Here is a 56,199-nt window from a genome sequence, read left to right as displayed (position 1 = left end):
ATCCATAATCGGAGTGTCGATTTACGCAATTATAGTACTACTTAACGGATTCAAATTGGATTTCGGTTTGTTGAAAACAATCGAATCAGTATTTCCAGTGCAAATCAAAAGCTTTATTTGGATAATCCCAGCAGTCATTGGAGGATTAATAGGAAAAATCAAAAAATAAATTGTAACTATTATGTAATACGATATATTGTGCAATGTATGGTATAATATATTTGAGGTGAGTTAATGATTAAAAAATTATTAGGATTGAAGAACGAAATACCAACATTGTGGTATGCATTTTTTAATAAACAAATACCATTATTGTCGAAAATAGTATTGGCATTGTCTGTGCTTTATGTAGTAAGCCCTGTGGATTTCGTGCCGGATTTCGTCGCTGGATTGGGAATCTTGGATGATTTAATCCTCGCTCCATCATTAATGATGGTCGCAAAGAAGTTCATTCCCGAAGACATCATCGACACCAGTGAACAAAAAGCAGAGCAACTAAACTCCAAACTAAAAGTAGTTGGAATTGTCGCAGGAGTAGGGATACTACTATTGATAAGCTTTTTGATTTACAAAAATGTGGTGAAATAGTTATTGAAATTTTAAATAAATAAAGCATAATTTGAAACAAAAATAGATTCTTAAGTTATTTTAAGCTGCAGATATTCATTATCTGTGGCTTTTTTTCATGTGTATAAGCAAGAAAAATGATAAATTTATGTAAAAATTTAAGGAATATTTATTGTAATTTTAAATAAATGGTGAAAAATACATTGGACAATCCAAGAAAAATCGTAACATGATTTATAAATATAAGTAAAATTCTGAATTTATTGGCAATAAGTTCAATTTTAGGTATTTTAATAAAATAAAAATAATAAATAATTTATAGGCTAGATTTATAAATGATTTTATGAAAAGATGACAAATCATCGAAACGTGATAGACTAGATAAGTAAATTTATGAGATAGAAAAATATTTATCAAGCAGGTGCTAAATGAGTTATATTACTGTAGAAAATTTGGGATTTTCTTACGAGAATAATTCTAGGAAGATTTTGGAAGGATTAAATTTAGAGGTTGATTCTGGAGAATTTGTGTGCATTTTGGGGAAATCAGGATGTGGCAAGAGTACTCTTCTTAGGCTTTTATCTGGTTTGGAGATGCCTACATATGGATCTATAAAATTAAATGACACAGAAATCAAAGAGGCAGGACTTGATAGGGCTGTAGTATTTCAAGATTATGGATTATTTCCATGGTTTAGTGCTGGCGATAATATCTCGTTGGCATTGAAACAAAAATATCCAGACAAATCAAAGTCTGAAATCAAAAATATGGCAATGGAAGCTTTGAAAAGTGTTGGCTTGGAAGAAGATATTTACTACAAACTTCCTAAGGAGCTTTCAGGTGGTATGCAACAAAGGTGTGCGATTGCACAAGCTTTTTCACTGGATTCTCCAGTGCTTTTGATGGATGAACCATTTGGAGCTATTGATGCTGTTACTAGGGCGAATCTTCAGGATTTAATTATTAATCTATATAATAATGAGGATCAGAAGAAAACTGTGTTTTTTGTAACACATGATGTTGACGAGGCTATTTTGTTGGCAAACAGAATTGTCGTTTTGGGACAATCTCCCAGCAAGATTATTTTTGATTTGAAGTTGGATAAGTCTACTGTTATGACTAGGGAAAATCAATTCAACGATAAGAAAACTATTGAGCTTAGGAATCTTTTGATTAAAAAGATTAATGAGGATATTTCAAATAAATTATAGTAGACTATTGATTTAGTTTATTTAAATAAAATTTTATGGGGGTACTTATGAAAAAGAAATTATTGATTGTAATGAGTCTTATTTGTTGCTTAGTATTTGCTTCATGTTCTAATAACAACGATAAAAAAGACAATGAAACACAAAATAAGACAGAAGAAAAGAAGGAAGAAACTTCAAAGGATTCTTCTTCTAATGATAAGAAGGAAGAAACTGTAGTTAAATGGAATTACGGAACAAGTGGTAATGTATTGGTAACTATTGCTGAACAAAAAGGTTTCTTCAAAGACGAAGGAATCAAAATTGAACCTGTATTTGCTACAGAAAATGCCGATGCGTTATCTCTTTTAGCATCAGACAAGGTTGATGTTGTATCAAACGCCGGTACTTCAAATCCACTTCAACAAATTTCAGCTGGTGTAGATTTGACAATTTTTGGTGGTCATATGTTAAATGGTGCAATGCCTGTTATCGCTAAAAAAGGAACTAAATGGAATGGAATTACTGATTTAGTTGGTAAGAAAGCAGCAATCAATCCACAATACTATGCATTTACTGGAGCATTGATGGATGCAGGTGTTAAAGATCCATTGAAGGAAGTTGATTGGGTACAAATCACAAAATACAACGATGCAATGGCAGCTGTTGTTAGAGGAGATGTTGATTACGCACTTTTAGGAACTCAACAAAACCAAGCAGTTAAAAACATGAAAGACATTGAAGTGGTTACTTACCAAAGTGATGTAATGCCTAACTATTCTTGTTGTAGATTGGTAGCCAAGACAAAATACATCAACGAAAATCCAGACACTGTTAAGGCTATTTTGAGAGCTTTAATCAGAGCACAACAATATTATGAAAGCAACAAACAAGAAGCTGTTCACATGTTAGCAAAACAAATTAAAGCTGACGATGCATTTGTAGCAGCTTACATGCTTGACGAACACTACGATGTTCACATTGACCCATTGAAAAAAGGTGTTATTAGAGCTTGGGATATTTTGGACAAGACTAATTTCTTAGATGCAAAAGCAAAATCAATTAACATTGAAGACAAAATCAATACTGATTTGTACAAACAAGCCTTAGAAGAAACTAAAGAAAAATACGGAAAAGAAGATCCTAAATTCTACGAAAGCTTAGAAAAATTCTTTGAAGAAAACGACAAATAGAGGTTTGTTTTGGATAAGGTAAAGGAGTTTATTCGAAAATATTGGATTACTGTGTTGATTTTCGTGTCATTAATAGTTGTGTATATATTTTTGACAGATAATCACATGGTCAATCCATACCTTTTTCCGAGTAAAGAATCGATAGCTCAAGCATTTCACGAAGACAAATCAGTTTTGTTGATTAATATGTTTTCATCATTCGGATTAATGATTCCGTCCATCGTTTTATCGTTGATAATTGCGATAGGTTTGGGAACATTATTGGGAATGAGCGAAAGATTAAGAGAAATTTTACATCCCGTAATTTATGCTTTTAGTGTTATTCCATCGATTTTGCTGTCACCATTTGTGTTGATGTTAGCTCCAAATTTGTGGTCTGCTTCATTGTTTTTGATAATTTATGGAACTGTGTGGACTACGATTTTTGCGACAATCACAGGAATAATGACAATTGACAAAAGATATTTGGACAAGGCGAAGACATTAGAAATCAAAGGATTTGATAAACTTGTAAAAGTTATTCTTCCAGCAGCAAGTCCTTCAATATTAGCAGGGTTTGTAAGTTCGTTGAGAAGTACATTTGTAATGTTGGTTTACGCAGAAATGTATGGCTCAAAATACGGAATGGGATTTTTCGTAAAAAAATACACCGATTTTGGATTGTTTAATCATGCTTGGGTAGGATTTATATTTTTGGTTATAGTTTTAGTTGTGGTAATGCAAATATTTGAACTAATCAAAAAAAGAATTCTAAGCTGGACAATTTAAATCTAAGCGCGCTGTGTGGCGTGCTTTTTTTATGGTATGATAGTTTTGAGGTGAGATATGGAAAAGTTTAATGTGAACAAAGACGATATGATAATTTTGTTGATTGATTTGCAAGAAAAATTGGTGCCTGTTCTTCACGACATTGAATACGTGCTTAATCACACGAAGGCTGTGTTGGAGATGGCAAGAATTTACGACATTCCTGTGATTACAACACGTCAATATCCGAAAGGACTTGGAGATACTGTAGAATGTTTGAAGGAATACGAAACGAAGGTGTTCGACAAGGTAGATTTTACTGCAAAGCTTGATGATGTTATGAAAGCTATCGAAAAAACTGGAAGGAAACAAATCGTAGTTGTCGGAGCTGAAACTCACATTTGTGTATACCAAACGATACGTGATTTGATTGACGAATATAAAATGATTGTGCTTGAAGATTGCGTTACAAGCAGACGTGTTGAAAATAAAATGAATGCTATCAAAAATTTTAGGGAGATGGACTGTTTGGTAATCAATTCTGAAACGTTGATTTTCGATATTTTGAAAAGGGCGGGAAGTCCTGAATTTAAAACTTTGTCGAAACTAATCAAATAAAAAATAAATCCAACTTTACTTACTGAAAAGCAAAGTTGGATTTTTTTATCCTAACAATAAATACAAGAAATGTGCGCTGATTCCAGCTGCTATTCCTCCGATTGTGTGAGATAGAATTGCTTTTGGTGCGAGTTTTCTGGCGTCTAATGTGTCCATCATTCCAACATGTGTGGACAAATATCCTGACCAACACATTCCAAGGGCTGTGAAAACAGCGATATCATTTCCAGTGATTAAATTTTTCTCCAATAATTTTGGAACGAGTCCAAGCGCTGCTCCGACACTTCCCAAAGCTGTAAGTGGAAATGCAATGCATTCTGATGAGGTGAACCCAAACAATGGTTTCAAAATGGGATTTAGCAATGCTCCAAGTTTTGGAATCAAACCGACTCCTTCATAAGCAGCACCAGTATAGACTACGGTTCCGTTTTCAACAGTTCCAGTTGATGTGAGAATCATAACCAACGTACAAATAACAACAACTCCAGGAATAATGTCCATCCCAGCTTGTACACCAGATTTTCCACCCTCAAGCATTGAATTCAAAATTCTTTCCATCAAAGTCAAATCTTCTTTTTTATCTAAGATTTGTTCTTCTTCAAATTCCACTTGCTCATCTGTATCGGCGTAGAATTTTTTCGTGAAATGCATCATAATTCTAACGGATACCACAGAGCCCACGACTGCTCCCAAAACTCCAAGGGATGCCGCCTTGAAAAATTCCGTACCATTTCCAAGTGAAGACATAAAAGTCCACACGATAAATCCCATCCCGAACGATGTTCCCAAATTGCACAACGTAGGAAGCTGATAATTCTTGAAATATTTGGCAAATCCTTTGTCCTTTGCAAGTCCAATGATTGCCGGATTATCCGACAAGAACGTCGTCAATATTCCAAGCGCCGCAGCCCCAGGCAAATTGTAAAGTGGTTTCATTATAGGGCTGATGATTTTGTTGATTAGTGCAATAACTCCAAATTCGCTTAAAAGCTTGGACAACGCACCTGTTAAAACTGCGATTGCCATTATGAAAAACACAGTGTTAAGCAGCAAATCGTGCGCTGTTTTCATCAAAGTATTGAACATATTGCCAAGACCCATAACTTTTGCAATGTAGCCGAAAAGTCCGAAAACGACAGCGATTGTCACAAAAGATTCCAGCGAAAATTCACTTTGTTTTTTAGTTTTCTCCATAAAATTCTCCATTAAAAAGTATAATATATAATTCTAATGTATTTCAGCTTAAAATTCAAACTACAACACGACATCTCTAATAAAACTAATCAGCAATAAATGCGTTGGATAGAAAATGTAGAATGCCCATTTGTTGATGTTGCCTTTTTTGCCGTTGTAAAAGTGAATGATAGGAATCGACAGATACACGAACAAATACATATACGCTTCGAAAAAATACCCGAACAATATCGCTATGTAAGTGTTCCTTCTGGAAGACGAGCCCAAATACAACAAAAATACCGCTAAAATTCCAAGCATAGAATAGTCTGTGTGGTAGTAATTGGCGATTACACAGAATATGGCTATGGAAATTAGCTTGAAAATCGTCTTTATTAAATTTGATTGGTCGAATTTATCGATTTTTTCTACGACAAATATAAGACATGCAGAAAGTGCCAACGTGAAGAACACATTTTGGTGATAAAAATCAAACATTTCACCACTAATCGCCAAATCAAACGGAATTTCCGAAATAATCGCAAAGGAAAACAACCTTACGATGTATTTCTCCACGCTTCTGGTTAGAAACATTCCATTTACGATTAAAAATGCGAAAATCGGAAACGCAATTCTTCCGATAAAAAGCATTAATGCTCCAACAGTGACTCTCCAGTCAGATGATGTGAGTGTCATCGTAGGATAAATGTTGAATTTTTGAAGCATATTGCATTGCACAATGTGACTGATAAGCATGGATATACAGGCGATTACTTTAAGTCCAGAACTTGATATTCCATTGTCTCTGTGCCAAATATCCAAATAATGTTGCCTTTGGGTTTCAGTTAAAAGTTGCATGATAATCTCCTTGAATTTGTTACAACTATTTTATCACAAATAAAGCACATTATTATCTGATATAATTATAATAGGTGATAGTATGAAAATGATGATTTTTGAGAACAAAGTAGACGAGAATAATTTGTTCGAAAATGAAATGGATAATAGAAATTCTGCGATGTTGTCATTTTTCTTGGAAAAATTGAAGATGAAGAAGGTAGTTGTCGACAGGTTCAAATTAAACAAGAATCCCGAAATATTCGAACAACAGGGGATTGCACAGAAAATTGATGACGGAATGAAACTTCCAATCACAGTTGTAGATGGAAAAGTTGTGCTTTCGGGAAGATATCCAAAAAGTTACGAAATATTGGATTTCCTTCACATCGACAGAAATATTTTCAATCAAGCTTATGTCAACGATAAGCGTAAATTCTGATAAGATTTGTTCCTAAGTTTTAGGAAAACAAAAAACCTGTGACAATCACAGGTTTACATATTATTGTATTGAATTTAAAAACATTTTGACAATTTCGTGGCCTTGTTTCAAAGTATCCAACGCCATTTCGGGATGGTATTGCACTCCCAAGAAAAATTTCTTGTCCTTAGCATACGCTGCCTCAACAATTCCGTCCTTTGATTTTTGTAACACTTTAAGATTTTCTGCCACATCTTTGATTGCTTGATGATGAAGGCTATTCACATAAAATCTGTCGCCAAATTTTTCTTTGAACATTCCATAATTTGTAACCTCGTGAACCAAATCATTGTATGGTTTGTCTTGAGAGTGAATGATGGAGATGTCCTTTTGTTTTTTCAAATCCTGATACAAAGTTCCGCCCAAATACACATTCATTATTTGTAGTCCACGACAAATTCCCAATGTTGGAATGTCCTTTTTGTAGCAAATATCCATCAGATTAAATTCCAATTCATCGCGTACATTTGATGAAATTCCACATTCCAAAATCTTGTCTTCGTTGTAATATGACGGAGCGACATCAAGTCCACCTGTGAACACGATTCCGTCCAATCTGTCCACGATTTCTTCTAGGAATTTCCTATCGGAATTGAAAGGAAGAATCACTGCGTAAGCTCCGTTTCTTTCGATAAGTTCAATGTATTTTCTAAGCATAAAAAGTCTGTTTTCTGCCACATCATAAAGTGGTGTAAGTCCTATTATTTTCATATTTCCTCCAATTATATTTCAATATTATTATATCAAAGATAAAACAAAAACACATTTTTTGATTAAATCAACAAAAGTGCTATAATATTATTATATTTGGAGAAATATCGAAGTGGTCATAACGGGGCGCACTCGAAATGCGTTTGGGATTATTTCCCACGTGGGTTCGAATCCCACTTTCTCCGCCAAAACAAAGACAGATAGCTGCAATTAGCTATCTGTTTTTTAATTGGCACTTAAAAAGTACTATTTATTGTGCTGTTATTTCTTTTTTCTTCAAGAACGAAAGTTTTGTCTCGCTGACAAGAATTGCTGCGAATATGAATACAAATCCGATTACTGAGAAAACTGTCAATGATTCGATTCCGATAAGTACAGGAATTAAAATTCCAAATATTGACTCGAATCCCAAAATAATTGCAGCAGTGGATGGGTTTGTGTATTTTTGTCCGATGTTTTGAAGTAATAGTGCAACGGCAGTACACATTACAGCTAAGTACAATAATTCCATCACAGATCTTGAAGTTACGACAAGATTTGAATTGTCTTCTACTACAATTGTAGTTATCCAAGACAACACAGCAGCCATTATAAATTGCAATATCGTCATGACGATAGGGTCACGATCTTTTGCAAGGGCGCTTACTGCGATGATGTGCGATGCGAACAATAATCCGCTAAGTAAAGCCAGTAAATCTCCAAGCCATGCCAATGGATTATCCACATGAGAACTTGATCCTGAAAGCGATATGAAAAATATTCCAGTTATACACAAAGCTGCCGCCGACAAATTATATCGGTCTGGTCTTTGCTTGAATACAATCCAACCCAAAAACGGTACGATTACGCAATAAGATGCAGACAAGAATCCGCTTCTACCAGGATCTGCGAATTTTACCCCCAAAGTTTGTGATGAATACGCCATGAACAAAAATATTCCTATCAAAAGTCCGTTTTTTATGTCGTCATATTTTGCTTGGCGAAGTCTCTTCCAGAAAATGATTGATAATAAAATAGCTGCCAACGTAAATCTTATCGCCAAAATAAAGTTGGGATTGAATGTTTTGGAAGATTGCTTAACCACAGTCAAAGAACTTCCCCAAAGGATAGCTACTATTAATAACGCTAATTTAGCAAGTAAATTTGCTTTCTTTTTATCCATTTTTTCCTCCTCTTATTTAATTTCAGATATATTATCCCAGTTTTCTGATGATTTGTAAACACCTAAAATAACGCAAAAAAAAAGGAGGATTGCTCCTCCTAGTAATTTCAAAAAATTATACGAATGGAATATACTTAGCGTATCCTTCTTCTTCCATCTTTTCTAATGGGACAAATCTCAAACTTGCGCCATTAATACAATATCTAAGACCGCCCTTTTCGCTAGGACCATCATCGAACACATGACCCAAATGGCTGTCAGCCTGCTTACTTCTAACCTCAGTTCGAACTCTGGATAATTTGTGATCATCAGAATAATTTACAGAACTTGATGTAATAGTTTTAGTAAATGATGGCCAACCGCAGCCAGCATCGTATTTGTCCTTTGAAGAAAACAAAGGCTCACCACTTACGATGTCGACGTAGATTCCTCTTTCATCAAAATCATTAAAGCTAGATGTGTGAGGGCGTTCAGTAGCCTCATTTTGAGTTACCCTGTAACTTACATCGGACAATTTTTCCTTCATTTCTTCATCACTCATCTTCTTGTATTCAGTCGTATCCAAACTTTCATCAAAAGCATTCAAATTAACGTGACAATATCCGCCGGGATTTTTGTCCAAATAATCTTGGTGATAATCTTCTGCCAACACGAAGTTTTGTAATTTTTCGACCAAAACAGTTAGCTTTTCATCGTATTTTGTTTGAATGTAATTCATAACAGAATTGATTATTTCCAAATCTTTTTCATCTTCGTAGAAAATTCCAGTTCGATATTGTTCACCAACATCATTTCCTTGCTTATTCACAGAAATAGGATTAATAATTCTGAAATAATGAAGTAAAATTTCAGCCAAATCCAACCTGTTTTTATCATAGACAATTCTCACTGTCTCTGCGTGATGAGTTTGTTTTACTCTTCTATAATCAGTGTCTGTTCCATCGCCATTTGCATAGCCAGTGTCAGTGTCTATTACACCGTTTAATTTTTTGAAATAAGCTTCCACTCCCCAAAAACATCCACCAGCCAAATAAATCGTACTTTTTTCAATAAATCTCATATTACACCTCTTACAAAATTATACCCAGTTAAATATTTTTTATTCAACAGAAAATTTTGCGCATACAAAAAGCAGCTTATTAAAAGCTGCTCATTGAAATTATTTTGATTTCATTGTTTCTTGGCGATTCATTGTGTGATATGAACCTTTAAATCTTTCCTTCTTAGGACTTTTGTCCCAGATTTCTTCTGCTTCAACTTCCCAGTTTTTCGCATATTCATCGCAGTTACCACAAAGTGAATCTACAGTTTGCTTAGATTCCAAATCAGTAGATTTTGCATCAGTGCTATGAACCATTTCTCTAAGTTCGTTTGGATTTTCAAGCATTGGGCAAGGCATCAACATATTATCGTTGAATGGTTGACCGTCGTGATATTTTGTAAATAGGGGAGCTCTCAAACAATCCAACAAAGATTTTTCTCTGATATTAGAATCGCTGTAGTGAATGAAAACGCAAGGTTCCACATCGCCGGATGCATTAATGTGAAGATATCTTCTTCCACCTGCAATACAACCTCCAACATATTCAGCATCGTTTTGGAAATCCAATGCGAATAATGGTTTTTCTGCTCTATATTTTCTTAGCCTTTCGATAGTTTGTTTTCTTTGTTCAGGAGTAGGTAGTAAATCAGTTACAGCAGCATTTCCAACTGGCATGTAGTGGAAGTACCACACGAAATATGCACCTAACTCTATTAGGTAATCGTAGTATTCTTCGCTTGTAATTGAATCAAAGTTTTGTGAAGTATAGCAGCAAGAAATACCGTAAATCAAATGACGTTCTTGTAGCATCTTCATTGCTTTGATTACTTTTTTATAAACACCCTCTCCACGTCTACCGTCAGTTGCTTCTTCAAAACCTTCAAGTGAAATCGCAGGAATGAAATTACCAACTCTTTGCATTTCGTCTACGAAATCTTCGTCAATTAAAGTTGCATTAGTAAATGATAAGAATACACAGTCGTTGTGTTTTTCACACAATTTGATCAAATCATCTTTACGCACAAGAGGTTCACCGCCTGTGTATATGTACATATAAGTTCCCAATTCTTTTCCTTGAGTGATGATAGAATCAATCTCATCATAGCTTAGGTTTTGTTTGTAGCCGTATTCAGCAGCCCAACATCCAGTACATTTTAAGTTACATGCAGATGTAGGATCCAACAAAATTGCCCAAGGGATATTACAATTGTATTCTTCTCTGTATTTTTGTTGAGTTTGCCATCCCAAAACAGACGCATTCATAAAAAAGTTATACGCTACTTTTTTCATTTGTTTTTTGTCAACTTCTTGGAAAATTTTCATCACAAAACTATGGTAAGGGTGATTTTCGTCTTCAAAAACTTCCCTTATAATTTTAATTTGAGGCGCGAAATCTCCGTGTGAAAGGTTTTCTGCCCATTCGACTAATTGTACCCCTCGTTTTTGAGGATCTTTCGCAACGTAATCGAATACCTTATCAAATCCATATCTTTTTCCAGCTTCTATAATTTTCATATAACCACCTTTTCATATATTAAAATTTTTAGAACTATCCTGTTAGATATATCTCTTAACTTCATTGTATCTCAAACGTTAATCAAAGTCTTTGGACAAAATAGTGTATTTGCCTAAAATTCTAACAAAAATAAAAAAAAATCTAAAAAATTAATTCATTTTACTCCTAGTTAATGAAGATTTAACAGTATCTTTTAATAAAAATCCTATCCTTTTTATTTTTTTCTCGATATCCTCATCCATTCCTGAAGTTAGCCATCTGATAACCAAATCCGTAATTGCACTTTGGAAGAATTTAATAATAATCTCCTTGTCATCCTTCTTTGCATGAATCTCCTTGTCCACATTTTCTATGTAGTTTCTCATAATTTGTCCCGATTTATTGTACAAATAATCAGACAGTGTTTTTCTAGAAATAGAATTGTAAATGTGATAAATCGCGGTTTTGTTATCAATAGCAAACTGCATTTCTTCGATAAAATTATCCTCCCACGACATATCCTCTGACTCATCCAATACCTTCTGTAATCTGATCTCAAAAATCGTGTCTATGATTTGATTCAAATCTTTGAAATGATAATAAATAGTGTTTCTGTTGATTCCACATTCTTCAGCTAGTTTTCCCACCGTAATTTTATTCAGAGGTATTCTGTTGAGAAGATTAATTAAATTTTCCATTATCATTTTCTTCGTGTAATCCGCGTTCATAAACTCCCCCTTTTAACATAATCATATTCCAAATCCAGAAAAATTTCCACCAAAAAAACTAGCTACTAAAACAAATTAGTAGCTAGCTTTGCACACTTATTTTAATAATTCTTCAGCAATTCTCAAAGATTTTCCAGCGTAAACTGTAGCAGGGCCACCACCCATAGCAACACAAACTTCCATCATTTCTGATATTTCTTCGATTGTACAACCTGCATCAATACATCCTTTAGTGTGATGAACAATACATCCGTCGCATTTTACAGTAATTCCGATTGCAAGAGCTATCAATTCTTTTTCCTTCAAAGATAATTTTCCGTCTTTAAAAATTTCTCCACACATACCAGAGAAATTCTTAGCTACATCTGGTAAATGTTCTCCAAATAATTTTGAGTTTTCAGCCAATACTTCTTTACTATCCATAAATTACCTCCTATTTTTTAGACAATTTGCATTGCCTTAATAATATCATCTTATCAAATACAACGAGTAAAATGTTAATTATAGGATATTTCAATAAATGAGGGTGGATTTATAGGTGTTTCATATAAATGTATTTTCAATTATGAACTCACTATCTTCTCTTCTTATATAACACAATTCCAGCTGCAATTAAAATAACGGAAGCGACTATAACTGCGATTGTGATGCGTTTTTGCTTTGCTTTTTGTTGTTCTTGTTGAAGTTTTTGTTGGGCTAGTTTTTCTTCGTATTTTCTTTGTTTTTCTTCGTTTTCTTTTTTCAATTGTTCTTCTTTTTGACGTTTTTCTTCGGCTTTCTTTTTTTCTTCTTCAGCTTTTTTCTTTTCTTCTTCTTTTTTGCGTTTTTCTTCTTCTTGTTTTCTTTTTTGTTCTTCTTTGTATTCTGTGTTTTCGGCTACTGTTAGGTAGATGTCGTTGTCATAATGAGTACGTGTTTGTTCGTTTAATGTAATTTCTGATCTATCAGGTGTTATTTTAAATTCTTTGTTATCTACACCTTCTTGGTACATTTTTTCGATTGTGTAATGTCCATAATCCAGTGGTCTTTCTTTCTTTTTGCCGTAAGGTACGACTGTTTTACGTATTTCACCAGTGTTTGTGTTTTTCATTATAACAATAACGTCTTTTTTATTGGCGGGATTTTTCTTAATTATGAATCTCATAATATCATAAGCACGTCTGTTATTAACATCATCATACTTTTTTGATTTATCGATTTTTCCGTTGGCGTTAACCCAATTTATATAAAACTTTGCTTCAATTTCATAATAGTCTTTTAGTTCTTGATTATTAGCGATATCTTCGTATTTTAATTTACCATCGCCAAATTTAACCCATGTATTTCTCTCTTTAAATGGTTTACCATCGTAAGTTACAACTAGAATACCATCTTTGTTGTAAATAACAGATTCCATACCATCAAAAGCAGCTTCATATTGTATCCAGTCATACTCATACTCTCCATCCATAGCATAACTACTACTTTGAACACTTATGCAAATTAATAATGCAAGTACTATCATTTTAAACAAATTTTTTAGTTTCATTTTTAGCTCCTAATTTATGTAGTGAAGATTCGTTTTATTCCAATTTAATTATACCCATTATTTAATGGATGTTTCAATGTTTTGTAAATTTTTTATAAAATAAAAATGGTTATTGATTAAAGATAAATGTATTTGCAAAACACTTATAATAGTAGTGTGGGTATTTTTTTGATTTCAAACGTTAAGAAATTCTAAAGATTACAGAAAAGATGAGCAAATTTAGTGAAGTTGTGATATAATTTTAACTGTTAAATATATTAATAGGATGATGAAAAATGGAAAAATCAAATCAAAAAAAATACACTTTTTTGATTAATACGACGCCTCCTCCTAGGCTGATCAAAAGAATGGATCTTGTGAAAGACAAGTTCGATTTGTATGCAATTTGCTGGGATAAGGGTGGCGATGAAAAATATGATTTCAAGCGTGATTTTTGCAAGAAGGAGATAATCAACATAGATGCTGATAACAGCAATCCTATGAAAAGACTTATTCCAACTTACAAGTTTTCACAAAAAGCTTACAAAATATTGGATAGAATTAAACCGGATTTAATTCACGTTCAAAGTTATGATATGCTAGAGATAGCTACTAAATACAAGAAAAATAGCGATAAGGCTGTTAAGATTATATACGAAGTACCAGATATTCACAGATATTTGACTGATGATAAGAAGAGTTTCCCGATGAATGTTGTATCTTCTGTTTTGAAAAAAAGAGAGAACAATATGCTTGGATTTGTCGATTTGATGATTGTGACAAGTATGAAATTCTGGGAACATTTTGAAGGAAAATACAGCAAGGATAATTTGGTGTTCATGCCGAACATTCCTAATTTGGAATTATTCAAGGATTATGATAAGTTAAGAGTGAAAAACCAACACGATACTTTTACTGTCGGCTACATCGGTGGTCTTAGATATTTGAACGAATTGAAAAAACTTACTAAGGCTATGGATGGTTTGGGTATGAATCTTATGATGGCAGGTTTCGAAAGTGGTACGTATTTCAAAGAGCTTGCTCAAACGAAAGATTTCATAGAATATCGCGGCAAATTTTATTATGACGATGAGATTGCAGAGCTTTATTCAAAATGCGACTGCATATTCTCAGTGTACGATGCGTCGATGAAGAATGTTAGGATTGCACTTCCGAACAAATTATACGAATCTATTCATGCAGAGCTTCCTATAATTGTCGCAAGGGATACTTATTTGTCAGAAGTTGTGAATGAGTGGAATGTGGGTGTTAGTGTTGATCACGAATCTGACGAGGAAATGAGAAATGTTTTATTAAAACTTAGAGACGACAAAACATTCTACCACACTCTTCAAGAAAACTGCAGAAATATGCAATCAGAATTAAATCCACAAAAAAACAACGAACGATTATTAAATAGAATAGAAAATTTATTTTAAAGGAGAGAATATTATGATTAATGTAATTGGTTTAGGTTACATAGGTCTACCTACAGCTTTGATGCTAGCAACATCAGGCAACAAGGTGGTTGGAACAGATATTAAAGAAGAAGTAATTGATAAATTAAAACATAAAGAATTGACTTTTGAAGAAAAAGGAATGGATGAGCTTTTCGAAAAGGCTTTGAGTTCTGATATTACTTTTTCATTAAAACCAGTTTCAACTAATTTCTACATTATTACAGCACCAACTCCTTACGATCCTGTATCTAAGAAATTGGATTGTTCCTATGTAGTGAAAGCTGTAGAATCAGTGTTGGAACCTGCAGAAGAAGATGCGATTATAGTTGTTGAATCAACAGTTTCACCGGGAGCTATCGACACTTACGTAAGACCTGTTGTAGAAGAATACATGGAAAAATCAGGCAAGAAATTAAACTTGGTTCACGCTCCAGAAAGAATTATCCCAGGTAACATGGTTTACGAATTGGAACACAACGCTAGAACAATCGGTGCTGACGATCCAAAATACGGCGAAAAAGTTAAACAAGTTTACTCAACTTTCTGCAAAGGTGAAATCAATCTAACTAATATAAAAACAGCTGAAATGACAAAGGTTGTTGAAAATACATTTAGAGATATCAACATTGCATTCGCAAACGAATTGGCTAAGATTTGCCGTCAAGGTGGATTAGATGTCAACGAAGTTATCAGAATTTCCAACAAACACCCAAGAGTTAACATTCTTTCACCAGGACCTGGTGTAGGCGGACACTGTATTTCTGTCGACCCATGGTTTTTAGTTGGAGATTATCCACTTCTTACTGAAATAATCTACAAAGCTCGTCAAATCAACGATTCAATGCCAGAATATGTTCTTAAAAGAGCTTACAATATCATGAAAGAAAACAACTTAAAAGATTTTTCAAGAGTTGGTATTTACGGATTGACTTACAAAGAAAACGTAGACGATGTCAGAGAATCTCCAACACTTCAATTGTTACAACATCAAAAAGAACATTTGGGAGATGGACTAAAAGTTTATGATCCAATGGTAAAAAGAGAAGTTGTGGAAAATCAATACCACGATTTGAACAAATTCTTAGACGATGTTGATTTTGTAATCGTGATGATTGGTCACGACGAAATCAGAGAAAACATGGATGTGTTAAAAGACAAAGTTGTACTTGATACAAGAAACATCGATGTTGATAACAAATACAATTTCTACAAATTATAAAACAAATCAAAGGGCGCTAAATTTGCAGCGCCTTTTTTTAAAAAGAGGTAAAAAATGAAAAAAGTAATGGTGGTTTTTGGGACAAGACCAGAAGCGATTAAAATGTGTCCACTTGTAAAAGAACTCAAAAAAAGAGACGAATTCGAAGTTTGTGTGCTTGTAACTGGACAACACAAAGAAATGCTACGTCAAGTATTGGACGTTTTTGAAATCAAAGAAGACTACAACTTGGCTATCATGAAAAAAGGACAAAGCTTGTTCGATGTTACCACAACTATTTTGGACAAAATAAAATCTATATTAGAAGAAGAAAAACCAGACATTGTTTTGGTTCATGGAGATACTTCGACAAGTTTTGTTGCAGGACTTGCTGCATTCTATTTGAGAATACCTGTAGGTCATGTGGAAGCTGGACTGAGAACATACAACAAATACTCTCCATATCCAGAAGAATTCAACAGACAAGCAATAGGATCGTTGGCAGATTTCCACTTCGCGCCGACTACAACTGCAAGGGATAACTTGCTACGAGAAAACAAAGACGAATCCAAAGTTTTCGTAACGGGAAATACAGTAATAGACGCACTTCAAACAACAGTCCGCGACAATTATTCTAACGAAAATTTGATTGAAGACAAAAAAATGATTCTTCTAACAATGCACAGAAGGGAAAACTTGGGAGAATCCATGAAGAATTCCTTCAGAGCAATCAAAAGAGTTGTCAACGAAAACGAAGATATATATGTGATTTATCCGATACATTTGAATCCAAAAGTACGAGAAATCGCAAACGAAGTATTTGACAATCACCCTAGAATAAAACTCATCGAACCATTGAACGTAGTTGATTTTCACAACTTCATGAAACAATCATTCTTCGTAATGACAGATTCAGGAGGAATTCAAGAAGAAGCCCCAGCACTTGGAAAGCCAGTCTTGGTAATGAGAGACACAACAGAAAGACCAGAAGGGGTAGAGGCAGGAACACTAAAATTAACCGGACTTTGCGAAGAAGACATTTACAACGAAATGACAAAGCTTCTTTTCGACAAAAATGAATACGACAAAATGAGTGAAGCCACAAACCCTTACGGAGATGGCCACGCATCAGAAAGAATCTGCGATATTTTATCAAAAAATCTATAAATCAAAAAAATCCAACTTCATGTAGAAGTTGGATTTTAAATTTAAACGTCAAATAAATTTGATACGTTAACAGATTGGATTTTCTCAATATCTTAATCTGGAATTGAATTATTTAACTAAGCTTGTTTTCTGCTCTTTCTTGATTTTCTTTCAGAATTGAAAAGAGGATTAACTCTTTCGTAGAAGTCATTCATTTGTGCAAAATTCATACTTGCCATGTTTGAGCTTAAGCTTACTGTACAGTTTTTACCGAAATTTCTGATTTGTTTTTGTGTTGTTTTTGTGAACATATTATTTTCCCCCTTATTAATTGTTTATTACTCGTTTAAGATGTTATTATTTGTTTAATTTGTTTAGTTATTACGCTTGTTTTTTGTTCTTCTTTAATTTTCTTGAACCAAATAATGGTGTCATTCTTTCGTATAAATTATCCGCTTGAGCAAAATTCATGCTCGCCATGCTTGTGTTAAAACTAATTTGTGAACTTTTTCTAATAATATTTTTTCTCATAAATTTTACCCCCTATGCGTTTTTTCTGTTTTTGAAGATTCTTCTTGATCCAAACAATGGAGAGAATCTTTCGTTAAAATGATCGACACTTGCGAATGTCATTGAAGACATATTTGTGTTCAAACCAAGAGATGTTTTCTTTGCAAAATCTAAATATTTTCTGTTATTCTTAATCATTTTAGTTCCCCCTCATTTAATATTTATATGTTATTTTCCATTCGATAATAAATGAATATTCACCGAACAGAAATTATCGAGTTTAATATTCATAGGATATCCAAATGATAATTCATTTCATATCCCTCATTGCATTAAGTATTATATAACCATAAAACAGCTGTGTCAAGCACTTTTTCAAAGTTTTTTGAAAAATTTTTGTAAAGAAAAATTAGGAAAACGAATGATTTTTGTGAGTACCGTTTTCACAGGAGGCTTATTTTTATTCGATAAATATTTTTTTAGGAAAACAAATGTTGATATGTTCAAGTTTTCTAAGAAAAATAAAAATTTCCCAGTTACTCAATGTTTTCCTGCGATTTTCCCGAAAGAAAACAGAAAGCATTTTAAATTTTTGGGAAAATTTTTGAAAAAATTGATAATGCATATTGATGATTACAAAGAAATTTAGTACAATAAAGCTAATTACACAAAAAAATTAGCCGAATTATTCGGCTAATTAAGTTCAATTTATTTCTTATCTTCGATGTATTTAATACACAAATCGATAGATGCTTGTAATCCTTCTTGGTGAGTTCTTTCCATTGCGTGTGATGCATCAACTCCAGGGCCAATCAAAGCTACTCTCAAATTATATCCTGCTTCTAATGCTGCTGATCCGTCTGAACTGTAGAATGGATAGATGTCAACTGCGTGAGGAATATTATTTTCTTCACAAATTCTAACTAATCTTTCTTTTAATTCCAAATCGTAAGGGCCTGAAGAATCTGCTGCACAGATAGTTGTTTTAAATTCAGAAGATGTTTGTCCGTCTCCAGGAGCGGCCATGTCAACAACGATGAATTCGTCAGTTTCTTCTGGGATTCCATAACATGCACCGTGGCCAACTTCTTCGTAGTTTGAGATGAAGAAGTTAAGTGTGTGTTTTGGAGTGATGTTGTTTTCTACAAAATATCTTACTGTTTCATATAATACGTATACGCAAGCTTTGTCGTCTAAGTGTCTTGATTTTACAAATCCACTTTCTGTTAATTGTGTTCTTGAATCTAAATATATAAAATCACCGACGTTAATTCCAAGTTTTTTTACATCTTCAGCTGATTCTATCTTTTCGTCGATTCTGATTTCCATTGTCTTGGCGTTTCTTTCGTTGCTTTTAGTTTCTGGGCCGTAAACGTGAACTGATTGTTTGTCGTTTAAGCATGTTCCAGTGTATTTTTTGCCAGACATTGTAGAGATAGTTACGTATTCATTTTCAACAGAGTTGTATGCGTATCCACCTACTAAGAATGTTTTTAATCTTCCGTTAGGTTTGATTTCTTTAACCATTAATCCCAATGTATCCACGTGAGCTGCAAATGTAGATTGTTTTTCGTCAGTTTCGCCACGAAGAGTAACAACCATTGCACCTTTGTTAGTGAAGTTGATTTCAACTTTTCCTAATTCTTCGAATTTTTTTCTAACTTTTTCCATAACGACTTTAGTGTCGCCAGATGGAGAAGAAGTCATTAAAATTTCTTGTAAAAAATCTAAATTTTCCATATTGAGAACCTCCTAAAATATATTTTTATGATACCACATATAAACACATTGTTTCAATTATTTGAGCTCATAGTTAATATTTTCGTTAATGATTACGAGATTAATTGGTTTTTAAAATTTTCACAGTGAATGTTTCGTTTGAATACACTATTTTAATTTTATAATTCATATCTTCAAGTAAGTTTTCGACGATATACATTCCAATTCCTTTAGATTTATTTTTTGTGGATGATACGAAAGGGTGTGTGATTTTATTTAAAAGATTTTTATCTACAGTTGTAGGATTGTTTGAAATCTCAATAACATCATTAAAATCGCATATTATGTTTCCTCCGGAATCTGTGTACTCTATTGCGTTTTTTAGTAAGTTATCAAAAATTATTCTGAAATGGTCATAATCTACTATGTCGGATTTTTCTCCTTTAATCGTTAATTTCAAATTTTTCTCAGCTATTAAATCATGATGATTTTTAACGGATTCTTTCATTATCTCTGATAATTTCAAATTTTCCATTATCGGATTTTCATCAATTTTATTCATGAATAATAAATCATCTATTAGAATTTGAATTTGGTATAATTTTTTCCTAAGTTCTGGCAAGTACTTGTCGGTATCTTCGTATTTTCCTATTTTTTCAATCATACTATCATTCAATAAAATAGCAGTTTGAAGAGGTGTCTTCAATTCGTGAGATGTAGATTTGATGAAGATTTCTTTTTTCTTCGTGTTTTTTTCTAATATTTTATAATTCTCAGTTAGTGTTTCGTACAGTAATTTCAAGTTATTAGAAAGTTCTTCGATCTCATCGTTAGTATGAATTTCCAAATCATATTTGGCGTTTTTTTGGTTTTTGGATACTTTAGTGAAATTATTCATCTTTAGAATTGGTTGTGTTATTGATTTTGAGTAGATTTTATTTAGTAAGAACACTATCATTACTATAAGCAAGAAAATCACAGGAAATGCAGAAATCACAGTAGATTTTATATCGGAAATGCTGTTAAATATATAAGGATATATAGAAACATAAGTTCCTTCAGAATGTTTTGATATTAAAATAAGATTAGTGGCGATAGAATCTTTTGTTTTGGACTCTGCTTTAATTAGTATTGAATTATTCTTTCTTTTAATACTAAAAGTGTCTTTTGATACATTACTGATATTACTGTAACTATCAATTATAACGTATTTTTCTAGTTCTTTTTTTGCTTCTTTTATTAAAGGGTTTATTAATCTTTCAGAATTTTTAGAATTTATCTCTTTGAACTCATCGGTTTCAAGAGAGCGTAAAAGTTTTTTTATATTTTCATTTTTAATTGTCATACTTAAATTAAATCGCAGACCTGAAAACACAACTTTATCTTTTCCTTTAGGAATAAAATATGAATACATACCCTCTTTTGCGATTTCATTTAGATTATTGTAATTTTTGTTTTTTATAAATGAATCATGAACTGATGATGCAATATTCTCTGCTGATTCTATTTTTTTTTCTAAGTATACATTGGGCATATAAAAAGCCATATAGGAAAATATAATAGTACATATCAAGAGAGTGAGGATGATATTATAGAGAAAATTTTTTGATGAAATATTTAATTTAGGCTTCTTCATTTAACTTATACCCCGCTCCTATAACTGTTTTAATAAAGTCTTTGGGTAGTTTTTTCCTCAAATTTTTTATGTGGGAATCTATAGTTCTACTGCTTCCATAAAAATCTGTGTTGTAGAGAGAATTAATGAGATTTTCTCTTGAAAATACTTTTGTTGGATTGTTTAGAAACAACGACATAATTTGAAACTCTGTCACTGTTAATTTCAAATCCATTCCATTGTATAATACGCGAAAACCTTCTTCATCTAACGATAATCCCACCTGTGAAGTGTTTTGTGAAAAACTTCTTCTTTTCATTATCATTTCTAGTTTTTTAATCAATAGTATTGGCTGAACTGGCTTGACAATATAATCGTCACAATACAGATCAAAAGCACTAATTTGAGTATTTAAATCGTCAAGAGCAGTCAGCATCAATACGTTTGAGTTTGATATAGACGGAGTATTTCGTATAAACCTTAATACATCTATTCCGCTGTTTTCTCCTTCGACCATAATATCTAGGATGATAGCATCAAAACTATTATTACTCAAAATTTTAATCGCTTCATCGCCATTTGAACTTTGACACACATCAAATCCAGCTATTTTCATGTATTCGGTTAAAATCTCTCTTATTTGCAATTCGTCTTCTAAAAAGAATATTTTTTTCATACCATCACATCCTACAATAATTATATAATAAGTTGATAAAAAATGTAGTTGTTAGTTCGATTTGCGTTTGTTTTTGTAAATAGATATAGTAAATAATACTAATGATAATAAGACTAATACGATTAAAGATTGAAAGAATGAATAGTTTAATTTTGCTCCTTTTGCTACTTCATTCACATATTCTATAGAAGAAAAGTGACTAATTGGAATTAATTGTGCAATCTTCTTGATTCCTTTTGGCATATCCTCTACTTGAATCCCCATCATTCCTCCAAGTATCATACTCAAAAAGTATATTCCCATTGAAAGGGAAAAAGAAATAGAGAATTTTTTAAAGAATATGCAAATAGAATATCCGATAAAAAAAGAAGCAACAGCAATCAAAGTTACAAATCCTGTGTGTTTTATTATTGATATTAAAGGAATATTAACACCTAAAGCGTATTTCATAACCCCAAAATAAAAAATATTACAAACAGTCCAGAATAAATAATAGACTATAAATTTGTATTTTGCCATTGATAAATGATTAATTGAAAACAAGTCTAGCCTATCATATACACCTTCTTCCAAATCTTTAGCAAATAATGCTGATAATCCAACTAAGAATATAGAAAGTGGGCTTATAATACTAATAGTTAAAACTATGCTTCTTTTTACCTCATCAATGAGAGATGCAGGAATATCTTTGAGTCCCGATATTATTAGAAACGACATCAATATTGGAAATACCATTCCGAAAAATAAACCTGCAAAGTTTTGTAAAAGTAACTTTGTCTCAAATTTAAAAATGTATTTGTTCATTATTTTGCTCCTTCCTTCTTCAATGCATTAAGAACTGTAAGTTCAATAGAATCATTCAAACGTTCGAATTGTTGATTATTATCCACAAGAGTGGATATCAATTTTTTCTCTGTATTTATATCATTAAATCCTGCAGCTATTTTGTTTTCCATTGCTTCTAATCTTATATCTTTTGGTATAAGTGATTCTGTTATGTTGTTTTTTTCGGTTAGAATAACTGAACTTGTACAGTACTTTAAGAACATCTCTCTTTTTTTTCCATAGAAAAGAACTTTTCCTTCATGTAAATACAACAACTTGTCACAAATATCCTCTAATTCTTGATAATAATGACTAACCATGAGAATTGTTGTTGACTTGTCTTTGTAGTATTCTACTATTTTTTCCATTAATGATTGTCGACTCACAAAATCTAGCCCTGTTGTTACCTCATCAAATATAGTGACTGGAGAATTTTGCCACATAACCAAAATCAAAGTGAGTTTTTGTTTTTCTCCACCAGATAATTTTTTAAATGATTTGTGAAGCAATTTTTCGAAATCGAAATACTTTATTAAATCCATCAAATTTTCATCTGATTCTATTTTTTTATTAGTAATCATTTGAATAATATCTTTTGTTTTTACCGTTTCTGAATAATTGTTAAACTGCATGTGAACTGCAATTTTTTCTTTGGGTATATCACTTGAAATGCTTCCACTATAATTAACTAATCCCAAAATTGCCTTAATTAACGTGGATTTTCCGGCACCATTTGATCCAATAATTCCTATTTTATGAGCATCTTCTAGGACGATTTCATCTTTAATATCAACAGCAATATTGTCTTTGTATTGAACTTTAACGTTATTTAATTTAATCATAAGCTCCTCCTTGTTATCTATATAATAAAATGCTGGTGTGGATTTAAAGTGCATTTGGTATATAATTTAGGTAAATTATTATGATAAAATTAATTGAGGTGAAAAATGAAAGGATATTTTGCATCGCATTTCTTCAACGACGCTATGTTTCGTTGGACTGAAGATTTGGCGAGATTTATAGAAAAAGAAGTGGACATTGATTTGTATGTGCCACAACGAAATGATTCGATAAACAACAAAAAAGATAATGATGCTACAATTACAGACATCGACATCGCAAGAAATGACATGGCGAAGTTAAAAGAAGCAGACGTTCTAATAGCGTGTCTTGATGGATTGTCGATTGACGATGGTGTTGCAGGAGAAATCATGGCTTTTTCTGTGATGAAAGATTACGAAGAAGAATACAAATTAACTGACAAGAAAAGAATTATCATCGGATTTGTCACAGATATGAGGTATTTGGGAACTGGAGAGAACAAATTGTACAGAAACCAAATGATAGTCGGCCAAGTTAAAGACAAGGGATATTTCATCGTTGGATATCCAAACACAGACGATTACAAGAAAGAAATCGTGAATATTATTAAAAGAGAGTATTAGAAAAATCTAGCTAGAAATAGCTAGTTTTTTTATTGACAATTCTGGATAGAAAATATAAAATAAAACTGATAAGAATATTCACTATCAAGAAGGAGAAGAATGAAAAGCAAGTACTTATCTACAATAAGCAAATTAGTTTATTTGATAACATTAATTTTAATGTTTATAGTTAACAAGAAAAATATTGAAATATCAAAAATCACATTGATTCTTTTAGTGGGAATTAATATTTTTAGTTTAGCCGCAGATACATTTTTGTCGGAAACATCAAAAAAGTTAAAAATTGGATCAATTTCCGTGCTGGTAATTTTTTACGTAATTTTCGTAATTTTAATATGATTTAATAGCAAATTGAAATATTCTTATCAGTGACTTTTCAGAAGTTCTCATTAGATTTTGGTAGAGATTTGGTGAGGACTTTTTTGTTGGTATCAGAATTAGATATAACTTGGTGTATAATATAAATGAAAGAATAATTCAAAATAACAAATCAGTCAAATTACCTGTTTTACACTATTTTTAAATGTGGGAATATGGTATAATTAGTAGTTGTGATTTGTAGTTAACTTAACAGTTAAATGAATCTAATAATTTGAAAGGAAGTTGTTATGAATAAATTAGCGATAATTGGTGCACAATGGGGAGACGAAGGTAAGGGAAAGGTTGTAAATTACTTTTCCAAATTTAATGATATTATTGTAAGATCTTCTGGTGGTGCCAACGCAGGACATACTATTTATTTTAAAGACAAAAAGTACGTACATCATTTACTACCATCAATAACTTTTGACACAGATTCTAAGGGATTCTTGGCAAAAGGAATGGTAATCGAATTAGAACAAATGATTGAAGAGTTGAAAGTTTTGGAAGCTGATTTCCCAGGAATTTCCAAGAGATTCATGGTCGATGTAGAAACATTTATCGTTCTACCTTACCACAAAGAAGAAGATGGATTGTTGGAATCTATGAGAAAAAATCCTATCGGAACTACAAAAAGAGGTATCGGACCTGCTTATCAAGACAAAGCTGCTAGACAAAACGTTAGAATTATTGATTTGTTTGACGATGAATTGTTAAGAGAACGCGTTGAAGAAATAGTTTATTTGAAAAACAACATCTACGAAGGCAAAATGCACATCGATGTCGACGAAACAGTAAATTATTTGCTTGACAAATTCGACCAATTATTAAAATTGGGCGTTACATTCACATCAGCATCTGAAATCGAAGATGAAATCAAAAACAAAAAAGTTCTTTTCGAAGGTGCACAAGGAATCATGCTTGACTTAGACTCAGGAACATACCCATACGTTACATCAAGCACAACAACTGCTTACAGCGCATCAGCAGCAGATGTTACATTGACTGATGATGACACAATCATGGGAGTTGTAAAAGCATACACATCCAGAGTTGGAGAAGGAGAATTCCCAACAGAATTGTTCGATGAAGAAGCTGACAAGCTTAGAAAATTAGGCAATGAATTCGGAGCTACAACTGGAAGAAATAGACGTGTAGGTTGGATTGACCTTGCACAACTTCGTTATGCAATCAAAAAGAGCAAAATCAACTCAATTGTCATGACAAAAGCAGACGTATTAAACGGATACGACAAAGTAAAAGTATGCGTTGGATATGAAATAGATGGAATTGAACAAAAAATGCCATTCATTTCAAATGATTTCAAAAAAGCAAAACCAATCTACAAAGAATTTGACGGTTGGAACGATGTGTTTGAAGTAAACTTCTTGAAATACATGACATTTATCGAAAAAGAATTAGACACAGAAATCTCTTACGTTTCTTATGGACCAAAAACAGAAGAAATTATGGAAAAAAGAGATTTCATTATGAATATAAAATAGAATTTAAATAAATTATTCCGTGAGATTATTTTCACGGAATTTTTTTGCCCAATTTTGCAATTAACACACGATAAAAAATGAAAAAATTTTTCGAAAAAAATGTTAAAATTTTTCAAAAAAATCATTTTTGTGAAACTGAAAACCATCGAACAAAAACAAAATTCACAAAACAAATGTTGAATTATCAATGTTTAAAAGTAAAAAAATAAAAATAAAAAAATTTAAGAAAAATGTTGAACATGGTTCAAAAAAGTGGTACAATATAAAACGTCGAAAGAAATGAACGATGTTCAATGAAGGAAAGGAGGTTAATTGTGTCTTATTTGGATGAAAAGAAAAAGGATACTAAATTAAAAATATCCCAATCTGCGATTAAAATGTTTGAAAAAAAAGGAGTCGACAAGACGACTATCAGAGATATTATGAGTAACACTGATTTGGGTTTGGGAACTTTTTATTCGTATTTTAAGGATAAGGATGATTTGAAGGAACAAATAGTCCTGTCAAAGGTTACGGATTTGGTTGTAGAGACTGAGAAAAAGTGCGACCAAGAGGATCACGTTGAAAGATTTATTAGTTTTTTGAATTATATTATTGATTATTACATTGCGAATCCTTTTGAGTTTGAACTTGTTGCGAGCAATCTGAACTGGGCATTGTATGCCAGGGTCGAAAATGACAAGAGGTTTGCTGAAACAGACACTACACTGAAATACATTTTAAACAAGTATTCACAGTTGTTTTCTAAGGAATATTCCGATTCACAAAAACTGTATATTCTGTCTTTGACTATCGAAACTGTGATTTCGACTTGTAAGCTTGCAATCAGAAATGATTCTATTTTATCGATTGATGAAATGAAGTCTGTTTTGGTTGAGGTGATTAAACAAATTTTAAATAGATAAGGGTGATTTTACATGAAGAAATTTTCAGAATTTATAGCTAATCATCCTAAGTTAGTGCTTTTGGTTATGACTTTGTTGTTGATTCCATCAATAATTGGTTATAAGGCGACTACTATCAACTACGATATTTTGTCTTATTTGCCAAGTGATTTGAAATCAACTCAAGGCCAAACAATTTTGGACAAAGATTTCAAAAATGCAGCTACTGGGATGTTAATTTTAAAAGGCACAGACAACGATGCCGAGAAATTAAGAGAAGAAGTGCAAAAAATCGACGGGGTTGAGGATGTTATCTCCAAGACTTCGATTATTGGGCCGACTGTTCCCAACGAATTTTTGCCAGACGATATTAGAGATGTGTTCTACGCAAAAGATAGTACGTTGATGATGGTTAAATTTAGCGAATCCTCATCTTCAATCAGAACTATGAAGGCTATAGAACAAATCAAAAAAATCGAATCGAAACAAAAATATTTGAGCGGTATTAGTGCTCTTGTAAAAGATACGAAGGATTTGATTGACAAGGAAACGCCAATTTATGTAATGCTTGCTGTGGCACTTGGACTTGTGGTGTTGAGTTTGACTAATGAGTCTACTGTTATTCCATTCGTGTTCATGTTGAATATAGGATATGCTGTTATTTATAATTTTGGGACTAATATATTCTTAGGACAAATATCTTATATTACCAAGGCGATAGCGGCTGTGTTGCAACTTGCTGTTACGATGGATTATTCGATTTTCTTGTATCACAGGTATGCAGCTGAAAAGAAGAAGAGAGATTCACATGCTATAGCAATGGCAAAAGCTATTGAGGCGACATTCTCATCGTTATTCTCATCTTCACTTACGACATTTGCAGGGTTCTTGGTTTTAGTATTGATGAGATTGTCTTTGGGCAAAGACATTGGACTTGTAATGAGTAAAGGTGTCTTCATCGGACTTTTATCTACTTTGATAGTTCTTCCACCAATGTTACTTCTTACAGAAAAAGCTGTGGACAAGTACAATCACAAGGTATTACTTCCAGAATTCAATAAATTACCAAATTTTGTTGTCGACAAAAGAAAAGTGTTGGCAATTGTGTTTGTGGTTTTATTCATTCCAGCAATTTACGGTTCAGTTAACACAAAATTGTATTACAACTTGGATAGATCATTGCCACAAGATTTGGATTCAATAGTATCACTTAATAAAATGAAAAAAGACTATAACATGGCAAGTACACACTTCATCGTTGTAAAGGACGATTTATCTAATACTGCTATGAGTTCTATGATAGATGAATTGAAAAAAATTGACGGTATTAATTCAGTTGTTGGAACGAATTCCATCACAGGGGTTACAATTCCTGCTACATTCTTACCGGACAAACTAAGAGATAACTTCGTAAAAGATGGCTACGAAATGCTTATGGTTAATTCAAAATACCAAACAGCATCTGAGGAGGTTAACAAACAAATCGAACAAATGCGTGATGTAATTGCAAAACACGACAAGGACGGATATTTGACAGGTGAAGCAGTTCTAACAGACGATTTGACAGATATTTCTGACCAAGACTTCAAGATGGTTAACATAGCATCATTGATTGCGGTATTTTTAATCATTGCGATATCATTCAAATCATTTGGAATTCCAGTTGTTTTGATAGCTGCAATAGAACTTGCAATTCAAATCAACATGGCAATCCCATTCTACTTCAATCAAACAATTCCGTTTATCACATCGATAGTAATCGGAGTAATCCAATTGGGATCTACGATAGATTATTCTATATTGATGACAGACCGATTCCTATACGAATACAGTAAGCGCAAGAATGTAAACGAGGCTTTAAAAGTTTCAGTAAAAGAAACATCCAAATCAATTGTTACAAGTGCCTTATCATTCATGGCAGCAACAGTTGGTGTAGGAATTTATTCAAAAATGGAAATAGTATCCACAATTTGTACTTTATTGGCTAGAGGAGCGATAATCAGCATGCTTGTAATCATCATTTTATTACCAGCATTGTTGAGTATTACATTCCCATTTATCAAGAAAACAACTAAGAACTTAGCGTAAAGGAGAATAAATAATGAAAAAAAATATCGAAAAAGTGTTAGCATTAACTTTGATATCTTCAATTACATTTGCTAATCTTTCATTTGCAGAACAACAAGATTTAATCAAAAAATCAGAAACAGTTTATGTAACAGTAGAAGGTAACGAAATCAAAGACAAATCAGTTTCTGTGTGGTTAAATTCAGATAAAAATATAAAAGCAAACGACAAATCTAATTTGACAAATGTAAAAGATTTAAAAACAGACAAAGAACTAAAATCTGAAAACGGATATTTGAAATTAGATGAAAACAAAAAAGACATCTACTACAAAGGTGACACTGACAAAAAACTTCCAGTGGATGTATCTGTAAAATACTTCTTAGATGGAAAAGAAATGAAAGCTTCTGAATTAGAAGGGAAATCTGGTCATTTGAAGATTGTAATTACTTCTAAAAATAACAGATACGAAGCCAAAACAATTGACGGACAATCAAGAAATGTATATTCACCATATGTCGTTGTAGCAGCGATGACATTTGATGATGAAAAAGTAAACAACGTATCATCAGATGATATCAAAGTTGTAAAAGACGGCAAGAACGAAATAGTAACTACAGTTATGACACCAGGTATGAAACAAAACTTGAGAGGGATTGTAGAAGACAAAAATTTGGACAAATTCAAGGACGAAGTTTCAGTTGAAATGGACATCAAGGATTACAAACCAGTAGAAATCTATTCTGTAATCACTAACGAATTTTTCCAAGAAAAGAAAAACATCGACTCATTGGATAAACTTCAAAACGGTGTTAAAGAATTACAAGATAATTCACAAAAACTTGTAGATGCATCAGTTAAATTATCTGAAGGACAAGACAAACTAAACTCAGGAATTTCACAAATGCAAACAGGAGTTACAAAACTTCACTCAGGTTCACAAAAACTTGCATCATCTACACAACAAATGCAAGGCAAATTCTCAGGAATACAATCAAAAGTAGGTCCTATCCAAGGATATGTAGCTCAAATGAATGACGGTAGCTTGAAATTGTACAACGGAATTTCTGACTACACAGCTGCAGTTGGAAAAATCAAAGAAAACACAGCTAAAATCAAAGCAGGATCCGAAAAATTAGCCAAAGGTGCGACTGATTTGGACAATGGAGTTGGCAAATTAAAAGATGCGACTTCACAATTAAGAGCTGGAACTGAAAATATGAAAGAAATGACTGCACAAAAAGACCAACTACTTGAAAAATCATCACAATTATCAAACGGATTGAATGGCTTGGCAGGAAGTTATGGTCAATTAGCAGATACAGTTGAACAAATTTCTGGAAAATCACAACAATTAAAAGATTCAAGCGCACAATTCAACGAAAAATTACAACAAGTTGCACAACTTGCAGGTGGTGCTGATGGTAGTGCAAGTGCAGAAAAAATCGCACGTGGACTTGAAAGCTCAGCAGAAGGATTGAACAATGCAATCCAACAATTACAAGCAAAAAATGAAGAAGGACAACTTAACGACACAATTGCATATCTTCAAGCACAAAAAAATGTAATGTACGTTCAAGCAGAATCCATTAGAAATGCTGGTTCACAAAATGCTGGGCAACAAAAACTACAAGCAGCATTGGCACAACTAGCACAAAGTTCAAGTGCATTATCACAAGGAAACGCTGATTTATCCAATGCACTTATGAGAACATCAGCTGCTATGAATCAATCAAAAGCAAAACTTGTAGATTCTTCCAACCAATTATCTCAAGGATTAGGACAAATGGGTGGCGCATTGAATGGCGCAGACGGATTATCAACATTGAAAGATTCCATCGACAAACTTGACGATGCAACAGGTCAAATCAAAGGTGGATCACAAACATTAAAAGAAGGAACATTGCAAAACGAAAAAGCAATGGCAATGCTTTTGAATGGAATAAAAGAATTGGATAAGAATTCAAGTGCGTTAGTTGAAGGCTCATCAAAATTATCTGGTGGATTACAAGAATTCAACAAACAATCAGCTCTTTTATCTTCATTGTCACAAATCAATGAAAAAGCCATCATTCCAATGAGCAATGCAATCAATATGTTAAATGATGGACTTGGAAAATTAGATTCATCAACTGGACAATTAAAATCAGGTAGCGACAAGCTTGCTTCTGGACAAAAAGAATTCAGCTCCAAACTAAAAGAATACAAAGAAAAAGGAATTGATGAATTATCCAACAAGACAAAAGATTTGAACAAATTCAAAGATATTATTGACGCTATGAGTGATTTGGCAGTTAAAGATTCTTCATTCACAGGAACAGATAGTAACTTTGAAACAAAATCAAGAATTGTCGAAAAAATAAAATAGTAATCTTTACAAAAACACTCTATTCTGATACAATCTAATGTATCGATGAAGAGAATACTAGTTCTATACGATTTTTCAGAGAGAAAGTGTAAGGTGGAAACTTTCATTTACGATAGAATGAACCTAACTCGGAGATTATGTCAAAATCATAGGGTTGTCACCTTATAACTAACAAACTAGAAGTGGTATAGCGATCCTTCGTCTTCGTGACGGGGGATCTTTTTTTAGATACATATTAAATACACCAAAGAAAGGAACATGTAAATTATGAGAATGAATAAATTTTATATGCCAACTTTAAGAGAGGATCCACAAGATGCAGAAATAGCAAGCCACAAGCTTCTATTAAGAGCTGGCATGATTAGAAAAACAGCAGCAGGATTGTACAGTTATTTGCCATTGGGATATCGAATTGTAAGAAAGGTAGAAAACATCGTTCGTGAAGAAATGGACAACTACGGTTCACAAGAAATCCACATGCCTATAACTCAACCTCGTGAAATCTGGGAAGAATCTGGAAGATGGAAGACATTTGGACCGGAAATGTTCAAGCTACAAGACAGAAATAATCGTGAATTCTGCCTTGGACCAACAGCCGAAGAATATTTTACAGATTTAGTAAAAGGTGAAATCAAAAGCTACAAGCAACTTCCACTTAATATTTATCAAATCCAAACAAAATACCGTGATGAAAAAAGACCAAGATTTGGAATCAACCGTTCCAGAGAATTTTTGATGGAAGACTCTTACACATTTGATGTAGATGAAGAAGCGATGCGTGAAGCTTACATGAATATGTGGAGAGCGTATGAAGTTGTATTCAATAGACTTGGTTTGGAATACAAAATCGTAGCAGGAGACAGCGGTGCCATGGGTGGTAACAGTTCACATGAATTTATCGCCCTTAGTGATGTAGGTGAAGGTGTGATTTGCTACAGCGATGACAGTGATTTCGCAGCGACTGACGAAAAAGCTTATGTATATTACAAAGTTGAAGATGAAAATGTAGAAAAACTTCCATCAGAAAAAGTCCTCACACCAAACTGCAAAACAATTGAAGAAGTAAGTGATTTCTTAAAAGTCGACCCTGCACATTGTTTGAAAGCAGTCGATTTAATGGTTGAAGGGAAACCTGTAATTGTATTTATTCCAGGAGATCGTGAACTTAACATGTCCAAACTTGTAAGTTATTTGAAATGTCCAGAACACGAAATAGAAATGATGGAAGAAAAAGACATCCTGGCTTTGAACAGCTCACCAGGATTTACCGGACCAATCGGACTAGATTCAAGAATCATCATTGACTCAAGAGTTACACAAATGAAAAACTTCGTCGTTGGAGCGAATGAAGAAAACTACCACATCAAAAATGTAAACTATGGAGATGATTTCGAAGGAGAAATCGTAGAAGATTTATTGATGGTAGAAGAAGGGGATATCGATCCTGAAACAAAATCTCCATTGAAATTCAAAAGAGGAATCGAAGTTGGAAATATCTTCCAATTGGGACAAAAATATTCCAAGAGCATGAATGCTACATTCCTTGATGAAAATGGAAAAGAACAATTCTTCTGGATGGGATCATACGGAATTGGTGTTACAAGAAGTGTCAGCGCAATTGTAGAACAAAACCACGACGACAAGGGAATGATTTGGCCATTAGTTGTAGCTCCATATCATGTGATCATCACAATTGTTAACACAAAAGATGAAGAACAAAACACTCTTGCAGAAAAACTTTACGAAAAATTACTTCTTCAAGGGGTAGAAGTTCTACTTGATGACAGAAAAGAAAGAGTAGGAGTAAAATTCAACGACCGTGACCTAATAGGAATTCCGCTAAGAATAACTGTAGGAAAGAAAGCATCTGAGGACATAGTAGAATTTTCTGAAAGAAAAACGCTTGAAAATGTAGAAATGTCATCAACAGAAGCTTACGAAAAAGTAATGGAAATCATCAATGCTAACTTAAAATCAGTTGGTGGATTGTACAGATAATTTATAATGAGAACTACGGGCGATAAGGCTCGTAGTTTTTATCTCGCCACCTTCAATTTATCTACGCCCAATTTACGAAAATGGCGAGATTAATCTCGCCAATATTGATTTATCTACGCCATTTATGGTATAATGGCGAGAAAGATGGTGAGAATGTATGAGAGAATTTGATTATTCAAAATTATTAAATCTGAATATTCCTGCAAATATATACGATTTGATATCAAAAATTTACGAATATAAAGGCAAACAGGAACTTTATGTGGCAAATTTTTCTGATGTACTTGAAAAGATGGTGGAGGTTGCGAAGATTCAGTCAACAAAATCTTCTAATGCAATCGAAGGAATTTCTACAAATGATAGTAGATTAGAAGAGTTAATGAAGAAAAAAAGTGAACCTAGAAATAGAAATGAAGAAGAAATATATGGATATAGGGAAGTGTTGGATATTATCCACGAAAATTATTCAAATATTGACTTTACGAAAAATAATATCTTGACTCTTCATAGTAGGTTGTATTATTACTCTTCTGAAAGTCATAAAGGGAAATTCAAAACTATCGATAATAGCATTGTGGAAACAAATGCATTTGGAGAGAAAAAGATAAGGTTTCAGCCAGTGTCTGCATTTGAAACGGAAAATTATATCGATAAAATGATAAGTGCTTATGATGAAGCCGTAAAATTAAAAGTACCACCATTGTTATTAATTTCATCTGTGGTGCATGATTTTTTGTGTATTCATCCCTTTTATGACGGAAATGGTAGAATGTCAAGGCTACTGACGCTTTTACTTTTATACAAAAATGGTTTCTTTGTAGGAAAATATATTTCCTTGGAAATGATAATTGAAGATACTAAGGATATGTACTATGAACAATTACAAGCATCAAGCAAGAATTGGCATTCTGGAGATAATGACGAGTTGCCATTTGTAAAATATATGTTATCGGTTATTTACAAGGCATATGTTGAATGTGATGAAAGATTCAGACTTATCGGAGAAAAATCCTTGACATCTGCTGAGAGAATTATGAAGATTTTCGAAAAAACTCTGAAACCATTGTCAAAGTCTGATATTGTTATGCTTTGTCCAGATATTTCTCGAAGAACGATTGAAAGAGCCTTGAAAGAATTAAAAGACACACAATTAATTAAACAAATAGGTAGTGGAAGAGCAACTAAATATATTAAAGAGTGATACTAGCGAAAAATAAAAAAAGCTGTGAGACTATCTCACAGCTTATATTTTTATAATTAGCAGCAACAAGAACCGCTGTTTCCATCGCAATCACATTCATTTCCTGGACCGTCACAGCCATCGAATAAACCGAAGTGATTTGTTCTATCTCCAACGACATCGAAGTATTTTTTAAATCTAGTTTCTTCGATCATTGCGCAGCTATTTCCACACACTGCCATTGGCAAATCTTTATAGAATCTGTGGTGGTCATCTAGGTCGAAGTAGTGTTCACTACCTAAAATACCTCCACGATAAGTTATGAATTGTCCGTATTGTTCGCATCTATCTTCGATAATTCCTGGTAATTTCACTGCTCTTACAGTTCTTGATGTGAAGTTCACATTGCCAACTAATTCTTCGATTTTTCTGTTTTCGATTGGTGCCTTAGTGATTTTAGTATATCTGAAATCTTCCCAGCCGATTTTGTGCAACAATCTTCTGAAATCTTCCACATACATTGCTCCTGCTAAGCATTCTCCACGCAATACAGGGTTTTGGTAGATTTCATCTGAAACTCTTCTGTCTGCAAAAATATCTGAGAAGTACAATTCTCCACCTTTTTTCAAAACTCTCCACACTTCTTTGAACACTTCTTCTTTGAATGGAGAAAGGTTGATAACGCAGTTACTGATGACAACATCTACCGATTCATCTTCAATACCCAATGATTTCAAATCTTCGATGTAGCCTTTTTTTAACTCTACGTTTGATTTCTTGTAGCCAAATTTTTCAGCCATTTGGTCTTGATATTTTCTGGCAAAATCCAATTGATCATCTGTCATGTCGACGCCGATTACTTTTCCGTTTTCACCGACTAATTTAGAAGCGACATACACATCGACCCCTGTTCCACATCCCAAATCCAGCACAGTACATCCTTCAAGTGCTGATGGAATTGGAGAGCCACAACCGTAAAATCTCTTCAAAAGTTCAGGATTAACCATTCCTCTTATTTTTTTGATATGAAGTGGCATACTATCCGAACAACTACAGATTTGAGTTTGCATTTTGCCTTCTTTTTCTGTAGTAATATTGCTGTAATATTCTGAAACTTGTTTTCTAATATCTTCCATAAATACCTCCAATTGTTATTCCAATATTATTATAACATTAACAAAGATTATTTCTAGAGTTTGCATTGGTTCAATTACCCTTGTAAATAAAATAATATGATATTATATAAAAAAGGAGGTGCAATATGACACAAACTGACAAAATAATTTTAAGAAAATTCAGAATTAATGATGCGGATAAAATGTTTGAAAATTGGGCAAGCGACAGCAAAGTTACGAAGTTTCTGTCGTGGAATCCACACACATCAGCAAAAGAATCAGAAAAAATTATACAACAATGGATAAATGACGATAAGAATGTTTACTTTGCGATTTGCAACGCAAATGATGAAAACATAGGTAGAATATCGGCAACTTTAAAAAAAGGAAAACCGAAAACATACTCCATTGGATACTGCCTGTCACATGATTATTGGTCACGTGGAATAATGACAGAATCTTTGAAAATTATGCTAAAATATTTGTTTGAAGAAAAAACGGCCGTTAGAGTAGAAGCGAGACACGATGTAAGAAACTTAGCAAGTGGCAAAGTGATGAAGAAAGCCAACATGAAATACGAAGGTATTCTTCGAAAATATGAAATCAACAATCAAGGAGTGGAAGATTCTTGCATGTATTCCATGATTGATGATGAGTATGAATGCGATTTTATGATTCCAGAATTTGAAGAATTGGATTTCAGAAAAGAATTATTAGCGGATGAAAAGACGATGAGTTTCAATGAAAAATACGGCGGAGCTATTGATTTCTCAGAAAACAAATGGCAAATCTGGTATGACAAATGGATAAACTCTGACGACAGATTCTACTATTACATTATGGGTCATAACAAGCCTGTCGGAGAATGTTGTATATATAAGGAAGATGATAGGTGGATTTGCAGTCTAATTGTAAAAGATGAATACAGAAACAATGGCTACGGGAAAAAAGCGTTGATGTTTTTGATTGATTTGGCAAAAAAATTAGACATAGATGAACTATACGATAATATTGGTATCAGCAATCATTCATTAAATTTGTTTTTGAAATGTGGATTTGAAATCGTGGACACTAATGAAGAGCATTCAACTGTGAGATTTAAAATACGTTAACTTGTATTAATTTTTTGCTAGTAGTATGATGTAATATATATTTTTATTTTTAGATATTTGAATTAGATTGAATTTTAGAATGGATGATTAGATGAAGAATAAGAAATTTTACAGAAGAGCGATAGAGGTCGCATGGCCGTCGGTGTTGGAGAGTTTTTTCATAGCACTTGCGGGAATTATCGACACTTATATGGTATCTTCGATTGGAAGTTCTGCTGTTGCAGCGGTAGGTCTTACAACACAACCCAAATTCATAGCATTGGCGATATTTTTCTCCATAAACATCGCTACGTCGGCTTTAGTTGCCAGACGTCTTGGAGAAGAGGACAAAGAAGGAGCGAACAGGATACTTGTCACAGCGATTATCATGGGACTTGTGCTAACGGTTGTTATAAGCACTGTGATGGTGTATTTTTCGGATAGCATTCTGAGACTTGCAGGAAGTAACTCAGACACGCATACTGATGCGCTGAATTATTTCAGAATAATCATGGGAGGAATGATTTTCTCCGTGGTGAGTATGACGATAAATGCAGCACAAAGAGGATCGGGCAACACTAGAATTGCATTTACAACTAACTTGGTGTCAAGTATTGTCAATATATTTTTCAATTACTGCTTGATAGGTGGTAATTTTGGTTTTCCAAAAATGGAAGTTTCTGGAGCGGCTCTTGCGACAGTACTTGGAACAGTCGTAAGTAGCATTATGTGCATCAGATCGCTTTACAGAAAAGATGGTTTCGTACAAATCAAATACATTTTCAAAAAGAAAATCAAGCCAACAGTTGAAGTATTCACAAGTATCGTAAAACTTGGAACCAATTTGTTCGTAGAAAATATAGCCATGAGAATAGGGTTCTTGACAACAGCGTTGATGGCAGCAGGACTTGGAACAGACACATTTGCAGCACACAACGTAGGAATGAATCTTCTAAGTATTTGTTTTTCGTTCGCAGATGGGATGCAAGTTGCAGCAGTCGTTCTAACAGGATCAAGCCTTGGCGCTGGCAAGAAAGAAAACGCCAAGATTTACGGCAAAGTCTGCCAACGAATAGGACTTATGATATCTCTTGTACTATCTTTGATATTGTTGTTATTTGGAAAAGGAATATTCCATTTGTTCTTCGACAAACTCTCCATCATAGAAACAGGAGAAATCATCGCAAGATTCATCACAGTAATAGTCCTTCTACAAATCTCACAAATCATCTACGGAGGATGTTTGAGATCAGCAGGTGATGTAAAATACACATTAATCTCTTCAATCATAAGTGTAACAATCATAAGGACAGTAGTAACATACATCCTTGTATCTGTGTTTGAAATGGGAATCGTGGGAATATGGCTAGGAATCTTCTCCGACCAATTCTCTAGATACATGTTCAATTCAATCAGATTTAGACAAGGTAAATGGGTTAACATTAAAATATAAAAAATCGTCTCGTTTTGATATGTACCATCCTTACTGGATGACCCGGTAAAGATGGCACACATCATTTTGAGACGATTTTTTTAATACTCATGTTTGAAAGCATATGCAATATATTTAACGCCAGATATTGTCAAATACATTCCAATTAAAAATACAACCGTAAAAGATGCTCTTAAAGGATTGTACAACATCATAATTCCAAGAATTAAAGTAATAATATTAATTATGATATTAAGATGGTAAAGTCCACCTGGAACAAACCTTAGATATCTTCCGAAACTAATATCGTTGATTGAATCGATAATAAACCAAATCGAGAACACATACGGAATGATCAATACAGCAGATTCGACATTAAAAACAAGAATGAGGCCAAGTATTATATCTATTATGCTTATCCAAAAGAATAATTTTATGTTCAGTCTTGTAAAATCTTTTATCTGTTTATAAATTAAAACTCCGCCTACGCCTTTAACAATTGCAATTATTCCAAAATAAATCACCAGACTCGCTAAGCTGGCATATGGATTTTTAAAAGCTATGAATGAAACTATAATAAAACAAATACCTGTAATAAGAGACATCCAATCAACTGATTTCTTTTCTTCTACCATACTAACACCTCCTTAAATTGTTGATATACTTTATATACCCAGATTTAAAGAATATTATTCACTAAATATTAAGAAAATTATTAACAACACTTTGTTGAAAGTTAAAACGAAAATTGTTGGATGAAAATTTGTCGCAAGTTAAAACGAAAAATGTTACCGAAAATTACTGACGCCACTACTTAGCAATAAAAACAAAAATAATTTTAGCTAATAATATCATTCGTAAAAAATAGGCACAAATTCTATCGAAGTGAACCGTTAAGAAATCTCACTCGTGCCAGAGCGAAGCTCGCACTTGAGATTTTAGGTTCACAAGCTTTGAATTTGTCTATTTTTGGAGACAGATATTCGTGCTAAATTATTTTTGTTTTTGAGATACGCTTAGCAAGCGAAAATCTATAAAAAAATCTCCCGAAACTCATTTTATTTCACAGCCATTTATTATATAATAAGGAAGGAAACAAATTTTTCGTAAAAATGTTGAAATTTTACAAAAAAACTTCAAAAAAGTGTTGACATTGTAGTATAGACAATGTATAATACCAGTTGTGCCTAAAGTTAGTAAGCGTAGAAGTGGAAGGTTGCTCGGGAAACGTGATTAATCTTCCGAGGTAATTTTCACCGAGAAGTCCTACAAGATTAGGGCGATGGGTTAAACTTTTTAAAAAAGTTTTTTAAATTTTAGGTCACTGTACACCCGGGAGGGTGTATGAACATAACCCAGCAAGACGCTTCTTCAAAAATTTAGAGGAGGTGCCTAAATGGCAAATCAAAAAATCAGAATCAGACTAAGAGCTTATGATCACGAATTAATCGATCAATCAGCTCAAAAAATCGTTGAGGCAGCTAAGAGAACTGACGTTAAAGTTTCAGGTCCTATTCCGTTGCCAACAGAAAAAGAAGTTATTACAATCTTAAGAGCTGTTCACAAGTACAAAGACTCAAGAGAACAATTCGAACAAAGAACACATAAGAGATTAATCGATATCATTAATCCTAACGCAAAGACATTGGAAGCGCTTAAAAAACTTAACCTTCCTGCCGGCGTAGATATCGAAATTAAACTTTAATCTTAGTATGATTGTAAAGCAATCCGCTGTAAGTAAATTTTAATGTGGATATCACACTATAGGAGGTGTACTCAATGAAGAGTATTTTAGGTAAAAAAATCGGAATGACTCAAATCTTCGACGAAGATGGTACTGTTGTTCCAGTAACTGTCATTGAAGCGGGTCCAATGGTTGTTACACAAATCAAAACTAAAGAAAAAGAAGGATATAACGCAATTCAAGTTGGTTACATTGAAAAGAAAGAAAAACATGTAAACCAACCAATGAGAGGTCATTTTGGCAAAGCAGGCGTTTCATTCAAGAAACACTTACAAGAATTCAAAATTAATGATGACGAACAATTCAACCTTGGCGATGAAATCAAATTAGATATTTTCAAAGACGGAGACGTTGTGGATGTTATCGGTATTTCAAAAGGTAAGGGAACTCAAGGTGCAATAGTTAGACACAACTATTCAAGAGGACCTATGGGACACGGTTCTAAATCACACAGAGTTGCAGGTGCAAGAAGTGCCGGATCTTATCCAGCAAGAGTTTTCAAAGGACGTAAAGGTTCTGGAAAGATGGGTCACGACCGTGTAACTGTTCAAAACTTGAAAATTGTTAAAGTTGACAATGAAAGAAACTTACTTCTTATTAAGGGAGCTGTTCCAGGAAACAAAGGTGGAGTAGTTACTGTTAGAGAAGCTATTAAGTCAAAATAGGAAGGAGGATGAAACATGCCTAAAGTTCAAATTTTAAACCAACAAGGAGAAAATGTTGGAGAATTAGAATTAAATGAAGCCATTTTCGGCGTTGATGTTAATGAGCACGTTGTTTACGAAGTAGTTAAAAACCAACTTGCTAATAAAAGACAAGGCACACAATCTGCTAAAACTCGTAGTGAGGTAAGAGGTGGAGGAAAGAAGCCTTGGAGACAAAAAGGTACAGGTAGAGCAAGACAAGGATCTATCAGATCTCCACAATGGAGAGGTGGTGGGGTAGTATTCGCTCCAAAACCTAGAGATTACAGCTACGCTGTTCCTAAGAAAGTTAGAAGACTTGCAATCAAATCAGTATTAACTGACAAAGTTAATGACAATGAAATGATCGTTTTAGATAAATTAAGCTTAGATGCTATTAGCACTAAAAAAGCTGTTGAAGTATTAAAGAATATTAAAGCAGACAAGAAAGCTTTAGTAGTTGTTGATAAAAATGATGATACACTTTACAGATCATTTAGAAACATTGAAAATGTAGCTATTTGTGAAGCTAGATTAATCAATGTATATGATTGTTTGAAATACAACTCATTAGTTATTACAACTGATGCTGTTAAAATTCTTGAGGAGGTGTTTCAATAATGAAATCACCATATGATATTATTTTGAAACCAATTATTTCTGAAGATTCTATGGAAAAAATGGAAGACAAGAAATATGTATTCAAAGTAGATAAAAATGCGAATAAAATAGAAGTCAGAAACGCTATCGAAAAGATTTTTGATGTTAAAGTAAAATCTGTTAACACTATGAACGTTAAAGGAAAAGTTAAAAGAATGGGCGCTCACAGTGGTAAGAGATCTGATTGGAAGAAAGCTATAGTTGCATTAACAGAAGATTCAAAAGAAATTGAATTTTTCGAAGGAATGTAATTAAGGGGGTAAAAACATGGCAATAAAAAAATATAAACCGACTTCTGCCGGTGTACGTGGTATGAGTGTTTTATCATTTGATGAAATCACAAAAACTACTCCTGAAAAATCATTAACTGTTAGCTTAAACAAATCTGGCGGAAGAAACTCTTATGGTAGAGTAACTACTCGTCACAGAGGCGGCGGAGCTAAGAGAAAATATAGAATTATAGATTTTAAAAGAAACAAAGATGGTATTAAAGCTGTTGTTAAATCAATCGAATACGATCCAAACAGAACAGCAAACATCGCTTTGTTACAATACGAAGATGGTGAAAAGAGATACATCATCCAACCACAAGGACTAAAAGTTGGAGATGTAGTTGAAAGTGGTGCTGATGTAGATATCGTACCTGGTAATGCTCTTCCATTGAGAAACATTCCAGTAGGTACTACAGTTCACAACATCGAAATGAAAGTTGGCAAAGGAGCTCAATTAGTTAGAACAGCTGGTGCTGAAGCACAACTTATGGCTAAAGAAGGTAAATTTGCTCAATTAAGATTACCATCAGGAGAATTTAGATTAATTCACCTTGACTGTAAAGCTACTGTAGGTCAAGTTGGAAATATCTCTCACGAATTGGTTACAATTGGTAAGGCTGGACGTAACAGACACTTAGGTAAGAGACCTTACGTAAGAGGTTCAGCAATGAACCCAGTAGATCACCCTCACGGTGGTGGTGAAGGTAGAGCACCAATCGGTAGACCAGCTCCTTCAACTCCATGGGGTAAACCAGCACTTGGACTTAAGACTCGTAAGAAAAACAAAAAGTCTAATAAGTACATTGTAAGAAGAAGAAAGAAATAACGGAGGGATAGAATGAGTAGATCACTTAAAAAAGGACCTTTCTGCGATGAACACTTAATGAAGAAAGTGGAAGAACTTAACAAAAACGATGAAAAGAAGATTATTAAAACTTGGTCTCGTCGTTCTACAATATTCCCTAACTTCGTAGGTCACACAATTGCAGTTCACGATGGAAGAAAGCATGTACCTGTTTATATTACTGACGATATGGTTGGTCATAAATTAGGAGAATTTGTTCCTACAAGAACATACAAAGGTCACATTAAAAACGAAAAAACGAGTAAGGTTCGTAATTAATATAAGGAGGTATGACAATGCAAGCTAAAGCTATAGCGAAATATGTACGTATTTCTCCTCTAAAAGTTAACTTTATATGCAAAGAAATTAGAGGTAAACAAGTTGATGAAGCCCTTGCTATATTGAAATTCACTCCTAAAAAAGGTGCTAGAATTTTAGAAAAAGTGCTAAATTCAGCAATTGCAAACGCAGAACACAATTTTGGATTAAACAGAGAAGATCTTTTTGTATCACAAGCATACGCTAATAATGCTCCAGTAATGAAAAGATGGAGACCAAAAGCTAAAGGAATGGCTTATCCAATCCTTAAAAGATCAAGTCATGTTGGCGTAGTTGTAGAAGAAAGAGAATTATAAGGAGGAGTCTGATGGGTCAAAAAGTTAATCCTAAAGGATTAAGAGTTGGTGTTATCAAAGACTGGGATTCAAGATGGTTTGCAGACAAAAAAGATTTTGGTGATTATTTAGTAGAAGATCACAAAATTCGTGAACTAATCAAAAAAGAATCTTTCAGCGCTGGTATTAGCAGTATAGCCATCGAAAGAGCATCAAACAAAATTAAAGTAACTATCAACACAGCTAAACCTGGTATGGTAATTGGCCGTCAAGGTGCTGGGGTTGAAGAATTAAAGAATAAATTAGAAAAATTAACAGGTAAAAATTTAATCATAAATGTAGAAGAAATTAAGTTCCAAGACTTAGATGCACAATTAGTTGCAGAAAACATTGCATCACAATTAGAAAGACGTATTTCTTTCAGACGTGCAATGAAACAAACAATGCAAAGAAGCATGAGAGCAGGAGCTTTGGGTATTAAGACTATGGTTTCTGGTAGACTTGGTGGAGCTGATATGGCAAGAAGCGAAGGATACAGCGAAGGAACTATTCCTCTTCAAACTCTAAGAGCTGCAATCGACTATGGATTTGCAGAAGCAGACACAACTTATGGTAAGCTTGGTGTTAAAGTTTGGTTATACAAAGGTGAAATGTTACCTGGTATGACAGAAGAAGATTTACCTGTTTACAAAAACAAAAAGAATGACAAAAACAGAAAAAGAAGAAACAATAACAGAAAAGGTAAATCCCAAGCAGCTAAAAACTAATTCGAGAGGAGGAAATATTCTATGTTAATGCCTAAAAGAGTAAAATACCGTAGAGTTCACAGAGGCAGAATGAAAGGTAAAGCATTAAAAGGCAATACTTTAACTTACGGTGATTATGGTATACAAGCGTTAGGTTCTTGTTGGTTAACAGCTAATCAAATAGAAGCAGCACGTCGTGCAATGACAAGATATATAAAAAGAGGCGGTAACATCTGGATCAAAGTTTTCCCAGATAAGCCAGTGTCAAAGAAGCCTATCGGTATTCGTATGGGTTCAGGTAAAGGAGCTCCAGAATATTGGGTAGCAGTAATTAAACCAGGTAGAGTATTGTTTGAAATGGCAGGTGTTCCTGAAGATGTAGCACGTGAAGCTATGAGACTTGCACAACACAAACTACCTATCAAAACTAAATTTATAGCTCGTGAAGAGTTCGGAGAAAAGGACGGTGAAGCTGATGAAAACTAAAGAAATTCGTAATCTATCAGATCAAGATTTACAAAAACAATTAGAACAATCTAAAAGTGAATTGTTTAATCTACGTTTTCAATTAGCTACTGGGCAATTAGAAAACCCTATGATGATAGGACTTGTAAAAAAAGATATAGCTCGTATTAAAACTATTATTAGAGAACGTGAGCTAAACATTGGTAAGGAGGCTTAACAATTATGGAAAGAAATATGAGAAAAACCATAGTTGGTATAGTTGTTTCAGATAAGATGGATAAGTCAATTGTTGTAGAAGTTAAGACACTTGTCAAAGATCCTAAATACGGTAAACAATTAAGAAAAACAACTAAGTTTAAAGCACACGATGAAGAAAATATCGCTGGTATTGGCGATAAAGTTAAGATAATGGAAACAAGACCTCTTTCTAAGACAAAGAACTGGAGACTTGTAGAAATTATAGAAAAAGCTAAGTAATTCTTATTACGAAAGGAGAATTTTATGATTCAACAAGAAAGTCGTTTGAGAGTTGCAGATAACTCTGGTGCAAAAGAACTACTAGTAATAAGAGTTTTAGGTGGTACTAAAAGAAAGTACGCAGCTATCGGAGACATCGTAGTTTGCTCAGTTAAATCTGCACAACCGGGCGGTATGGTTAAAAAAGGTGATGTAGTAAAAGCTGTTATCGTAAGAACAACTAAACCATTGGGAAGAGCTGATGGAAGTTACATCAGATTTGACGATAACGCAGCTGTAATTATAAAAGATGATAAAAATCCAGTGGGAACAAGAATTTTTGGTTCAGTAACTCGTGAATTAAGAGCCAATAACTTCATGAAAATCATCTCATTGGCACCTGAAGTATTATAATTGGAGGTGTAAAGAGATATGAAGATTAAAAAAGGAGATACTGTAATAGTAATTTCTGGTAAAGACAAAGGTAAGACTGGAAATGTTATTGAAGTATTAGCCAAAGACAATAAAGTGATAGTAGAAGGAGTTAATATAGTTACTAAACACCAAAAAGCTAACGGACGTGGTGCTGAAAGTGGTCTTATTAAAAAAGAAGCTGCTATCGATGTTTCAAACGTAATGTATTATGATGCTAAAAACAAGAAAGGCACAAGATTAGGTTATAAGTTTGAAGACGGTAAGAAAGTTAGATTTATGAAATCTAACAACGAAACTATTAAGTAACATAAGGAGGGTATAAACTTGACTTCCAGATTAAAAGAAAAATATACAAATGAAGTTGTTCCTTTCTTGGTTGAACGTTTCAAATATGAAAACATCATGCAAGTTCCAAGATTGGAAAAAATCGTGCTTAACATGGGTTTAGGTTCTTCAAAAGAAAATCCTAAGGCTATCGAAAGTGCTGTCAAAGAATTAGAAACAATTACAGGACAACACCCAATTGTAACAAAAGCTAGAAAATCTATCGCTAACTTCAAACTAAGAGAAGGTATGAATGTTGGTGTTAAAGTTACATTACGTGGTGAAAAAATGTATGATTTCTTAGATAAATTTATGAACATTTCTCTTCCACGTGTAAGAGACTTTAGAGGTATCTCTTCTAAATCATTCGATGGTAGAGGAAACTATGCTGTAGGTATCAAAGAACAATTAATCTTCCCTGAAATTGAATACGATATGGTAGATCAAATTAGAGGTATGGATATTGTGGTCGTTACTACTGCAAACACTGACGAAGAAGCTAAGGAATTATTAGACAAAATGGGAATGCCATTTAAGAAATAAGGAGGAGTTTTAGTGGCTAAAAAATCAATGATCGCAAAACAAAAAAGACCTGCAAAGTTTAGCACAAGAGAATATAACAGATGCAAAATTTGTGGTAGACCTCACGGATATTTAAAGAAATATGGCATCTGCCGTATATGCTTTAGAGAATTGGCTTATAAAGGCGAAATCCCTGGCGTAAGAAAAGCAAGCTGGTAAGAAAGGAAGGAGGAAGCTTTTATGATGACTGATCCTATAGCAGATATGCTAACAAGAATAAGAAACGCAGTTAATGCGAAACATAAAGTTGTTGAAGTTCCTGCATCTAATATCAAAAAATCAATAGCTCAAATTTTATTAGATGAAGGATTTATCGATGGTTTCAATGTTACTGATGATGGTAAACAAGGAATCATTACAATAGATTTAAAATATGGTCCTAACGAAGAAAAAGTAATTTCAGGTATCAAGAGAATATCTAAACCTGGACTTCGTGTCTATGCCAGAGCAAATGAAGTTCCTAAGGTTTTAGGCGGACTTGGTATTGCTATTGTCTCTACATCAAAAGGCCTTGTAACTGATAAAGTTGCTAGAAAAGAAGGTATTGGTGGAGAAGTAATTTGTTACGTATGGTAACACAAACATTATAAGGAGGTTTGACCATGTCAAGAATTGGATTAAAACCAATTGAAATTCCTAATGGCGTTGAAGTAAAAATAACTGAAGACAATTTGTGTACTGTAAAAGGACCAAAAGGTGAATTAGTTGAACAAATGCCAAAGGAAATGATTATCAAAGTAGAAGATAATACAATCACAGTTTCAAGACCTTCAGACATTAAAAAACACAAATCACTTCATGGTTTAACAAGAACTCTTGTTTTCAACATGATTGAAGGTGTTACTGAAGGATATAAGAAAACTTTAATTATAGAAGGTACTGGTTACAGAGCAGCTAAACAAGGTAAGAAATTAGTGTTAAACTTGGGATATTCTCACACAATTGAAAAAGAAGATCCAGAAGGAATCTCAGTAGAAGTTCCAGAACAACACACATTAATTATCAGTGGTATCAACAAACAACAAGTTGGTAACTACGCTGCAAAAATCAGAGACTTAAGAGGACCTGAACCATACAAGGGTAAAGGTATCAGATATGAAGATGAACATATTAGACGTAAAGTCGGTAAAACAGGTAAGTAAGAAAGGAGTAAGGTATGTTTAAGAAAATTGATAAAAATGCAAATAGAGTTAAAAGACATCTACGTATTCGTAAGAACCTTACAGGAACTTCTGAAAAACCAAGATTATGCGTATTCAAGTCTAATACTAACATCTATGCACAATTAATCGATGATGTTAACCACAACACATTAGTAGCTGCATCAACATTAGATAAAGATTACAAAGGTGAATCAAAATCTAACATGGAAGCTGCAAAACTTGTTGGTGAATTAATCGGTAAGAAAGCTATCGACAAAGGCATTGAACAATGCGTATTTGACAGATCTGGATATTTATATCACGGAAAAGTTAAAGAATTAGCTGAAGGTGCTAGAAGCGCCGGACTTAAATTTTAGTGCAAGGGAGGTATTTAGTATTGGAACTTTTAAATAAAGAAGTAGAAGGTTTAGAATTAGAAGAAAGAGTTGTAAATATTAACCGTGTAGCTAAGGTTGTTAAGGGTGGTAGAAACTTTAGATTCGCAGCCCTTGTAGTAGTTGGAGATAAAAACGGACACGTTGGTGTTGGTATTGGTAAAGCACAAGAAGTACCAGAAGCTATTAGAAAAGCTAGCCAAGATGCTAAAAAACACATCTTCACAGTTCCTATCGTAAACACAACTATTCCTCACCAAGTAACAGGAATATTCGGTGCTGGTAGAGTATTATTAAAACCAGCTGGAGAAGGTACTGGAGTTATCGCCGGAGGACCTGTTCGTGCGGTATGTGAATTAGCAGGTATCAAAGACGTTCGTTCTAAATCATTGGGAACATCAAACCCTCAAAACATTGTTAATGCAACTGTAGAAGGACTTAAATCACTTAAGACAGCTGAACAAGTAGCTAAATTAAGAGGAAAGTCTGTAGAAGAAATTTTAAAATAAGGAGGGCTTTTAAGTGAGTAAATTAAAGATCACTCTTAAAAAGAGCAAAATCGGTAGAATTGAAAAACACATTAGAACTTGTGAAGCCCTTGGACTTCATAAAATCGGACAATCAGTAATCAAAGAAGACAATGATGCAGTACGTGGAATGATTAGACACATTGCATTCATGGTTGACGTAGAAGAAGTTAAGTAGGAGGTGTTATAGTGAAATTACACAACTTAAGACCTGCTAAAGGTGGAGAAGTAAAAGCAAGAAAAAGAGTTGGTAGAGGTTACGGTTCAGGATTAGGACACAATGCTGGACGTGGTAGAGACGGACAAAACTCAAGATCAGGCGGAGGCGTAAGACCAGGATTTGAAGGGGGTCAAATGCCTTTATTCAGAAGACTTCCTAAGAGAGGCTTCAAAAACCACTTCGCAAAACAATACGCTGAAATCAACATCAGAGACTTAAATTGTTTTGAAGATGGAGACGAAATAACACCAGAAATCCTAGCAAACGCAGGATTCTTTAAGCCAGTTAAGGCAAAAGACGGCGTTAAGATTTTAGGTGACGGAGAATTAACTAAGAAATTAACTATAAAAGCTAATAAATTTACTAAATCAGCTGAAGAAAAAATTACAAAAGCCGGAGGAAAGGTAGAGGTGATTTAAGATGCTTAAAACCTTAAAAGACGCATGGAAGGTTTTAGACATTCGTAAAAGAATCGGCTTTACTCTACTAATGGTTGTAGTTTTTAGATTAGGTAATGCAATACCGGTTCCTTTTATGGATAAGGCCATCATTAAACAAATAATGAGCGGTCAAGAAGGCGGAATAGTTTCTTTATTGAACCTATTAAGTGGGGGATCATTGAGACAAATGAGCATATTTGCTCTTTCGATATACCCTTACATTACCGCTTCAATCATTCTTCAACTTTTAACAGTAGCATTTCCTAAATTAGGAGAACTTACACGTGAAGGTGAAGAAGGAAAGAAGAGAATGGGTAAATACACTAAGATCTGTAGTATAATTTTGGCATTCATTCAAGGATATGCTACAGTTAATGGTTTATTTAACAGAGCAATCGTAGACAAAAGCTTCTTAACAGGTTTTGTTATATTAATAAGCTTGGTAGCAGGATCAATGTTTCTAGTATGGCTAGGAGAAATGATTACTGAAAGAGGTATCGGTAACGGAATTTCAATCTTGATTTTCTTAGGTATCATTTCAAATATGCCAAGACAAATCGGTACAATGATTTATCAATCTAGACAAGGAATGTTATCTTGGTGGAAAATATTACTTTTCGTACTAATAGCGATTATAATATTAGTAGTAGTGGTATTAATAAACCAAGGTGAAAGAAGAATTCCTGTACAATACGCAAAAAGAGTAGTTGGAAGAAAAATGTATGGTGGTCAATCAACTCATATTCCAATCAAAGTTAATATGGGTGGTGTAATGCCAGTAATCTTTGCATCAGCAATATTACAATTACCACAAACAATAGCATTATTATTCGGCAAAGACATGCCAGGATGGTTAGCCCACATATTCACAGTACAAACAACATCAGGGTTAGTAATCTTCTCAATAGTAAACATGCTATTGATTATAATATTCGCATTCTTCTACTCAGCAATTCAATTCAACACAGTTGAATACGCTAAAAACTTGCAACAATACGGTGGATTCATCATGGGAATTAGACCTGGTAAACCAACAGGCATGTATCTAAAGAAAATTTCTGATAGAGTAACATTTATAGGCGCAATCATATTAGCGATAGTTGCATCAGCACCAATGATAATATCAAAAGCTATAGGAATACAAATCCTATTCGGTGGTACATCAATCATCATCGTAGTAGGTGTAGTATTAGATACTGTAAAACAAATGGAAAGTATGCTAACTATGAAACACTATAAAGGATTTTTGAAATAAGGAGTTTATAATGAGATTAATATTATTAGGACCTCCGGGAGCAGGTAAAGGAACTCAAGCTAAAAGAGTTATCGAAGAATTTGATATTCCTCACATTTCAACAGGAGATATTTTCAGAAAAAATATCAAAGAAAAGACAGAACTAGGTCAAAAAGTTGAAGGATTACTTGCAGAAGGAAAACTTGTACCTGATGAATTAACAATAGAAATAGTTTGGGATAGATTAGATCAAGAAGATTGCAAAAATGGATTCTTACTTGACGGATTCCCAAGAACAATCCCTCAAGCCGAAGCTCTTGATGAAGGACTAGCTAAAAGAGGATTGAAACTAGATCGTGTATTGAACATTGACGTTGACAAAGATTCTCTTGTAAAAAGATTATCTGGAAGACGTGTATGTCCTAACTGTGGTGCAAGCTATCACATTGACAACAACCCTCCAAAAGTTGAAGGAATTTGTGATGTATGTCAAACTCCAATTATCCAAAGAGAAGACGACAAAGAACAAACTGTACTAGACAGAATCAAAGTATATGATTCTCAAACTAAACCTTTAGTAGACTTCTACAACAAACAAGATTTAGTATTCACAGTTGACGGAACTCTTCCAATAGATGAAATCACTAATAAGTTAGTAACAGAATTAAAAAAAGGTTAGAATTAATGAGCCAATACAACAAACTTGAAACAGGACAAGTTGTTTTAAGTACTTGTGGTCGTGATATGGGCAAACTACAAATGGTTTTGGAAATTCTTGACGATTCTTATGTATTGGTAGTAGATGGAAAACAACGTAAAATCGAAAAACCAAAGAAAAAGAAGATTAAACATCTTCAAAAATACAACAAAAAGTTGCAATTAGAGAATTTAACAGATAAGAAACTAAGATATATGTTAAACAATTTAAAAAAGGAGGATCAAGACAAGGATGTCCAAAGAAGTTATTGAATTAGAAGGAACAGTAGTAGATGCTCTTCCTAATACGGTATTTAAGGTAGAACTTCAAAATGGCCATGTAATAACAGCTCATATTTCAGGCAAATTAAGAATGAATTATATAAGAATTCTTCCAGGAGACAAGGTAACGGTAGAACTATCACCATACGATTTGGATCGTGGAAGAATAACATGGAGAAAGAAATAAACGGAGGTTAAGCAATGAAAGTAAGACCATCAGTTAAAAAAATGTGCGAAAAGTGCAAGATTATAAAAAGAAAAGGTCGTGTTATGGTTATTTGCGATAACCCTAAACACAAACAAAGACAAGGTTAGTAGGAGGTATAAATGGCAAGAATTCAAGGTGTCGACTTACCAAATGACAAACGTGTAGAAATAGGACTAACTGCAATTTATGGAATAGGTAGACAATCATCAAATAAAATCTTAGCTAAATTAGGAATCAATCCTGACACAAGAGTAAAAGATTTAACAGAATCTGAATTATCTGATATCAGAACTGAATTAGATAACTATCTTACTGAAGGGGATTTACGTCGTGATGTAGCAATGAACATCAAAAGATTAAAAGAAATCAACTGCTACAGAGGATCAAGACACAAAAAAGGCCTTCCAGTAAGAGGACAACATACAAAGAACAATGCAAGAACTCGTAAGGGTCCTAGAAAACAAGCATAGAGAGGGGGGAATTAATTGGCACTAAAAACTAAAGGCGCAAAACGTAACGTTCGCGGTAAAAAAAGAGTAAAAAAGAATATTGAAAAAGGTCAAGCACACATTTCTTCTACATTCAACAACACTATGGTATGTTTAACTGACCTTAACGGTAACGTATTAAGCTGGGCTTCTGCTGGACAATTAGGTTTCAGAGGATCTAGAAAATCAACTCCATACGCTGCACAACAAGCTGCTGAAGAAGCTGCTAAAAAAGCTATGGAACACGGATTAAAAACTGTTGAAGTATATGTAAAAGGACCAGGTTCAGGAAGAGAATCTGCAATTAGAAGTTTGCAAGCTTCTGGACTTGAAGTTAGCTCTATCAAAGATGTAACTCCAATCCCTCACAACGGTTGTAGACCACCAAAGAAGAGAAGAGTATAACACATAGGCTTAATTCAGGATATCCTGATAGGACTTGTCGAAGGAGGCTGTATTTATGACTGAACAATTAGATACTAAAATAAAAATCGTTGAATTAGATGAACAAAATAATTACGGTAAATTTGTCATAATGCCACTGGAAAGGGGATATGGAACTACTCTAGGAAACTCTCTAAGAAGGGTTTTATTATCATCATTACCAGGAGCTGCTATATCAAAGATAAATATCCAAGGTGTAGCTCATGAAATGTCTACGATTAAAGGTGTCAAAGAAGACGTACCTGAAATAATTTTGAATTTAAAAGGTATCGCTGTAAAGAAATACAATGAAGAACCAATCTCATTAAACGTAGACATAAAAGGTCCATGTGTTCTAACAGCTAAGGATATTTTAGTTGATACTGACTTGGAAGTTAAAAACCCAGACCATTACATTGCAACACTTAATGAAGACGCTTCATTGGAAATGCAAATCACAGTTATCAACGGAAAAGGCTACAAAATATCTGAATTTAACAAAACAGACGAAGATATTATAGGAGATATCGCCATTGACTCACTGTTTAGCCCTGTGAAAAAGGTAAATTTCACAGTAGATAATGCCAGAGTTGGCCAAGTAATTGATTACGATAAGCTTACTATAGAAGTGTGGACTAATGGAACAATTAGACCACAAGATGCCTTAAGTGAAGGAAGCAACATTCTAATCAATTGCCTGGAATTATTCAGTGAATTACCTAACTACGAGTGTAATACAAACAGTGATGACGAAGACAATCAAAAAGATAAAGAAACTCAAATGGGCATCAATATCGAAGAATTGGATTTCTCATTAAGATCATTCAACTGTTTGAAAAGAGCAAATATCAATACTGTAGGAGATATCGTATCTCATACAAAAGCGGATATGATGAAAATAAAGAACTTTGGTAAAAAATCCTTAGACGAAGTTGAAGAAAAACTTCAAGAAATGGGCCTTGCATTTAAACAAGAAATAAAAGACGAATAAAGGAGGATAGACATTGGCTAACTTAAGAAAATTAGGTAGAAGAACTGATCACAGAACTGCAATGTTAAGAAACCTAGTTCAATCATTGTTCGAAAACGGAAAAATCGAAACAACAGTAACTCGTGCTAAAGAAGTTAGAAGAGAAGCTGAAAAGATGATTACACTTGGTAAAAAAGGTGATTTGAGCTCTAGAAGAGAAGCTCTTAAATATATATACAAAAAAGACGTTGTATACACATTGTTTGAAGAAATCGCACCAGTTTATGCTGACAGACAAGGTGGATACACTAGAATCTTAAAATTAGGACCTCGTAGAGGAGACGGTTCTGAAATGTGTATACTTGAATTAGTAGATTACACTAAGAAAGAATCCTCAAACGAAAAAGAAACAGTGAAAGCTGACAAATAGAAAATAACTAAGCATTTGCTTAGTTATTTTTTTATGCTCAATTGTAAGACGAAAAGAATAGGAATATAATTAAATTAAGAATACTTAATTATCTAACCATCAATATTCAAAATTATTGGGAGAAACAATGAACAGAAAAATTTTAGCAGTAGTATTATTTATATTCCTACTAATAGCTATAATAGGTGGAGAAAAGACAGTATCCAAACAAATTCAACAAGAATTATCCAAAAACAACCAAGAAGTTGCAACATCTGTAAAATTCACATACACAAAAAAAGGGAAGAAAGTTACAAAAGAACTTACTAGCTCAGAAAAAAACGAACTAGCTAGAATAATGAATGAAAACAAAAAGTATGTAAAAGATCAAAGATTAAAAAGCATATTTGACAACTACTTTACATTAGTAGGAAATAATGGAAAAAGAAAGGTCGCAGTTTCAGTAAATATTGAAAAAGATGGTGTCGTAATAGATGATGCAATCCTTGAAAAAGGAGCTACACTTAACAAAGACCATGAACTTGCAAAACAATACATCAAATTCATCGAAAATTTGCATTAAAATTATTCCAAAATTGTTGAAAAACAAATCACTAGATGATATAATAGCGTTGGCTTAAAAAATTATCGCGGCAAATAATTTTTTAATGGAGATGAATATTAATGGCAAGAATGATGGGACCTAGATTTAAACAATCTAGAAGATTAGGTCTTAACGTATGCGGTCACCCAAAAGCTAACAAAAGAATGGGTAAAGGACTTGGAAGAAACGACAAGAAGTTAACTGAATATGGTATGCAACTTCTTGAAAAACAAAGATTAAGAGCATATTACGGAGTAAACGAAAAACAAATGCACAAATACTTCGAAAAAGCCCTTAACAACAAAGAAGGTCTTACAACAGGGGATGTAATGGTAAGACAATTAGAAACTAGATTAGATAACCTAGTTCTAAGAGCTTCATTTGCATCATCAATCAGACAAGCAAGACAAATGGTATCTCACGGTTTAATCAGAGTAAACGGTAAAAAAGTAGATATCCCTTCTTTCCAAGTAGCTGAAGGATCTGTAATTGAATTGAAAGAAAAATCAAGATCAAATGAATTGTTCAAAGAAAACTATGAAACAAACTTTGCACAATCATTACCTTACATTGACAAGGAAGAAAACTTCAAAGTAACATTGACAAGACTTCCTGAAAGACAAGAAATTCCGATCGAAATTACAGACTCATTAGTAGTAGAGTTATACTCAAGATAATGAAAAGGCAAGTAGCAATACTTGCTTTTTTTATTTGCAATCATTGATATATACTCCGATTAAAAGTACAATAATATTAATTACGAAACTAAAGGAAAATCAAATGAAAAAAAGAGCACTCATAACAATAATACTATTCTTGTTTCTGGTGTATTTCAGTGCTACGACATTCTTCACATTCTACGCACTACCCAACACCTACGTCAACGGATATAATATGAGCTTTGTCGAAAAATCCAAAATAGTCGACAGAAATGCAGACATAAAGACACTAATCATAAACGCATCAGATAACCGCAAACTTGTAATCGATGCACAAGAAGTGGAGTTCAACCTCAAAATCCCTGAAGATTTCAGAATAGAACAAAATCCATTCTCTTGGCCGTTGGCCTTCTTTGACACCAAAAAATACAACATTAATTTCGACTACACAATTGACCAAGACAAACTCAACAAGAAAATTTATCAGGCAAAACTAAACCAAAACGCTAAGAAATCATATAATGCATATATAAGCTACTTGGAAGACGAATACACAATAATACCTGAGCAAGTCGGAAATGAAATAGACACCAATAAACTCAAAGACACCATCATCAAATCCCTCTTAGAGCAAAAAGAAGACATCGCACTAAAAGACGAATACATCAAGCCAACAGTATACTCAAACAGCTGGGACATCATACGAGCAAAGAATAAACTCAACAAACTCAAAGACATAGAAATAAGCTTTGATTTTAATGACACCATCTACAAACTAAAAGGAAGACAACTTAGAGATATGATGGAGTTTGATGAGAAAAAAGGATTTGTCTACAAAGACATTGAAATCGAACAATACGTTGACTATTTGAAAGAACTCACAGACACATACAATAAAAGTCGCAGTATAACAACAGTTGAAAACAAACAAATAAAACTTTCTGCAATAGACTATGGCTGGGAAATCGACAAACACAAAACAGTAGAGCTAATCAAAGAAACAATAGATAACGCAGAAAACCAAACCATAGAACCAGTGTATAACAGACAAGCAAAATCCCGACTCAAAAACGACATCCAAGACGAATACATCGAAATCGACCAACAAAACAAAACACTTTACTACATCAACAACTACAAAATCCAAAAAAGTATCCCCATCAAAATCAACAAAAAAATCCAAGCTGGAATCTACAACCTAGACACCAAAGCAAAAGGATACTCCAACAACTACACATTGGGATTTTACACAAACACAATATCCAACAACAAAGACGCAACAATCTTAACAAATAAGAACCTATTAGAAAGCATATACTTCGATGCAGAAGACAACATAGCAGTAATAGTATATTAAAGTAAAATAAAAGTAAAAAAATTTTAAAATTCACTTGACATTACAGTGTAAACTTGATAATATATATAAGCACTCAATTGTTCAGTGAATTTTTTAATTAAAATAAAATCAAAAAAACACTTGACAATAAAGAAATACAAGAGTATAATGTAATAGTTAGCTCACAAAATGTGAAGAACGAGTAAAACTCTGTAAAACACATTTTAACATATATTTCGTGAGTAATAGAACCTTAATAAATTAAATAAAGTAAATACTTTGAGAGAAGTACAAACCAA

Annotated in this window: 72 protein-coding genes and 1 tRNA gene (1 of these 73 only partly in view); 54 read left to right on the top strand and 19 right to left on the bottom strand. The window is 33.4% G+C overall.

Annotation, left to right across the window (positions count from 1 at the left end; genetic code table 11):
• From brnQ to ACLUJM_RS05905, 6 genes are all read left to right on the top strand, one after another.
• Positions 1-169, top strand: the end of a protein-coding gene (gene brnQ / locus ACLUJM_RS05930; RefSeq protein ID WP_412412429.1) for a branched-chain amino acid transport system II carrier protein. It extends 1,109 nt beyond the left edge of the window; 169 of the gene's 1,278 nt are visible here — the last part of the coding sequence; its start codon lies off the left edge, out of view; the stop codon is at positions 167-169.
• 65 nt (positions 170-234) lie between these two features.
• Positions 235-588 (top strand): YkvA family protein, encoded by a 354-nt coding sequence (locus ACLUJM_RS05925; RefSeq protein ID WP_094223031.1) that lies wholly within the window; start codon positions 235-237, stop codon positions 586-588.
• 407 nt (positions 589-995) lie between these two features.
• Positions 996-1,778: an ABC transporter ATP-binding protein gene (locus tag ACLUJM_RS05920; protein ID WP_094203206.1), complete on the top strand. Its 783-nt coding sequence runs from the start codon at positions 996-998 to the stop codon at positions 1,776-1,778.
• A gap of 47 nt (positions 1,779-1,825) precedes the next feature.
• Positions 1,826-2,947: an ABC transporter substrate-binding protein gene (locus tag ACLUJM_RS05915; protein WP_412412428.1), complete on the top strand. Its 1,122-nt coding sequence runs from the start codon at positions 1,826-1,828 to the stop codon at positions 2,945-2,947.
• Between the two features lie 9 nt (positions 2,948-2,956).
• Positions 2,957-3,715, top strand: coding sequence for an ABC transporter permease (locus tag ACLUJM_RS05910; RefSeq protein WP_094205122.1), 759 nt, complete (start codon positions 2,957-2,959; stop codon positions 3,713-3,715).
• Positions 3,716-3,772: 57 nt separating this feature from the next.
• Positions 3,773-4,312 carry an isochorismatase family protein gene (locus ACLUJM_RS05905; protein WP_294684869.1) on the top strand — a complete coding sequence of 180 codons (540 nt, stop codon included), beginning with the start codon at positions 3,773-3,775 and terminating at the stop codon, positions 4,310-4,312.
• Between the two features lie 45 nt (positions 4,313-4,357).
• Here ACLUJM_RS05905 and ACLUJM_RS05900 read toward each other — a convergent pair whose 3' ends face one another.
• Together ACLUJM_RS05900 and ACLUJM_RS05895 are read right to left on the bottom strand one after the other, a co-directional pair.
• Positions 4,358-5,506 carry a hypothetical protein gene (locus ACLUJM_RS05900; RefSeq protein WP_294684870.1) on the bottom strand — a complete coding sequence of 383 codons (1,149 nt, stop codon included), beginning with the start codon at positions 5,504-5,506 and terminating at the stop codon, positions 4,358-4,360.
• A gap of 60 nt (positions 5,507-5,566) precedes the next feature.
• Positions 5,567-6,343, bottom strand: a complete 777-nt coding sequence (locus ACLUJM_RS05895; RefSeq protein ID WP_294684871.1) for a TraX family protein — start codon at positions 6,341-6,343, stop codon at positions 5,567-5,569.
• A gap of 82 nt (positions 6,344-6,425) precedes the next feature.
• Here ACLUJM_RS05895 and ACLUJM_RS05890 point away from each other — a divergent pair, with 82 nt between their 5' ends.
• Positions 6,426-6,764 (top strand): arsenic metallochaperone ArsD family protein, encoded by a 339-nt coding sequence (locus tag ACLUJM_RS05890; RefSeq protein ID WP_412412427.1) that lies wholly within the window; start codon positions 6,426-6,428, stop codon positions 6,762-6,764.
• Positions 6,765-6,824: 60 nt separating this feature from the next.
• Here the strand turns inward: ACLUJM_RS05890 and ACLUJM_RS05885 are convergent, their stop codons facing one another.
• A complete protein-coding gene (locus ACLUJM_RS05885) occupies positions 6,825-7,514 on the bottom strand; it encodes a gamma-glutamyl-gamma-aminobutyrate hydrolase family protein (protein ID WP_294684873.1) in 690 nt (229 codons plus the stop codon).
• A gap of 98 nt (positions 7,515-7,612) precedes the next feature.
• Here ACLUJM_RS05885 and ACLUJM_RS05880 point away from each other — a divergent pair.
• Positions 7,613-7,702, top strand: a tRNA-Ser gene (locus ACLUJM_RS05880).
• Between the two features lie 62 nt (positions 7,703-7,764).
• On the opposite strand, the gene ACLUJM_RS05875 is transcribed toward ACLUJM_RS05880, so the two are convergent.
• From ACLUJM_RS05875 to ACLUJM_RS05850, 6 genes are all read right to left on the bottom strand, one after another.
• Positions 7,765-8,676, bottom strand: a complete 912-nt coding sequence (locus tag ACLUJM_RS05875) for a DMT family transporter (protein ID WP_294684874.1) — start codon at positions 8,674-8,676, stop codon at positions 7,765-7,767.
• A gap of 115 nt (positions 8,677-8,791) precedes the next feature.
• The gene (gene msrB, locus ACLUJM_RS05870) at positions 8,792-9,736 is read right to left on the bottom strand and encodes a peptide-methionine (R)-S-oxide reductase MsrB (protein WP_294684875.1); all 945 of its coding nucleotides are present in this window, start codon (positions 9,734-9,736) and stop codon (positions 8,792-8,794) included.
• A gap of 99 nt (positions 9,737-9,835) precedes the next feature.
• Complete coding sequence (locus ACLUJM_RS05865) at positions 9,836-11,233, bottom strand: radical SAM protein (protein WP_294684876.1); 1,398 nt, start codon at positions 11,231-11,233, stop codon at positions 9,836-9,838.
• A 150-nt stretch (positions 11,234-11,383) separates the two neighbouring features.
• On the bottom strand, positions 11,384-11,941 hold the full coding sequence (locus tag ACLUJM_RS05860) for a TetR/AcrR family transcriptional regulator (RefSeq protein WP_294684877.1): 558 nt from the start codon (positions 11,939-11,941) through the stop codon (positions 11,384-11,386).
• Positions 11,942-12,037: 96 nt separating this feature from the next.
• Positions 12,038-12,364: a carboxymuconolactone decarboxylase family protein gene (locus ACLUJM_RS05855; RefSeq protein WP_002835813.1), complete on the bottom strand. Its 327-nt coding sequence runs from the start codon at positions 12,362-12,364 to the stop codon at positions 12,038-12,040.
• 151 nt (positions 12,365-12,515) lie between these two features.
• Positions 12,516-13,469 carry a hypothetical protein gene (locus ACLUJM_RS05850; RefSeq protein ID WP_412412426.1) on the bottom strand — a complete coding sequence of 318 codons (954 nt, stop codon included), beginning with the start codon at positions 13,467-13,469 and terminating at the stop codon, positions 12,516-12,518.
• Between the two features lie 275 nt (positions 13,470-13,744).
• Between ACLUJM_RS05850 and ACLUJM_RS05845 the strand changes: the two genes are divergently transcribed.
• Genes ACLUJM_RS05845 through wecB form a run of 3 tightly spaced genes read left to right on the top strand, consistent with a single transcriptional unit; the run spans position 13,745 to position 17,273 of the window.
• A complete protein-coding gene (locus ACLUJM_RS05845; protein WP_412412425.1) occupies positions 13,745-14,887 on the top strand; it encodes a glycosyltransferase in 1,143 nt (380 codons plus the stop codon).
• A gap of 13 nt (positions 14,888-14,900) precedes the next feature.
• Positions 14,901-16,127: a nucleotide sugar dehydrogenase gene (locus ACLUJM_RS05840; RefSeq protein WP_294684880.1), complete on the top strand. Its 1,227-nt coding sequence runs from the start codon at positions 14,901-14,903 to the stop codon at positions 16,125-16,127.
• Between the two features lie 54 nt (positions 16,128-16,181).
• Positions 16,182-17,273 (top strand): non-hydrolyzing UDP-N-acetylglucosamine 2-epimerase, encoded by a 1,092-nt coding sequence (gene wecB, locus ACLUJM_RS05835; protein ID WP_412412424.1) that lies wholly within the window; start codon positions 16,182-16,184, stop codon positions 17,271-17,273.
• A 116-nt stretch (positions 17,274-17,389) separates the two neighbouring features.
• Here the strand turns inward: wecB and ACLUJM_RS05830 are convergent, their stop codons facing one another.
• The 8 genes from ACLUJM_RS05830 to ACLUJM_RS05795 all read right to left on the bottom strand — a co-directional run bounded on the left by ACLUJM_RS05830 (position 17,390) and on the right by ACLUJM_RS05795 (position 23,439).
• Positions 17,390-17,563: a hypothetical protein gene (locus ACLUJM_RS05830; RefSeq protein ID WP_002837401.1), complete on the bottom strand. Its 174-nt coding sequence runs from the start codon at positions 17,561-17,563 to the stop codon at positions 17,390-17,392.
• Between the two features lie 70 nt (positions 17,564-17,633).
• Positions 17,634-17,783: an NADH azoreductase gene (locus ACLUJM_RS05825; protein WP_294684882.1), complete on the bottom strand. Its 150-nt coding sequence runs from the start codon at positions 17,781-17,783 to the stop codon at positions 17,634-17,636.
• Positions 17,784-17,795: 12 nt separating this feature from the next.
• The gene (locus ACLUJM_RS05820; RefSeq protein ID WP_002835797.1) at positions 17,796-17,960 is read right to left on the bottom strand and encodes a hypothetical protein; all 165 of its coding nucleotides are present in this window, start codon (positions 17,958-17,960) and stop codon (positions 17,796-17,798) included.
• 510 nt (positions 17,961-18,470) lie between these two features.
• Positions 18,471-19,502 (bottom strand): M42 family metallopeptidase, encoded by a 1,032-nt coding sequence (locus ACLUJM_RS05815; RefSeq protein ID WP_294684885.1) that lies wholly within the window; start codon positions 19,500-19,502, stop codon positions 18,471-18,473.
• Between the two features lie 100 nt (positions 19,503-19,602).
• Entirely contained in the window at positions 19,603-21,015 is a 1,413-nt protein-coding gene (locus tag ACLUJM_RS05810) for a sensor histidine kinase (protein WP_412412423.1), read from the bottom strand.
• Between the two features lie 88 nt (positions 21,016-21,103).
• Complete coding sequence (locus ACLUJM_RS05805) at positions 21,104-21,772, bottom strand: response regulator transcription factor (protein ID WP_002841974.1); 669 nt, start codon at positions 21,770-21,772, stop codon at positions 21,104-21,106.
• 51 nt (positions 21,773-21,823) lie between these two features.
• Positions 21,824-22,576, bottom strand: coding sequence for an ABC transporter permease (locus tag ACLUJM_RS05800; protein ID WP_094202416.1), 753 nt, complete (start codon positions 22,574-22,576; stop codon positions 21,824-21,826).
• Positions 22,576-23,439 carry an ABC transporter ATP-binding protein gene (locus ACLUJM_RS05795; RefSeq protein WP_316072128.1) on the bottom strand — a complete coding sequence of 288 codons (864 nt, stop codon included), beginning with the start codon at positions 23,437-23,439 and terminating at the stop codon, positions 22,576-22,578. The genes ACLUJM_RS05800 and ACLUJM_RS05795 overlap by 1 nt, the downstream gene beginning before the upstream one ends.
• Positions 23,440-23,544: 105 nt before the next feature.
• Here ACLUJM_RS05795 and ACLUJM_RS05790 point away from each other — a divergent pair, with 105 nt between their 5' ends.
• From ACLUJM_RS05790 to ACLUJM_RS05755, 8 genes are all read left to right on the top strand, one after another.
• Complete coding sequence (locus ACLUJM_RS05790; protein WP_035112387.1) at positions 23,545-24,042, top strand: nucleoside 2-deoxyribosyltransferase; 498 nt, start codon at positions 23,545-23,547, stop codon at positions 24,040-24,042.
• A 99-nt stretch (positions 24,043-24,141) separates the two neighbouring features.
• On the top strand, positions 24,142-24,381 hold the full coding sequence (locus tag ACLUJM_RS05785; RefSeq protein WP_110058287.1) for a hypothetical protein: 240 nt from the start codon (positions 24,142-24,144) through the stop codon (positions 24,379-24,381).
• 269 nt (positions 24,382-24,650) lie between these two features.
• Positions 24,651-25,907 (top strand): adenylosuccinate synthase, encoded by a 1,257-nt coding sequence (locus ACLUJM_RS05780; protein WP_094223055.1) that lies wholly within the window; start codon positions 24,651-24,653, stop codon positions 25,905-25,907.
• A 314-nt stretch (positions 25,908-26,221) separates the two neighbouring features.
• On the top strand, positions 26,222-26,812 hold the full coding sequence (locus ACLUJM_RS05775) for a TetR/AcrR family transcriptional regulator (protein WP_035109328.1): 591 nt from the start codon (positions 26,222-26,224) through the stop codon (positions 26,810-26,812).
• 12 nt (positions 26,813-26,824) lie between these two features.
• Positions 26,825-28,879, top strand: a complete 2,055-nt coding sequence (locus ACLUJM_RS05770; protein ID WP_412412422.1) for an efflux RND transporter permease subunit — start codon at positions 26,825-26,827, stop codon at positions 28,877-28,879.
• Positions 28,880-28,892: 13 nt separating this feature from the next.
• Positions 28,893-31,226, top strand: coding sequence for a hypothetical protein (locus ACLUJM_RS05765; RefSeq protein WP_412412421.1), 2,334 nt, complete (start codon positions 28,893-28,895; stop codon positions 31,224-31,226).
• 267 nt (positions 31,227-31,493) lie between these two features.
• Positions 31,494-33,224, top strand: a complete 1,731-nt coding sequence (locus tag ACLUJM_RS05760; protein WP_294684897.1) for a proline--tRNA ligase — start codon at positions 31,494-31,496, stop codon at positions 33,222-33,224.
• Positions 33,225-33,381: 157 nt separating this feature from the next.
• Complete coding sequence (locus ACLUJM_RS05755) at positions 33,382-34,425, top strand: Fic family protein (RefSeq protein WP_094205157.1); 1,044 nt, start codon at positions 33,382-33,384, stop codon at positions 34,423-34,425.
• Positions 34,426-34,481: 56 nt separating this feature from the next.
• Here the strand turns inward: ACLUJM_RS05755 and ACLUJM_RS05750 are convergent, their stop codons facing one another.
• Positions 34,482-35,540 (bottom strand): methyltransferase domain-containing protein, encoded by a 1,059-nt coding sequence (locus tag ACLUJM_RS05750; RefSeq protein ID WP_412412420.1) that lies wholly within the window; start codon positions 35,538-35,540, stop codon positions 34,482-34,484.
• 125 nt (positions 35,541-35,665) lie between these two features.
• On the opposite strand from ACLUJM_RS05750, the gene ACLUJM_RS05745 reads away from it, so the two are divergent.
• Together ACLUJM_RS05745 and ACLUJM_RS05740 are read left to right on the top strand one after the other, a co-directional pair.
• A complete protein-coding gene (locus tag ACLUJM_RS05745) occupies positions 35,666-36,631 on the top strand; it encodes a GNAT family N-acetyltransferase (protein ID WP_412412419.1) in 966 nt (321 codons plus the stop codon).
• Positions 36,632-36,722: 91 nt separating this feature from the next.
• Positions 36,723-38,063, top strand: a complete 1,341-nt coding sequence (locus ACLUJM_RS05740) for an MATE family efflux transporter (RefSeq protein WP_278735370.1) — start codon at positions 36,723-36,725, stop codon at positions 38,061-38,063.
• Positions 38,064-38,143: 80 nt separating this feature from the next.
• Here ACLUJM_RS05740 and ACLUJM_RS05735 read toward each other — a convergent pair whose 3' ends face one another.
• A complete protein-coding gene (locus tag ACLUJM_RS05735; protein WP_412412418.1) occupies positions 38,144-38,677 on the bottom strand; it encodes an HdeD family acid-resistance protein in 534 nt (177 codons plus the stop codon).
• A gap of 761 nt (positions 38,678-39,438) precedes the next feature.
• Here ACLUJM_RS05735 and rpsJ point away from each other — a divergent pair.
• From rpsJ to ACLUJM_RS05570, 33 genes are all read left to right on the top strand, one after another.
• Positions 39,439-39,747, top strand: coding sequence for a 30S ribosomal protein S10 (gene rpsJ, locus ACLUJM_RS05730; protein WP_002836107.1), 309 nt, complete (start codon positions 39,439-39,441; stop codon positions 39,745-39,747).
• 74 nt (positions 39,748-39,821) lie between these two features.
• Positions 39,822-40,451: a 50S ribosomal protein L3 gene (gene rplC, locus ACLUJM_RS05725; protein ID WP_412412417.1), complete on the top strand. Its 630-nt coding sequence runs from the start codon at positions 39,822-39,824 to the stop codon at positions 40,449-40,451.
• Between the two features lie 15 nt (positions 40,452-40,466).
• Positions 40,467-41,090 carry a 50S ribosomal protein L4 gene (gene rplD / locus ACLUJM_RS05720; RefSeq protein ID WP_412412416.1) on the top strand — a complete coding sequence of 208 codons (624 nt, stop codon included), beginning with the start codon at positions 40,467-40,469 and terminating at the stop codon, positions 41,088-41,090.
• Positions 41,090-41,380, top strand: a complete 291-nt coding sequence (gene rplW / locus ACLUJM_RS05715; protein ID WP_412412415.1) for a 50S ribosomal protein L23 — start codon at positions 41,090-41,092, stop codon at positions 41,378-41,380. Before rplD ends, rplW begins: the two co-directional genes overlap by 1 nt.
• A 16-nt stretch (positions 41,381-41,396) precedes the next feature.
• Positions 41,397-42,227 carry a 50S ribosomal protein L2 gene (rplB, locus tag ACLUJM_RS05710; RefSeq protein WP_110058298.1) on the top strand — a complete coding sequence of 277 codons (831 nt, stop codon included), beginning with the start codon at positions 41,397-41,399 and terminating at the stop codon, positions 42,225-42,227.
• Between the two features lie 12 nt (positions 42,228-42,239).
• Entirely contained in the window at positions 42,240-42,524 is a 285-nt protein-coding gene (rpsS, locus tag ACLUJM_RS05705; RefSeq protein ID WP_002836113.1) for a 30S ribosomal protein S19, read from the top strand.
• A 17-nt stretch (positions 42,525-42,541) separates the two neighbouring features.
• Positions 42,542-42,880: a 50S ribosomal protein L22 gene (gene rplV, locus ACLUJM_RS05700; RefSeq protein WP_002836114.1), complete on the top strand. Its 339-nt coding sequence runs from the start codon at positions 42,542-42,544 to the stop codon at positions 42,878-42,880.
• Between the two features lie 11 nt (positions 42,881-42,891).
• Entirely contained in the window at positions 42,892-43,626 is a 735-nt protein-coding gene (gene rpsC / locus ACLUJM_RS05695; protein ID WP_294684907.1) for a 30S ribosomal protein S3, read from the top strand.
• A 21-nt stretch (positions 43,627-43,647) separates the two neighbouring features.
• Positions 43,648-44,091 (top strand): 50S ribosomal protein L16, encoded by a 444-nt coding sequence (rplP, locus tag ACLUJM_RS05690; protein WP_002836117.1) that lies wholly within the window; start codon positions 43,648-43,650, stop codon positions 44,089-44,091.
• On the top strand, positions 44,081-44,287 hold the full coding sequence (rpmC, locus tag ACLUJM_RS05685) for a 50S ribosomal protein L29 (RefSeq protein WP_002836118.1): 207 nt from the start codon (positions 44,081-44,083) through the stop codon (positions 44,285-44,287). The genes rplP and rpmC overlap by 11 nt, the downstream gene beginning before the upstream one ends.
• A 5-nt stretch (positions 44,288-44,292) precedes the next feature.
• Positions 44,293-44,547 carry a 30S ribosomal protein S17 gene (gene rpsQ, locus ACLUJM_RS05680; RefSeq protein ID WP_002837391.1) on the top strand — a complete coding sequence of 85 codons (255 nt, stop codon included), beginning with the start codon at positions 44,293-44,295 and terminating at the stop codon, positions 44,545-44,547.
• Positions 44,548-44,571: 24 nt separating this feature from the next.
• Positions 44,572-44,940, top strand: a complete 369-nt coding sequence (gene rplN / locus ACLUJM_RS05675) for a 50S ribosomal protein L14 (RefSeq protein ID WP_002836120.1) — start codon at positions 44,572-44,574, stop codon at positions 44,938-44,940.
• 18 nt (positions 44,941-44,958) lie between these two features.
• Positions 44,959-45,267 (top strand): 50S ribosomal protein L24, encoded by a 309-nt coding sequence (rplX, locus tag ACLUJM_RS05670; RefSeq protein ID WP_412412414.1) that lies wholly within the window; start codon positions 44,959-44,961, stop codon positions 45,265-45,267.
• An 18-nt stretch (positions 45,268-45,285) separates the two neighbouring features.
• Positions 45,286-45,828 carry a 50S ribosomal protein L5 gene (gene rplE, locus ACLUJM_RS05665; RefSeq protein ID WP_002836122.1) on the top strand — a complete coding sequence of 181 codons (543 nt, stop codon included), beginning with the start codon at positions 45,286-45,288 and terminating at the stop codon, positions 45,826-45,828.
• Between the two features lie 12 nt (positions 45,829-45,840).
• On the top strand, positions 45,841-46,026 hold the full coding sequence (locus tag ACLUJM_RS05660) for a type Z 30S ribosomal protein S14 (RefSeq protein ID WP_002836123.1): 186 nt from the start codon (positions 45,841-45,843) through the stop codon (positions 46,024-46,026).
• 21 nt (positions 46,027-46,047) lie between these two features.
• The gene (gene rpsH / locus ACLUJM_RS05655; protein ID WP_002836125.1) at positions 46,048-46,443 is read left to right on the top strand and encodes a 30S ribosomal protein S8; all 396 of its coding nucleotides are present in this window, start codon (positions 46,048-46,050) and stop codon (positions 46,441-46,443) included.
• Between the two features lie 26 nt (positions 46,444-46,469).
• Complete coding sequence (gene rplF / locus ACLUJM_RS05650; protein ID WP_294684916.1) at positions 46,470-47,009, top strand: 50S ribosomal protein L6; 540 nt, start codon at positions 46,470-46,472, stop codon at positions 47,007-47,009.
• A 14-nt stretch (positions 47,010-47,023) separates the two neighbouring features.
• Positions 47,024-47,386: a 50S ribosomal protein L18 gene (rplR, locus tag ACLUJM_RS05645; RefSeq protein WP_094203273.1), complete on the top strand. Its 363-nt coding sequence runs from the start codon at positions 47,024-47,026 to the stop codon at positions 47,384-47,386.
• Between the two features lie 20 nt (positions 47,387-47,406).
• Positions 47,407-47,913, top strand: a complete 507-nt coding sequence (rpsE, locus tag ACLUJM_RS05640; protein WP_294684918.1) for a 30S ribosomal protein S5 — start codon at positions 47,407-47,409, stop codon at positions 47,911-47,913.
• 13 nt (positions 47,914-47,926) lie between these two features.
• Positions 47,927-48,109 (top strand): 50S ribosomal protein L30, encoded by a 183-nt coding sequence (gene rpmD, locus ACLUJM_RS05635; RefSeq protein WP_094203274.1) that lies wholly within the window; start codon positions 47,927-47,929, stop codon positions 48,107-48,109.
• Between the two features lie 11 nt (positions 48,110-48,120).
• A complete protein-coding gene (gene rplO, locus ACLUJM_RS05630) occupies positions 48,121-48,570 on the top strand; it encodes a 50S ribosomal protein L15 (protein WP_002836133.1) in 450 nt (149 codons plus the stop codon).
• A 1-nt stretch (position 48,571) separates the two neighbouring features.
• A complete protein-coding gene (gene secY, locus ACLUJM_RS05625; RefSeq protein ID WP_412412413.1) occupies positions 48,572-49,846 on the top strand; it encodes a preprotein translocase subunit SecY in 1,275 nt (424 codons plus the stop codon).
• 10 nt (positions 49,847-49,856) lie between these two features.
• Positions 49,857-50,504 (top strand): adenylate kinase, encoded by a 648-nt coding sequence (locus ACLUJM_RS05620; RefSeq protein WP_294684920.1) that lies wholly within the window; start codon positions 49,857-49,859, stop codon positions 50,502-50,504.
• A 5-nt stretch (positions 50,505-50,509) separates the two neighbouring features.
• Positions 50,510-50,794, top strand: coding sequence for a KOW domain-containing RNA-binding protein (locus ACLUJM_RS05615; protein ID WP_002836136.1), 285 nt, complete (start codon positions 50,510-50,512; stop codon positions 50,792-50,794).
• Positions 50,775-50,990: a translation initiation factor IF-1 gene (gene infA, locus ACLUJM_RS05610; RefSeq protein WP_002836137.1), complete on the top strand. Its 216-nt coding sequence runs from the start codon at positions 50,775-50,777 to the stop codon at positions 50,988-50,990. Before ACLUJM_RS05615 ends, infA begins: the two co-directional genes overlap by 20 nt.
• A gap of 14 nt (positions 50,991-51,004) precedes the next feature.
• Complete coding sequence (rpmJ, locus tag ACLUJM_RS05605; protein WP_002836138.1) at positions 51,005-51,118, top strand: 50S ribosomal protein L36; 114 nt, start codon at positions 51,005-51,007, stop codon at positions 51,116-51,118.
• A 12-nt stretch (positions 51,119-51,130) separates the two neighbouring features.
• A complete protein-coding gene (gene rpsM / locus ACLUJM_RS05600) occupies positions 51,131-51,481 on the top strand; it encodes a 30S ribosomal protein S13 (RefSeq protein ID WP_002836139.1) in 351 nt (116 codons plus the stop codon).
• A gap of 15 nt (positions 51,482-51,496) precedes the next feature.
• Positions 51,497-51,904 (top strand): 30S ribosomal protein S11, encoded by a 408-nt coding sequence (rpsK, locus tag ACLUJM_RS05595; protein WP_002836140.1) that lies wholly within the window; start codon positions 51,497-51,499, stop codon positions 51,902-51,904.
• Between the two features lie 55 nt (positions 51,905-51,959).
• On the top strand, positions 51,960-52,913 hold the full coding sequence (locus ACLUJM_RS05590) for a DNA-directed RNA polymerase subunit alpha (RefSeq protein ID WP_094223068.1): 954 nt from the start codon (positions 51,960-51,962) through the stop codon (positions 52,911-52,913).
• Between the two features lie 13 nt (positions 52,914-52,926).
• Positions 52,927-53,322, top strand: coding sequence for a 50S ribosomal protein L17 (rplQ, locus tag ACLUJM_RS05585; RefSeq protein WP_094223069.1), 396 nt, complete (start codon positions 52,927-52,929; stop codon positions 53,320-53,322).
• 127 nt (positions 53,323-53,449) lie between these two features.
• Positions 53,450-53,884: a hypothetical protein gene (locus ACLUJM_RS05580; RefSeq protein ID WP_412412412.1), complete on the top strand. Its 435-nt coding sequence runs from the start codon at positions 53,450-53,452 to the stop codon at positions 53,882-53,884.
• A 101-nt stretch (positions 53,885-53,985) separates the two neighbouring features.
• Positions 53,986-54,582 carry a 30S ribosomal protein S4 gene (gene rpsD / locus ACLUJM_RS05575; protein WP_294684923.1) on the top strand — a complete coding sequence of 199 codons (597 nt, stop codon included), beginning with the start codon at positions 53,986-53,988 and terminating at the stop codon, positions 54,580-54,582.
• Between the two features lie 103 nt (positions 54,583-54,685).
• On the top strand, positions 54,686-55,921 hold the full coding sequence (locus ACLUJM_RS05570) for a peptidoglycan binding domain-containing protein (RefSeq protein ID WP_294684924.1): 1,236 nt from the start codon (positions 54,686-54,688) through the stop codon (positions 55,919-55,921).
• Positions 55,922-56,199 lie beyond the last annotated feature (278 nt).

It is taken from the genome of Finegoldia sp., assembly GCF_046991905.1.
GTDB lineage: Bacteria > Bacillota > Clostridia > Tissierellales > Peptoniphilaceae > Finegoldia.
The sequence above is the reverse complement of the archived record's forward strand: the minus strand, read 5'-3'. Positions and strand labels throughout refer to the sequence as shown.

Excerpts from the sequence above, each read along its gene's own strand:
- ACLUJM_RS05840 (WP_294684880.1), top strand. The coding sequence starts at position 14,901 with ATGATTAATGTAATTGGTTTAGGTTACATAGGTCTACCTACAGCTTTG.
- ACLUJM_RS05820 (WP_002835797.1), bottom strand. The coding sequence starts at position 17,960 with ATGATTAAGAATAACAGAAAATATTTAGATTTTGCAAAGAAAACATCT.
- ACLUJM_RS05770 (WP_412412422.1), top strand. The coding sequence starts at position 26,825 with ATGAAGAAATTTTCAGAATTTATAGCTAATCATCCTAAGTTAGTGCTT.
- secY (WP_412412413.1), top strand. The coding sequence starts at position 48,572 with ATGCTTAAAACCTTAAAAGACGCATGGAAGGTTTTAGACATTCGTAAA.
- ACLUJM_RS05800 (WP_094202416.1), bottom strand. The coding sequence starts at position 22,576 with ATGAACAAATACATTTTTAAATTTGAGACAAAGTTACTTTTACAAAAC.
- ACLUJM_RS05875 (WP_294684874.1), bottom strand. The coding sequence starts at position 8,676 with ATGGATAAAAAGAAAGCAAATTTACTTGCTAAATTAGCGTTATTAATA.
- ACLUJM_RS05740 (WP_278735370.1), top strand. The coding sequence starts at position 36,723 with ATGAAGAATAAGAAATTTTACAGAAGAGCGATAGAGGTCGCATGGCCG.
- ACLUJM_RS05620 (WP_294684920.1), top strand. The coding sequence starts at position 49,857 with ATGAGATTAATATTATTAGGACCTCCGGGAGCAGGTAAAGGAACTCAA.
- ACLUJM_RS05615 (WP_002836136.1), top strand. The coding sequence starts at position 50,510 with ATGAGCCAATACAACAAACTTGAAACAGGACAAGTTGTTTTAAGTACT.
- ACLUJM_RS05830 (WP_002837401.1), bottom strand. The coding sequence starts at position 17,563 with ATGTTCACAAAAACAACACAAAAACAAATCAGAAATTTCGGTAAAAAC.
- ACLUJM_RS05760 (WP_294684897.1), top strand. The coding sequence starts at position 31,494 with ATGAGAATGAATAAATTTTATATGCCAACTTTAAGAGAGGATCCACAA.
- rpsC (WP_294684907.1), top strand. The coding sequence starts at position 42,892 with ATGGGTCAAAAAGTTAATCCTAAAGGATTAAGAGTTGGTGTTATCAAA.
- rplC (WP_412412417.1), top strand. The coding sequence starts at position 39,822 with ATGAAGAGTATTTTAGGTAAAAAAATCGGAATGACTCAAATCTTCGAC.
- ACLUJM_RS05810 (WP_412412423.1), bottom strand. The coding sequence starts at position 21,015 with ATGCCCAATGTATACTTAGAAAAAAAAATAGAATCAGCAGAGAATATT.
- rplF (WP_294684916.1), top strand. The coding sequence starts at position 46,470 with ATGTCAAGAATTGGATTAAAACCAATTGAAATTCCTAATGGCGTTGAA.
- ACLUJM_RS05865 (WP_294684876.1), bottom strand. The coding sequence starts at position 11,233 with ATGAAAATTATAGAAGCTGGAAAAAGATATGGATTTGATAAGGTATTC.
- ACLUJM_RS05825 (WP_294684882.1), bottom strand. The coding sequence starts at position 17,783 with ATGAGAAAAAATATTATTAGAAAAAGTTCACAAATTAGTTTTAACACA.
- ACLUJM_RS05920 (WP_094203206.1), top strand. The coding sequence starts at position 996 with ATGAGTTATATTACTGTAGAAAATTTGGGATTTTCTTACGAGAATAAT.
- ACLUJM_RS05925 (WP_094223031.1), top strand. The coding sequence starts at position 235 with ATGATTAAAAAATTATTAGGATTGAAGAACGAAATACCAACATTGTGG.
- rplD (WP_412412416.1), top strand. The coding sequence starts at position 40,467 with ATGCCTAAAGTTCAAATTTTAAACCAACAAGGAGAAAATGTTGGAGAA.
- rpsD (WP_294684923.1), top strand. The coding sequence starts at position 53,986 with ATGGCAAGAATGATGGGACCTAGATTTAAACAATCTAGAAGATTAGGT.
- ACLUJM_RS05855 (WP_002835813.1), bottom strand. The coding sequence starts at position 12,364 with ATGGATAGTAAAGAAGTATTGGCTGAAAACTCAAAATTATTTGGAGAA.
- ACLUJM_RS05900 (WP_294684870.1), bottom strand. The coding sequence starts at position 5,506 with ATGGAGAAAACTAAAAAACAAAGTGAATTTTCGCTGGAATCTTTTGTG.
- rpmJ (WP_002836138.1), top strand. The coding sequence starts at position 51,005 with ATGAAAGTAAGACCATCAGTTAAAAAAATGTGCGAAAAGTGCAAGATT.
- ACLUJM_RS05805 (WP_002841974.1), bottom strand. The coding sequence starts at position 21,772 with ATGAAAAAAATATTCTTTTTAGAAGACGAATTGCAAATAAGAGAGATT.
- ACLUJM_RS05885 (WP_294684873.1), bottom strand. The coding sequence starts at position 7,514 with ATGAAAATAATAGGACTTACACCACTTTATGATGTGGCAGAAAACAGA.
- rplW (WP_412412415.1), top strand. The coding sequence starts at position 41,090 with ATGAAATCACCATATGATATTATTTTGAAACCAATTATTTCTGAAGAT.
- ACLUJM_RS05815 (WP_294684885.1), bottom strand. The coding sequence starts at position 19,502 with ATGGAAAATTTAGATTTTTTACAAGAAATTTTAATGACTTCTTCTCCA.
- ACLUJM_RS05915 (WP_412412428.1), top strand. The coding sequence starts at position 1,826 with ATGAAAAAGAAATTATTGATTGTAATGAGTCTTATTTGTTGCTTAGTA.
- ACLUJM_RS05905 (WP_294684869.1), top strand. The coding sequence starts at position 3,773 with ATGGAAAAGTTTAATGTGAACAAAGACGATATGATAATTTTGTTGATT.
- ACLUJM_RS05570 (WP_294684924.1), top strand. The coding sequence starts at position 54,686 with ATGAAAAAAAGAGCACTCATAACAATAATACTATTCTTGTTTCTGGTG.
- ACLUJM_RS05780 (WP_094223055.1), top strand. The coding sequence starts at position 24,651 with ATGAATAAATTAGCGATAATTGGTGCACAATGGGGAGACGAAGGTAAG.
- ACLUJM_RS05895 (WP_294684871.1), bottom strand. The coding sequence starts at position 6,343 with ATGCAACTTTTAACTGAAACCCAAAGGCAACATTATTTGGATATTTGG.
- rplR (WP_094203273.1), top strand. The coding sequence starts at position 47,024 with ATGTTTAAGAAAATTGATAAAAATGCAAATAGAGTTAAAAGACATCTA.
- ACLUJM_RS05580 (WP_412412412.1), top strand. The coding sequence starts at position 53,450 with ATGAACAGAAAAATTTTAGCAGTAGTATTATTTATATTCCTACTAATA.
- rplB (WP_110058298.1), top strand. The coding sequence starts at position 41,397 with ATGGCAATAAAAAAATATAAACCGACTTCTGCCGGTGTACGTGGTATG.
- ACLUJM_RS05790 (WP_035112387.1), top strand. The coding sequence starts at position 23,545 with ATGAAAGGATATTTTGCATCGCATTTCTTCAACGACGCTATGTTTCGT.
- rplP (WP_002836117.1), top strand. The coding sequence starts at position 43,648 with ATGTTAATGCCTAAAAGAGTAAAATACCGTAGAGTTCACAGAGGCAGA.
- rplX (WP_412412414.1), top strand. The coding sequence starts at position 44,959 with ATGAAGATTAAAAAAGGAGATACTGTAATAGTAATTTCTGGTAAAGAC.
- ACLUJM_RS05745 (WP_412412419.1), top strand. The coding sequence starts at position 35,666 with ATGACACAAACTGACAAAATAATTTTAAGAAAATTCAGAATTAATGAT.
- rplV (WP_002836114.1), top strand. The coding sequence starts at position 42,542 with ATGCAAGCTAAAGCTATAGCGAAATATGTACGTATTTCTCCTCTAAAA.
- rpsJ (WP_002836107.1), top strand. The coding sequence starts at position 39,439 with ATGGCAAATCAAAAAATCAGAATCAGACTAAGAGCTTATGATCACGAA.
- ACLUJM_RS05890 (WP_412412427.1), top strand. The coding sequence starts at position 6,426 with ATGAAAATGATGATTTTTGAGAACAAAGTAGACGAGAATAATTTGTTC.
- ACLUJM_RS05590 (WP_094223068.1), top strand. The coding sequence starts at position 51,960 with ATGACTGAACAATTAGATACTAAAATAAAAATCGTTGAATTAGATGAA.
- ACLUJM_RS05765 (WP_412412421.1), top strand. The coding sequence starts at position 28,893 with ATGAAAAAAAATATCGAAAAAGTGTTAGCATTAACTTTGATATCTTCA.
- ACLUJM_RS05795 (WP_316072128.1), bottom strand. The coding sequence starts at position 23,439 with ATGATTAAATTAAATAACGTTAAAGTTCAATACAAAGACAATATTGCT.
- rpsS (WP_002836113.1), top strand. The coding sequence starts at position 42,240 with ATGAGTAGATCACTTAAAAAAGGACCTTTCTGCGATGAACACTTAATG.
- ACLUJM_RS05850 (WP_412412426.1), bottom strand. The coding sequence starts at position 13,469 with ATGAAACTAAAAAATTTGTTTAAAATGATAGTACTTGCATTATTAATT.
- ACLUJM_RS05755 (WP_094205157.1), top strand. The coding sequence starts at position 33,382 with ATGAGAGAATTTGATTATTCAAAATTATTAAATCTGAATATTCCTGCA.
- rpsQ (WP_002837391.1), top strand. The coding sequence starts at position 44,293 with ATGGAAAGAAATATGAGAAAAACCATAGTTGGTATAGTTGTTTCAGAT.
- rpsM (WP_002836139.1), top strand. The coding sequence starts at position 51,131 with ATGGCAAGAATTCAAGGTGTCGACTTACCAAATGACAAACGTGTAGAA.
- rplN (WP_002836120.1), top strand. The coding sequence starts at position 44,572 with ATGATTCAACAAGAAAGTCGTTTGAGAGTTGCAGATAACTCTGGTGCA.
- wecB (WP_412412424.1), top strand. The coding sequence starts at position 16,182 with ATGAAAAAAGTAATGGTGGTTTTTGGGACAAGACCAGAAGCGATTAAA.
- rpsH (WP_002836125.1), top strand. The coding sequence starts at position 46,048 with ATGATGACTGATCCTATAGCAGATATGCTAACAAGAATAAGAAACGCA.
- ACLUJM_RS05750 (WP_412412420.1), bottom strand. The coding sequence starts at position 35,540 with ATGGAAGATATTAGAAAACAAGTTTCAGAATATTACAGCAATATTACT.
- ACLUJM_RS05860 (WP_294684877.1), bottom strand. The coding sequence starts at position 11,941 with ATGAACGCGGATTACACGAAGAAAATGATAATGGAAAATTTAATTAAT.
- ACLUJM_RS05735 (WP_412412418.1), bottom strand. The coding sequence starts at position 38,677 with ATGGTAGAAGAAAAGAAATCAGTTGATTGGATGTCTCTTATTACAGGT.
- infA (WP_002836137.1), top strand. The coding sequence starts at position 50,775 with ATGTCCAAAGAAGTTATTGAATTAGAAGGAACAGTAGTAGATGCTCTT.
- ACLUJM_RS05785 (WP_110058287.1), top strand. The coding sequence starts at position 24,142 with ATGAAAAGCAAGTACTTATCTACAATAAGCAAATTAGTTTATTTGATA.
- msrB (WP_294684875.1), bottom strand. The coding sequence starts at position 9,736 with ATGAGATTTATTGAAAAAAGTACGATTTATTTGGCTGGTGGATGTTTT.
- ACLUJM_RS05845 (WP_412412425.1), top strand. The coding sequence starts at position 13,745 with ATGGAAAAATCAAATCAAAAAAAATACACTTTTTTGATTAATACGACG.
- rpmC (WP_002836118.1), top strand. The coding sequence starts at position 44,081 with ATGAAAACTAAAGAAATTCGTAATCTATCAGATCAAGATTTACAAAAA.